At 61.5% G+C, this 55,572-nt stretch carries 57 protein-coding genes and 1 other RNA gene (2 of these 58 running past the window's edge); 40 read left to right on the forward strand and 18 right to left on the reverse strand.

The features are described from left to right. The 14 genes from phnG to phnN form a co-directional block, all read left to right on the forward strand. Positions 1–5 carry the 3' portion of a phosphonate C-P lyase system protein PhnG gene (phnG, locus tag H4I97_RS16650; RefSeq protein WP_182305722.1) on the forward strand. It extends 469 nt beyond the left edge of the window, so 5 of the gene's 474 nt are visible here — the last part of the coding sequence; the start codon falls outside the window, past its left edge; its stop codon occupies positions 3–5. After that, entirely contained in the window at positions 5–613 is a 609-nt protein-coding gene (gene phnH, locus H4I97_RS16655) for a phosphonate C-P lyase system protein PhnH (RefSeq protein WP_182305723.1), read from the forward strand. Before phnG ends, phnH begins: the two co-directional genes overlap by 1 nt. Positions 614–616: 3 nt before the next feature. Continuing rightward, entirely contained in the window at positions 617–1,723 is a 1,107-nt protein-coding gene (locus H4I97_RS16660) for a carbon-phosphorus lyase complex subunit (protein WP_182305724.1), read from the forward strand. 5 nt (positions 1,724–1,728) lie between these two features. Continuing rightward, positions 1,729–2,610: an alpha-D-ribose 1-methylphosphonate 5-phosphate C-P-lyase PhnJ gene (locus H4I97_RS16665; RefSeq protein ID WP_182307691.1), complete on the forward strand. Its 882-nt coding sequence runs from the start codon at positions 1,729–1,731 to the stop codon at positions 2,608–2,610. Next, entirely contained in the window at positions 2,607–3,383 is a 777-nt protein-coding gene (gene phnK / locus H4I97_RS16670) for a phosphonate C-P lyase system protein PhnK (RefSeq protein ID WP_182305725.1), read from the forward strand. The genes H4I97_RS16665 and phnK overlap by 4 nt, the downstream gene beginning before the upstream one ends. 12 nt (positions 3,384–3,395) lie before the next feature. After that, entirely contained in the window at positions 3,396–4,103 is a 708-nt protein-coding gene (phnL, locus tag H4I97_RS16675; RefSeq protein WP_182305726.1) for a phosphonate C-P lyase system protein PhnL, read from the forward strand. Next, complete coding sequence (locus H4I97_RS16680) at positions 4,100–4,720, forward strand: DapH/DapD/GlmU-related protein (protein ID WP_182305727.1); 621 nt, start codon at positions 4,100–4,102, stop codon at positions 4,718–4,720. The genes phnL and H4I97_RS16680 overlap by 4 nt, the downstream gene beginning before the upstream one ends. A gap of 116 nt (positions 4,721–4,836) precedes the next feature. Next, positions 4,837–5,691: a phosphonate ABC transporter ATP-binding protein gene (phnC, locus tag H4I97_RS16685; protein WP_182305728.1), complete on the forward strand. Its 855-nt coding sequence runs from the start codon at positions 4,837–4,839 to the stop codon at positions 5,689–5,691. A 63-nt stretch (positions 5,692–5,754) separates the two neighbouring features. Beyond that, positions 5,755–6,660, forward strand: coding sequence for a phosphonate ABC transporter substrate-binding protein (gene phnD / locus H4I97_RS16690; RefSeq protein ID WP_182305729.1), 906 nt, complete (start codon positions 5,755–5,757; stop codon positions 6,658–6,660). A 101-nt stretch (positions 6,661–6,761) separates the two neighbouring features. Continuing rightward, positions 6,762–7,724, forward strand: coding sequence for a phosphonate ABC transporter, permease protein PhnE (gene phnE / locus H4I97_RS16695; protein WP_182305730.1), 963 nt, complete (start codon positions 6,762–6,764; stop codon positions 7,722–7,724). 18 nt (positions 7,725–7,742) lie between these two features. Next, positions 7,743–9,227 carry a phosphonate ABC transporter, permease protein PhnE gene (gene phnE, locus H4I97_RS16700; protein WP_182307692.1) on the forward strand — a complete coding sequence of 495 codons (1,485 nt, stop codon included), beginning with the start codon at positions 7,743–7,745 and terminating at the stop codon, positions 9,225–9,227. A gap of 102 nt (positions 9,228–9,329) precedes the next feature. Further along, complete coding sequence (locus tag H4I97_RS16705; protein WP_182305731.1) at positions 9,330–10,019, forward strand: DUF1045 domain-containing protein; 690 nt, start codon at positions 9,330–9,332, stop codon at positions 10,017–10,019. 19 nt (positions 10,020–10,038) lie between these two features. Next, entirely contained in the window at positions 10,039–11,178 is a 1,140-nt protein-coding gene (locus tag H4I97_RS16710) for an alpha-D-ribose 1-methylphosphonate 5-triphosphate diphosphatase (protein ID WP_182305732.1), read from the forward strand. Continuing rightward, positions 11,178–11,819: a phosphonate metabolism protein/1,5-bisphosphokinase (PRPP-forming) PhnN gene (phnN, locus tag H4I97_RS16715; protein WP_182305733.1), complete on the forward strand. Its 642-nt coding sequence runs from the start codon at positions 11,178–11,180 to the stop codon at positions 11,817–11,819. Before H4I97_RS16710 ends, phnN begins: the two co-directional genes overlap by 1 nt. Here phnN and H4I97_RS16720 read toward each other — a convergent pair. From H4I97_RS16720 to pcaD, 8 genes are all read right to left on the reverse strand, one after another. Next, the gene (locus tag H4I97_RS16720; protein WP_182307693.1) at positions 11,787–12,842 is read right to left on the reverse strand and encodes a 3-carboxy-cis,cis-muconate cycloisomerase; all 1,056 of its coding nucleotides are present in this window, start codon (positions 12,840–12,842) and stop codon (positions 11,787–11,789) included. The genes phnN and H4I97_RS16720 overlap by 33 nt on opposite strands. A 2-nt stretch (positions 12,843–12,844) precedes the next feature. After that, complete coding sequence (gene pcaF, locus H4I97_RS16725) at positions 12,845–14,050, reverse strand: 3-oxoadipyl-CoA thiolase (RefSeq protein WP_182305734.1); 1,206 nt, start codon at positions 14,048–14,050, stop codon at positions 12,845–12,847. 10 nt (positions 14,051–14,060) lie between these two features. Continuing rightward, complete coding sequence (locus H4I97_RS16730; protein ID WP_182305735.1) at positions 14,061–14,750, reverse strand: CoA transferase subunit B; 690 nt, start codon at positions 14,748–14,750, stop codon at positions 14,061–14,063. Then, positions 14,747–15,454: a 3-oxoacid CoA-transferase subunit A gene (locus tag H4I97_RS16735; protein ID WP_182305736.1), complete on the reverse strand. Its 708-nt coding sequence runs from the start codon at positions 15,452–15,454 to the stop codon at positions 14,747–14,749. Before H4I97_RS16735 ends, H4I97_RS16730 begins: the two co-directional genes overlap by 4 nt. Positions 15,455–15,520: 66 nt before the next feature. Then, positions 15,521–16,138, reverse strand: coding sequence for a protocatechuate 3,4-dioxygenase subunit alpha (gene pcaG / locus H4I97_RS16740; protein ID WP_182305737.1), 618 nt, complete (start codon positions 16,136–16,138; stop codon positions 15,521–15,523). A gap of 1 nt (position 16,139) precedes the next feature. Continuing rightward, on the reverse strand, positions 16,140–16,880 hold the full coding sequence (gene pcaH / locus H4I97_RS16745; protein WP_182305738.1) for a protocatechuate 3,4-dioxygenase subunit beta: 741 nt from the start codon (positions 16,878–16,880) through the stop codon (positions 16,140–16,142). Continuing rightward, positions 16,861–17,295, reverse strand: coding sequence for a 4-carboxymuconolactone decarboxylase (gene pcaC, locus H4I97_RS16750; protein ID WP_182305739.1), 435 nt, complete (start codon positions 17,293–17,295; stop codon positions 16,861–16,863). Before pcaC ends, pcaH begins: the two co-directional genes overlap by 20 nt. 10 nt (positions 17,296–17,305) lie before the next feature. Further along, positions 17,306–18,094, reverse strand: coding sequence for a 3-oxoadipate enol-lactonase (gene pcaD / locus H4I97_RS16755; protein WP_182305740.1), 789 nt, complete (start codon positions 18,092–18,094; stop codon positions 17,306–17,308). Between the two features lie 90 nt (positions 18,095–18,184). On the opposite strand from pcaD, the gene pcaQ reads away from it, so the two are divergent. Continuing rightward, positions 18,185–19,108, forward strand: coding sequence for a pca operon transcription factor PcaQ (pcaQ, locus tag H4I97_RS16760; protein ID WP_182305741.1), 924 nt, complete (start codon positions 18,185–18,187; stop codon positions 19,106–19,108). A gap of 5 nt (positions 19,109–19,113) precedes the next feature. On the opposite strand, the gene polA is transcribed toward pcaQ, so the two are convergent. Next, positions 19,114–22,101: a DNA polymerase I gene (gene polA / locus H4I97_RS16765; protein WP_182305742.1), complete on the reverse strand. Its 2,988-nt coding sequence runs from the start codon at positions 22,099–22,101 to the stop codon at positions 19,114–19,116. Between polA and H4I97_RS16770 the strand changes: the two genes are divergently transcribed. From H4I97_RS16770 to dnaJ, 7 genes are all read left to right on the forward strand, one after another. Further along, positions 22,084–22,581, forward strand: a complete 498-nt coding sequence (locus tag H4I97_RS16770; RefSeq protein ID WP_182305743.1) for a hypothetical protein — start codon at positions 22,084–22,086, stop codon at positions 22,579–22,581. The genes polA and H4I97_RS16770 overlap by 18 nt on opposite strands. A 320-nt stretch (positions 22,582–22,901) precedes the next feature. Beyond that, complete coding sequence (locus H4I97_RS16775; protein WP_182305744.1) at positions 22,902–24,299, forward strand: M20/M25/M40 family metallo-hydrolase; 1,398 nt, start codon at positions 22,902–22,904, stop codon at positions 24,297–24,299. Between the two features lie 242 nt (positions 24,300–24,541). Continuing rightward, complete coding sequence (locus H4I97_RS16780) at positions 24,542–25,000, forward strand: YbaK/EbsC family protein (RefSeq protein WP_182305745.1); 459 nt, start codon at positions 24,542–24,544, stop codon at positions 24,998–25,000. A 196-nt stretch (positions 25,001–25,196) separates the two neighbouring features. Beyond that, the gene (locus H4I97_RS16785; protein ID WP_182305746.1) at positions 25,197–27,422 is read left to right on the forward strand and encodes a transglycosylase domain-containing protein; all 2,226 of its coding nucleotides are present in this window, start codon (positions 25,197–25,199) and stop codon (positions 27,420–27,422) included. A 257-nt stretch (positions 27,423–27,679) separates the two neighbouring features. Continuing rightward, positions 27,680–29,593, forward strand: a complete 1,914-nt coding sequence (gene dnaK / locus H4I97_RS16790) for a molecular chaperone DnaK (protein ID WP_182305747.1) — start codon at positions 27,680–27,682, stop codon at positions 29,591–29,593. Continuing rightward, complete coding sequence (locus tag H4I97_RS16795; RefSeq protein ID WP_182305748.1) at positions 29,593–30,072, forward strand: hypothetical protein; 480 nt, start codon at positions 29,593–29,595, stop codon at positions 30,070–30,072. The genes dnaK and H4I97_RS16795 overlap by 1 nt, the downstream gene beginning before the upstream one ends. 4 nt (positions 30,073–30,076) lie before the next feature. Next, positions 30,077–31,225, forward strand: a complete 1,149-nt coding sequence (gene dnaJ, locus H4I97_RS16800) for a molecular chaperone DnaJ (protein WP_182305749.1) — start codon at positions 30,077–30,079, stop codon at positions 31,223–31,225. Between the two features lie 76 nt (positions 31,226–31,301). On the opposite strand, the gene H4I97_RS16805 is transcribed toward dnaJ, so the two are convergent. Further along, positions 31,302–31,562 carry a putative antibiotic biosynthesis monooxygenase gene (locus tag H4I97_RS16805; RefSeq protein ID WP_182305750.1) on the reverse strand — a complete coding sequence of 87 codons (261 nt, stop codon included), beginning with the start codon at positions 31,560–31,562 and terminating at the stop codon, positions 31,302–31,304. Positions 31,563–31,666: 104 nt separating this feature from the next. Between H4I97_RS16805 and H4I97_RS16810 the strand changes: the two genes are divergently transcribed. Further along, on the forward strand, positions 31,667–32,272 hold the full coding sequence (locus tag H4I97_RS16810; RefSeq protein WP_182305751.1) for a TetR/AcrR family transcriptional regulator: 606 nt from the start codon (positions 31,667–31,669) through the stop codon (positions 32,270–32,272). 11 nt (positions 32,273–32,283) lie between these two features. Here H4I97_RS16810 and H4I97_RS16815 read toward each other — a convergent pair whose 3' ends face one another. Both H4I97_RS16815 and H4I97_RS16820 read right to left on the reverse strand, forming a co-directional pair. Next, positions 32,284–32,493, reverse strand: a complete 210-nt coding sequence (locus H4I97_RS16815; RefSeq protein WP_182305752.1) for a SlyX family protein — start codon at positions 32,491–32,493, stop codon at positions 32,284–32,286. Between the two features lie 76 nt (positions 32,494–32,569). Next, entirely contained in the window at positions 32,570–32,893 is a 324-nt protein-coding gene (locus tag H4I97_RS16820; RefSeq protein WP_244658669.1) for a hypothetical protein, read from the reverse strand. A 151-nt stretch (positions 32,894–33,044) separates the two neighbouring features. Between H4I97_RS16820 and recF the strand changes: the two genes are divergently transcribed. Genes recF through H4I97_RS16835 form a run of 3 tightly spaced genes read left to right on the forward strand, consistent with a single transcriptional unit; the run spans position 33,045 to position 35,484 of the window. Continuing rightward, entirely contained in the window at positions 33,045–34,169 is a 1,125-nt protein-coding gene (gene recF / locus H4I97_RS16825) for a DNA replication/repair protein RecF (protein WP_182305753.1), read from the forward strand. 44 nt (positions 34,170–34,213) lie between these two features. Continuing rightward, positions 34,214–34,978, forward strand: a complete 765-nt coding sequence (locus tag H4I97_RS16830) for a molybdopterin-synthase adenylyltransferase MoeB (RefSeq protein WP_182305754.1) — start codon at positions 34,214–34,216, stop codon at positions 34,976–34,978. A gap of 26 nt (positions 34,979–35,004) precedes the next feature. Continuing rightward, entirely contained in the window at positions 35,005–35,484 is a 480-nt protein-coding gene (locus H4I97_RS16835; protein WP_182305755.1) for a GNAT family N-acetyltransferase, read from the forward strand. Positions 35,485–35,489: 5 nt separating this feature from the next. On the opposite strand, the gene H4I97_RS16840 is transcribed toward H4I97_RS16835, so the two are convergent. Next, on the reverse strand, positions 35,490–36,494 hold the full coding sequence (locus tag H4I97_RS16840; RefSeq protein WP_182305756.1) for a 2-hydroxyacid dehydrogenase: 1,005 nt from the start codon (positions 36,492–36,494) through the stop codon (positions 35,490–35,492). A 197-nt stretch (positions 36,495–36,691) separates the two neighbouring features. Here H4I97_RS16840 and H4I97_RS16845 point away from each other — a divergent pair, with 197 nt between their 5' ends. Further along, complete coding sequence (locus tag H4I97_RS16845) at positions 36,692–37,225, forward strand: SH3 domain-containing protein (protein WP_182305757.1); 534 nt, start codon at positions 36,692–36,694, stop codon at positions 37,223–37,225. On the opposite strand, the gene H4I97_RS16850 is transcribed toward H4I97_RS16845, so the two are convergent. Beyond that, complete coding sequence (locus H4I97_RS16850) at positions 37,218–38,210, reverse strand: adenosine kinase (RefSeq protein ID WP_182305758.1); 993 nt, start codon at positions 38,208–38,210, stop codon at positions 37,218–37,220. The genes H4I97_RS16845 and H4I97_RS16850 overlap by 8 nt on opposite strands. Before the next feature lie 381 nt (positions 38,211–38,591). Between H4I97_RS16850 and H4I97_RS16855 the strand changes: the two genes are divergently transcribed. Beyond that, on the forward strand, positions 38,592–39,536 hold the full coding sequence (locus H4I97_RS16855) for an AEC family transporter (RefSeq protein ID WP_182305759.1): 945 nt from the start codon (positions 38,592–38,594) through the stop codon (positions 39,534–39,536). Positions 39,537–39,637: 101 nt separating this feature from the next. On the opposite strand, the gene H4I97_RS16860 is transcribed toward H4I97_RS16855, so the two are convergent. Next, complete coding sequence (locus tag H4I97_RS16860; RefSeq protein ID WP_182305760.1) at positions 39,638–40,198, reverse strand: c-type cytochrome; 561 nt, start codon at positions 40,196–40,198, stop codon at positions 39,638–39,640. A gap of 152 nt (positions 40,199–40,350) precedes the next feature. Between H4I97_RS16860 and H4I97_RS16865 the strand changes: the two genes are divergently transcribed. Further along, complete coding sequence (locus H4I97_RS16865; protein ID WP_182305761.1) at positions 40,351–41,109, forward strand: 3-deoxy-manno-octulosonate cytidylyltransferase; 759 nt, start codon at positions 40,351–40,353, stop codon at positions 41,107–41,109. A 12-nt stretch (positions 41,110–41,121) separates the two neighbouring features. Further along, the gene (locus tag H4I97_RS16870) at positions 41,122–41,976 is read left to right on the forward strand and encodes a prephenate dehydratase (RefSeq protein WP_182305762.1); all 855 of its coding nucleotides are present in this window, start codon (positions 41,122–41,124) and stop codon (positions 41,974–41,976) included. Between the two features lie 48 nt (positions 41,977–42,024). Here the strand turns inward: H4I97_RS16870 and nudC are convergent, their stop codons facing one another. Further along, positions 42,025–42,984 (reverse strand): NAD(+) diphosphatase, encoded by a 960-nt coding sequence (gene nudC / locus H4I97_RS16875; RefSeq protein WP_182305763.1) that lies wholly within the window; start codon positions 42,982–42,984, stop codon positions 42,025–42,027. Next, positions 42,981–43,391: an HIT domain-containing protein gene (locus tag H4I97_RS16880; protein WP_182305764.1), complete on the reverse strand. Its 411-nt coding sequence runs from the start codon at positions 43,389–43,391 to the stop codon at positions 42,981–42,983. Before H4I97_RS16880 ends, nudC begins: the two co-directional genes overlap by 4 nt. 92 nt (positions 43,392–43,483) lie before the next feature. Here H4I97_RS16880 and ffs point away from each other — a divergent pair. From ffs to H4I97_RS16905, 5 genes are all read left to right on the forward strand, one after another. Continuing rightward, an RNA gene (ffs, locus tag H4I97_RS16885) (signal recognition particle sRNA small type) lies at positions 43,484–43,580 on the forward strand. Positions 43,581–43,655: 75 nt separating this feature from the next. Then, entirely contained in the window at positions 43,656–45,527 is a 1,872-nt protein-coding gene (locus H4I97_RS16890; RefSeq protein ID WP_182305765.1) for a DNA polymerase III subunit gamma/tau, read from the forward strand. Between the two features lie 36 nt (positions 45,528–45,563). Beyond that, on the forward strand, positions 45,564–45,887 hold the full coding sequence (locus tag H4I97_RS16895) for a YbaB/EbfC family nucleoid-associated protein (RefSeq protein WP_112686112.1): 324 nt from the start codon (positions 45,564–45,566) through the stop codon (positions 45,885–45,887). A gap of 118 nt (positions 45,888–46,005) precedes the next feature. Then, positions 46,006–46,611, forward strand: a complete 606-nt coding sequence (gene recR, locus H4I97_RS16900) for a recombination mediator RecR (protein ID WP_182305766.1) — start codon at positions 46,006–46,008, stop codon at positions 46,609–46,611. A 33-nt stretch (positions 46,612–46,644) separates the two neighbouring features. Then, positions 46,645–47,886 (forward strand): lytic murein transglycosylase, encoded by a 1,242-nt coding sequence (locus H4I97_RS16905; RefSeq protein WP_182305767.1) that lies wholly within the window; start codon positions 46,645–46,647, stop codon positions 47,884–47,886. Between the two features lie 6 nt (positions 47,887–47,892). Here H4I97_RS16905 and H4I97_RS16910 read toward each other — a convergent pair whose 3' ends face one another. Continuing rightward, a complete protein-coding gene (locus H4I97_RS16910; protein ID WP_182305768.1) occupies positions 47,893–49,521 on the reverse strand; it encodes an MFS transporter in 1,629 nt (542 codons plus the stop codon). Between the two features lie 256 nt (positions 49,522–49,777). Here H4I97_RS16910 and rimP point away from each other — a divergent pair, with 256 nt between their 5' ends. The 5 genes from rimP to rbfA form a co-directional block, all read left to right on the forward strand. Further along, a complete protein-coding gene (gene rimP, locus H4I97_RS16915; protein ID WP_182305769.1) occupies positions 49,778–50,386 on the forward strand; it encodes a ribosome maturation factor RimP in 609 nt (202 codons plus the stop codon). A 47-nt stretch (positions 50,387–50,433) separates the two neighbouring features. Further along, positions 50,434–52,041 carry a transcription termination factor NusA gene (nusA, locus tag H4I97_RS16920; protein ID WP_182305770.1) on the forward strand — a complete coding sequence of 536 codons (1,608 nt, stop codon included), beginning with the start codon at positions 50,434–50,436 and terminating at the stop codon, positions 52,039–52,041. Beyond that, positions 52,038–52,727: an RNA-binding protein gene (locus tag H4I97_RS16925; protein WP_378143433.1), complete on the forward strand. Its 690-nt coding sequence runs from the start codon at positions 52,038–52,040 to the stop codon at positions 52,725–52,727. The genes nusA and H4I97_RS16925 overlap by 4 nt, the downstream gene beginning before the upstream one ends. 99 nt (positions 52,728–52,826) lie before the next feature. Then, a complete protein-coding gene (gene infB, locus H4I97_RS16930; protein WP_182305771.1) occupies positions 52,827–55,490 on the forward strand; it encodes a translation initiation factor IF-2 in 2,664 nt (887 codons plus the stop codon). A 74-nt stretch (positions 55,491–55,564) separates the two neighbouring features. Further along, positions 55,565–55,572: the 5' end (the start) of a 30S ribosome-binding factor RbfA gene (gene rbfA, locus H4I97_RS16935; protein WP_129333069.1), read on the forward strand. 403 nt of this gene lie beyond the right edge of the window; 8 of the gene's 411 nt are visible here — the first part of the coding sequence; its start codon is at positions 55,565–55,567; its stop codon lies beyond the right edge, outside the window.

The raw sequence follows: 55,572 nt of genomic DNA on the forward strand, positions 1-55,572 counted from the left end.
ACTGATGACTCTCAGGACAGAGGCCTTGACCGGTGGCTACATCGACCCGGTCCACGATGCGCAAAGCACGTTTCGCATGCTCATGGACGGCATGGCCAGACCGGGCACGGTGAAAACCATTGTTCCGCCCATCGAGCCGCCCGCTCCCTTGGGTCCGGCGGCAGGTGCCATCGCGCTTGCGCTCTGCGATAACGACACACTCGTCTGGCTTTCCGCCGGCCTGGCGAAATCGCCGATCGCCGAGTGGATCGGCTTTCATACGGGCGCACCGGTAACGCGCGAGAAATCGGAAGGGCGCTTTGCCTTCATCGAGGCCGGCTCTCCGATCGCCTCGTTTGGCCTCTTTGCGCTCGGCAGCCAGGAATATCCGGACCGGTCGACAACGGTGGTCATCGAGGTCTCCCGTCTGGAAGGGGGAGCACCGCTTATCCTGCGCGGCCCGGGCATCCGCGAAAGCGTGACGATCGCGCCCATCGGACTTCCGGACATCTTCCTCCGGCAGTGGGCCGACAACCGTGCGCTCTTTCCCCGCGGAATCGACGTCGTGCTGACCGCAGGGCGGCAATTTCTCTGCCTGCCGAGAACCTGCAAAATCAGTACCGGGGAGATCTGACGAATGTATGTTGCCGTCAAAGGTGGAGAAACCGCGATCGCCAACGCCCATCGCCTGATGGCAGACCGGCGTCGCGGCGACCGTGACCTACCGCCGGTCACCATCGACCAAATCAGCGAGCAGCTCGGTCTTGCCGTCGATCGTGTCATGGCGGAAGCCTCGCTCTACGACCGGGCGCTTGCCGCCCTCGCCATCAAGCAGTCGCGCGGCGATATGATCGAAGCGATCTTCCTGCTGCGCGCCTACCGCACGACGTTGCCCCGCTACGGTTACTCGGTTGCCATCGACACCGCGGAGATGAAGATCGAGCGGCGCATCTCGGCGACCTACAAGGATCTTCCGGGAGGGCAACTCCTGGGCCCGACGTTCGATTACACGCATCGCCTTCTCGATCCGGATCTGATGGGGGATGAGGCGGTTGAAGAGCCGGCCCTCAAGGACAGCGAGTCCGAGAGAATAATGCGGGTCTCGGAGATCCTGGCAGAAGAAGGGCTGGTCGAGCCCGACGGCGACATGCCCGAGGACCATATGACGGGAGACATTACCCGCGAGCCGATCGATTTTCCGATGCCGCGCGACCTGCGCCTTCAGGCACTTGCCCGCGGCGACGAGGGCTTCCTCCTTGCCCTCGGCTATTCCACCCAGCGCGGTTACGGCCGCACCCACCCCTTCGCCGGCGAAATCCGCATCGGCGAAGTCGAGGTGGAAATGGACGTTCCCGAGCTCGGTTTCGCAGTCTCGCTCGGACGCATCCGGGTGACCGAGTGTCAGATGGTCAACCAGTTCAAGGGATCTGCGAAAGCACCGCCGCAGTTCACACGCGGATATGGCCTCGTGTTCGGCCAGAGCGAACGCAAGGCGATGGCCATGTCGCTCGTCGACCGTGCCTTGCGGGCGGAGGAATTCGGTGAGGACATCGTCGCCCCGGCACAGGATGAGGAATTCGTGATCTCACATTCCGACAACGTGCAGGCAACCGGCTTCGTCGAACACCTGAAGCTGCCGCACTACGTCGACTTCCAGGCCGAACTCGAACTCGTGCGCCGCATGCGGGCAGAATATGAGGCCGGCAGGTCCAATCGTTTCATCGACAAGGAGGCTGCGGAATGAGCGCCGTGCCAGAGCTCGCCCAATACAATTTCGCCTATCTCGACGAACAGACGAAGCGGATGATCCGGCGGGCTATCCTGAAGGCGATCGCGATTCCCGGCTATCAGGTCCCGTTCGCGTCGCGCGAAATGCCGATGCCCTACGGTTGGGGCACCGGCGGTGTGCAGGTTACGGCCTCGATCATCGGAGCGGACGACGTGCTGAAGGTCATCGACCAGGGCGCCGACGACACGACGAACGCGGTGTCGATCCGTGCCTTCTTCCAGAAGGTTGCCAATGTCGCGGTCACCACGCATACGCACGAGGCGACCATCATCCAGACGCGCCACCGCATCCCGGAAAAGCCGCTCAACGAAAACCAGGTGCTCGTCTACCAGGTGCCGATCCCGGAACCCTTGCGCTTCCTCGAACCCCGCGAAACCGAGACCCGCAAGATGCATGCGCTCGAGGAATACGGGCTCATGCACGTGAAACTCTACGAGGACATCGCCAGGAACGGCCATATCGCGACGACCTACGCCTATCCGGTGAAGGTCAACGGCCGCTACGTCATGGATCCCTCCCCGACGCCGAAGTTCGACAATCCGAAGATGCACATGTCGGACGCCCTGCAGCTCTTCGGAGCCGGACGAGAAAAGCGCATCTACGCGGTACCGCCATACACCGAGGTGGTGAGCCTCGACTTCGAGGATCATCCATTCGAGATCCAGAAGTTCCATCAGCCCTGCGCACTCTGCGGCGCCGAAGGCGTCTACCTCGATGAAGTGGTGCTCGATGACAAGGGTGGGCGCATGTTCGTCTGCTCGGACACCGATCACTGCGAGGAACGGCGCGAACAGGGACATGTCGGGCACTTGCTCGCCACTGAAAAGGAGGCAGCGGAATGACCGACACACCGCTTCTGAAAGTCCGCAATGTCTCGAAATTCTACGGCAGCCGGATCGGTTGCAGCAATGTGGCCTTCGACCTCTGGCCCGGAGAAGTACTGGCAATCGTCGGCGAGTCCGGTTCCGGCAAGACCACTCTCCTCAATTGTCTTTCGACACGGCTGATGCCGACCACCGGCACCGTCGAGTACCACACGCGTGACGGAAGCTATCGCGACCTGTATCGCATGAGCGAAGCCGAGCGGCGCTTTCTCATGCGCACGGACTGGGGCTTCGTTCACCAGAACCCGGCAGACGGCCTACGGATGACCGTATCGGCCGGCGCCAATGTCGGCGAGCGGCTGATGGCGATCGGCGATCGGCATTACGGCAAGATACGCGAAACCGCCGGTTCATGGCTGGAACGCGTCGAGATCAGCACAGATCGCATAGACGATCAGCCGCGCGCCTTTTCCGGCGGGATGCGTCAGCGCCTGCAGATCGCCCGCAATCTGGTCACGGCCCCGCGCCTCGTCTTCATGGACGAACCGACGGGTGGCCTCGATGTCTCGGTGCAAGCCCGTCTTCTCGATCTCGTCCGCGGCCTCGTCAACGATCTCGGCCTTTCGGCAATTGTCGTCACGCACGACCTGGCGGTCGCTCGGCTCCTCTCCCACCGAATGATGGTGATGAAGGATGGCATGGTGATCGAGCAGGGCCTCACCGACCGGGTCCTCGACGACCCTCGCGAACCCTACACGCAACTGCTCGTCTCCTCGATCCTGCAAGTCTGAACGGAAAGCGCCATGGCCACGCCCCTCGTCGTCTCCGAAGTCTCGAAGAGCTTCATCATGCACCTGCGCGACGGCATCCGCCTGCCGGTCGTCGCAAACGTCTCCTTCTCGATCGCCGAAGCCGAATGTGTCGTCCTCGGCGGCCCTTCAGGCATCGGCAAGAGCTCGATCCTCAAGATGCTCTATGGCAACTATGCCGTGGATACCGGACAGGTGCTCGTAGAGCATCGTGGTCACGTCATCGATATAGCGACCGCCGATCCGCGCATGATCATGGACGTCCGGCGTACCACCGTGGGCTATGTGAGCCAGTTTCTGCGAACCGTCCCACGTGTCGCGGCGATCGACGTCGTCGCCGAGCCCCTGGTTGTCCGCGGAACGGATGTGGATGCCGCACGTGCGCGCGCCGGCGAACTGCTGGAACGGCTCAATCTGCCGCGCGCCTTGTGGCAGCTGCCGCCAGCGACTTTTTCCGGCGGCGAGCAGCAGCGCGTGAACATCGCCCGCGGCTTCATCACTGATCATCGCATCCTCCTTCTCGATGAGCCGACGGCCTCTCTCGACGCTGCGAATCGCGCCGTGGTGGTGGACATGATCCGCCAGAAGAAGGCGTCCGGGGTCGCCCTGCTCGGGATTTTCCATGACGAGGAGGTGCGCGAGGCAGTGGCCGATCGCATTCTCAACGTAACAGCGTTCTCGCCAAGAAAAGCAGCCGCATGAGCAAGAAGCTCGGGTGCGATCCGCTTGTTCACGAGACTGCGCATGTCGCGAACTCAGCCCTCGGAGCCTATACCGAGGTCGCCGAGCGCTGCCGTCTCGATGAGGTGGAGCTCGGCGACTACTCCTACATGATGCAGGACAGTTCCGCCTGGTGCACCACCATCGGAAAATTCGTGAATATTGCCGCGGCGGTGCGCATCAACGCGCCCAATCACCCGACGTGGCGGGCGACCATGCATCATTTCACCTACAGGGCGGCGTCCTATTTCGATGGTGCGGAGAACGACGAAGAATTCTTCGCCTGGCGCCGCGAGAACCGCGTGGTGATCGGACATGACGTCTGGATCGGACATGGAGCAACGATCCTTCCCGGGGTTCAGATCGGCAATGGGGCAGTAATCGGTGCCGGAGCCGTGGTTTCCAGATCTGTCGCACCTTACTCGATCGTCGGCGGCGTTCCCGCCCGGCTCATCCGCGAGCGCTTTCCCGCGGATGTCGCCGCCGGAATGGAAGCGCTCGCCTGGTGGGACTGGAGCCATGAACGGCTGCACGTCGCCCTCGAAGATTTCCGGTGGCTCGACGGTGCGGCCTTCATCGAAAAATACGGGAAATCGTAAATCTCTTCAAATGGATATCAGATTTTACAATACCTACACAAATCTGACATCCGCACTTCATCCCCGTCCGATACAGGCTTTACCAACCACACGGACAGAAGATCGGAAGCGCCAAGATGAGATTTGAGCTGAAGAACCTCACCCGCCGCTTCGGGGACAATGTTGCGGTCAATGCCGTCAGTCTCGATATCCCGCAGGGACAGATGGTGGGGGTAATCGGTCGCTCGGGCGCCGGCAAGTCCACCCTGCTGCGGATGATCAACCGCCTCGTCGACCCGTCCTCCGGATCCATCCAATTCGGCGACGCGGAGGTCTCGTCGTTGCGGGGGCAGTCGCTGCGCAACTGGCAGCGTGACTGCGCGATGATCTTCCAGCAGTTCAATCTCGTGCCTCGGCTGGACGTCCTGACCAACGTCCTGCTTGGTCGTCTGAACCACCGTTCCACTGCGCTCAGCATTCTCAACTATTTCACGCGCGAGGAGCGGATCATGGCGATCGCCGCCCTCGAAAGGCTCGGCATCGAGCAGACGGCGCTGCAGCCGGCCGGCACGCTTTCCGGCGGCCAGCAGCAGCGCGTCGCGATAGCACGAGCGTTGATGCAAAGACCGAAGATGGTGCTCGCCGACGAGCCGATCGCGTCCCTCGACCCCCTGAACGCCAAGATCGTCATGGACGCCTTGCGCGACATCAACGTCCGCGAAGGCATTACGGTCATCACGAACCTGCATACCCTCGACACCGCCCGAACGTATTGCGACAGAATCATCGGCATGGCGCATGGATCGGTGGTCTTCGACGGCCGTGCGGACGCGCTGACGGCAGACGCGGTGCGGCAGATATACGGCTCGAATCCCGACGGCAGCGGCGTCGACGAGGGCATGACGTCGACAAGCATCGACATCAGTCGCGCGAAGGCGTCCTCCGCCCGGCAAGTTGCGGGGTTTCGTCCCCTCGCCGCAGCAGACGCCTGATCGGCCGCCCGCATCAAAACCATTTCATCAACCGATCCGACCCCGAAGAAACAGGAGAGACCCATGTTGAAGAAGACCCTTCTCGCCGCCGTTGCGCTCGTTGCCATGGCCGGTGCGGCTGCCGCGGAAGACCTCAAGGAATTCCGGATCGGCATTCTGGGCGGCGAGAACGAAGCCGACCGCCTGCGCAACTTCCAGTGCATGGTCGACAAGCTTCCCGCCGTCCTCGGCGTGGAGAAGGTCTCGCTTTTCCCGGCTGCCGACTATGACGGCGTTATTCAGGGCCTGCTTGGTGGCACGCTCGACTATGCCGAACTCGGCGCTTCCGGTTTTGCCAAGATTTATCTCGCCGACGCCAAGGCGGTCGAACCGATCCTAACCACCGTCCAGACTGACGGCTCGATGGGCTACTACTCGATCATGGTCGCCCGCAAAGATTCGGGCATGACCAAGGTCACTGACATCAAGGGCAAGAAGCTCGGCTTCGCCGACCCCGACTCGACGTCGGGATACCTGATCCCGACCGTTACCCTGCCGGAAGCTCTCGGCGCCCCCGTCAAGGAGTACGTTGCCGAAACAGGCTTTGGTGGCGGTCACGAAAACCTCGTCCTCGAAGTGCTGAAGGGCACCTTCGATGCCGGCACGACCTTCGGCTCTGGCGTCGGCGAGTTCAAGGACGGCTACACCTCCGGCAACCTGAAGAAGATGGTCGACAAGGGCGTCCTGAACATGGACGATCTGGTCGAACTCTGGAAGTCCCCGCTGATCCCGAACGGCCCAGTCGTAGTCCGCACATCGATGAACGACGACATGAAGGCCAAGTTCAAGACCTTCATGATGGACCTGCCGAAAACCGACGCTGCCTGCTTCTCGGCTATCCAGGGCGGTGACTTCACCGGCTTCACCGAAGTGAACGTCGACTTCTACAAACCGATTATTGACGCCCGCAAGGCAACCATCGGCGGCTGACATCCTGAGACCGAAAAAGGCCGCCGGGTGCATCAGGCAGCCGGCGACTCTTGACGAATGCACGTCGCCGCCGCGACGTGAACAAAAGCGGACTGCCTGCCATGAGTTCCTTCACCTACAAGCCCGAGCTCAGCGAGAGGGGCGCACTCATCGAGAACCATTGGCAAGACCTTGCCCGAGGCCGTCGTTTGTACACGATGCTTTCGCTCGCGGTGCTCGCCCTGGCGCTTACGGGTTCGTTGTGGTTTGCCAACGAAACCAACTCGGGCAAGTTCTTCGAACGCTTGCCGCACTTTTTCGATTTTGTCGGTGACCTGATGCCTCGCGACGGCATCGAAGTCTGGCGCGCGCTCCTCGACCTGCCCTCTCCATATTTCGATGGAAGCCTGAAATACGACTATCCCGAAGGCCGCTACTACGTCACCGACAGCCTCTACGTACCCGAGTACGTCTACAAGATGACGGAAACCCTGAACATTGCGTTGTTGTCGACGATCATCGGTTTCGCCCTCGGCTTCCTCCTGTCGTTTCTTGCTGCGAAAAACATGACGGCCAGTCCGTGGATACGCGTTCCGGTGCGTCGTTTCATGGAGCTGTTGCGCGCATTTCCTGAAATCGTCCTTGCCGGCTTCTTTCTGGCGATCCTGTCGCTCGGTCCGATTCCCGCGATCATCGCAGTTTCGATCCACACAATCGGCGCACTCGGCAAGCTCTTCTTCGAAGTCATCGAAAACGCGGACATGAAGCCGGACGAAGGGCTGAAAGCGGTCGGCGCCTCATGGGTCGAGCGCGCCTGGTTCGGCATGGTGCCGCAGGTGATGCCAAATTTCGTCAGCTATTTTCTGTTGCGCTTCGAAATCAACGTCCGTGCTTCGACCATCATCGGCGCGGTCGGAGGTGGCGGCATCGGCGAACAGCTGCGTCTTTCGATCAGTCGTGGGCACGAGGCGAAGACGCTGGCGATCGTTCTCCTGCTGTTTGTGACGATCATCGCGGTCGACCAACTCTCAGCGTGGCTGCGCCGCAAGCTCGTCGGAGATCAGGCCTTCCAGGCCGTGATGTAGGAGTGCACCTTGAAAACGATGAGCCTTTCCGAATTCGAGGCAGTTGCCGCTCGCCATCCGCAACTCCTCATGCCTTCTTTCTGGTCACGTTTCCGCGTCGCGGCGGTCGGAGGGGCGATCGCCCTCTATTTCGTCTTCTGCTGGTGGTTCTTCTCCGTCGGTCAGGTTCTCGGCACCGCCAATTGGGGTATCGCTGCCGGCTACCTCGCAGACTGGATATCCTACGAAGTCCGGCCGGACATAGTGGTTCGCGCGGACGGGACAATGCAGATCGAGTTCTCGCGCTACGATCCGATCGGTCCCAATCCCTGTCCCGACTGGCTCGAGGCCGAGCACGAAACGGTAACCCGGACGGTGGAGATCCCGGCGACGGAGATGCAAGCCAAGCCGAAGTCCTCTTTCAGCTTCGTTGCTCCGAGCAATGCAGGCAAGCAGGAGGCTGCCGAGGCCCGAACGGAGACCCGCACCGAAGAAGTCGTCACCCATGCGGTCGCGTCCATGAACTCGACCGACAGGATTGACGTCCTGCCAGGGCACGTCGAAATCCATCGCGGAAATGAGACGCTTGGCGTCACGCTCAGCCGCAACGACGGTGTGAGAGCTGATCGCGACCTACCCGCCTGGGCAACCCAGCGCGCATCGGGCGAGAAGATCGTTCTCGCCTTCGGTTTCTCTGGCTGGGCGGAAATCCGCGACGATGCCGTCAAGATCCACAAGCGCTTTGTCGGGTGGGAAAACTTTTTCTTCGATATCGATTCGCCTTTCTTCGGCAAATCGGCGGCCGAAGTGTTCGGCCTGCTGTTCTCCGGAGCGCGCCTCGATCCGAACCGCAGCAATGTCTCACTCGCTCTGGAGGGTTTCCTCTACAATCCCTCCTGGCAGCATCTCGATGTCTGGACCAAGCTGTTGCAGACGATCGTCATGGCCTTTGTCGGAACTTTCTTCGCAACGATCATTGCCTTTCCGCTCTCGTTCGTTGCCGCCCGCAACATCACGCGCAATGGCGTCGTAAACCAGATCACCAAACGCTTCTTCGACTTCCAGCGTTCGGTCGACATGTTCATCTGGGCGCTGTTCTTCACGCGCGCATTCGGTCCCGGACCACTGGCCGGGATTTCCGCCATCTTCTTCACGGACACCGGAACGCTCGGCAAGCTCTATTCGGAAGCGCTGGAGAACATCGACGACAAGCAGCGCGAGGGCGTGAAGTCGGTAGGTGCGGCACCATTGGCCGTTCAGCGTTTCGGCGTCCTGCCGCAGGTTCTTCCGGTCTTCACCTCGCAAGCGCTTTACTTTTGGGAATCGAACACCCGGTCAGCCACGATCATCGGCGCGGTCGGCGCCGGCGGTATCGGCCTGAAACTCTGGGAAGCTATGCGGACCAATCAGGACTGGGAGAACGTCGGCTACATGGTCCTGCTCATCCTGATCGTCGTCTTCGTCTTCGATTCTATCTCGAATGCTGTGCGTTCCCGTCTCATCGGCAGGCGATCGACTCTATGAGCCTCGCCAGCTCGCCATTGCAGTGCATCCGGCATCGGTCCTCGCAAACGCCACGGCGCACGCGTTACACTCGCAGCCGTAGCAATCCGAAGGAATCAGTCTTTGCGTTACGCACTCTATTTCACGCCACCCGAGCATGACCCGCTGTCGCGGGCAGCAGCGCACTGGCTCGGTCGTGATCCATTCGATGGATCGGCCCTGCCGACACCGGAAGTCGAGGGATTCGATGCCGCAGAAATGGCCGACGTCACCGCAGAGCCGCGACGCTACGGTTTCCACGCAACATTGAAGCCACCCTTTGCCCTTGCAGCGGGCCGGAGCGAAGGCGAGCTCGTCGACGCACTGGGGCGCTTCTGCGGGCAGGCACCGACCTTTACGATCCCCTCGGCGGTGATCGGGCAACTCGGCCACTTCTTCGCGCTCGTTCCAGAGCAGCCATTTACGCCGCTGCAGGCATTTGCCGCCGAGATCGTCGAGGTCTTCGAGCCTTATCGGGCACCGTTGACCGACGCGGATATGGCGCGGCGCAAACCCGAAACATTGAGCGAGACCGAACGCGCCAATCTGGTTCGCTGGGGCTACCCGTACGTCATGGACGAATTCCGCTTCCACATGACGCTGACCGGGCCGGTCAAGGCGGAACGCGCGACGGCCATGCGCGACCTTCTCAACAGTCGCTTTGCCGACTTCGTCGGTCGCCCACTCAGCATTTCCGGCCTCGCGCTCTACGTCGAAAAAGAGCGTGGAATGCCATTCACCATTCATTCCTGGCTGCCTCTGTCCGGCGCCTGATCGAAAGGACAACCGACCGATGACCACCGAAGCAGTATTCACCAATGCCCGTATTGTCCTGGACGACGATATCATTTCCGGCACGCTCATCGTCCGCGACGGCCGTATTGCCGAGCTTTCGGAAGGCTCGACGGCATCCGGCGAGGATATGGAAGGGGACTATATCCTGCCGGGCCTGGTCGAATTGCACACCGACCACTTGGAGGCCCACTACTCGCCGCGGCCGGGCGTGCGCTGGGACAAGATCTCGGCGATCCAGGCACATGACGCCCAGGTCGTGACGTCCGGCATCACCACGGTTTTCGATTGCCTGCGCATGGGGTCTGATGAGGACGGCGGCTTCGACAAAGGCGAAATGCGCGAGATGGCCGACGCCATACAGACGGCCGAGCGTGAAGACCGGCTGCGCGCCGAACACCTTCTGCACCTGCGCTGCGAAGTGTCCGCTCCCGATGTCCTCGATCACTTTTCTGACTTTGAGAGCGATCCACATGTCCGCTTGGTCTCGTTGATGGACCATGCGCCGGGGCAGCGTCAGTTCCAGACGATGGAACAGTATACCCTCTATTATAAAAAGAAGCGTGGCCTCTCGGAGGATGCGTTCGCACAGTTCGTCGCCCGCCGTCAGGAATCCTCCGCGCGCTATGCGGCCCCACACCGTAACACCCTGGCCAAGACCTGTGCGGAACGCGGCATCACGATCGCAAGCCACGACGACGCAACGCTCGACCACGTGGACGAGGCGATCGGCTATGGCGTCAGGCTTGCGGAGTTCCCAACGAGCTTCGACGCGGCCGAAGCTTCCCACAAAGCGGGAATGAGTGTGCTGATGGGCGCTCCCAACATCGTTCGCGGCAAGTCCCATTCCGGCAATATTGCCGCCCGCGATCTCGCGGAGCGCGGTGTTCTGGACGTCCTCTCGTCGGATTATGTACCGCTCAGCCTGTTGCACGCTCCCTTCGTACTCGCCGATGCTCTGCCGAACCTGTCTCTGCCGAAGGCGCTCGCCATGGTGACGGCGACACCCGCCAAGACGGTCGGACTTTCCGACCGCGGTCGTATTGCAGAAGGACTCCGAGCCGATCTGGTGCGCGTGCGCCGGCAGTCCGGAGTGCCGGTCGTGCGTGCCGTCTGGCGCGAAGGACGACGGGTCGCCTGATGACGAGCGGGGCGTTCATATCTTCGACCGGTAGACTTCCTGGTACGTTCGTGGCGGTCGTCGGGCCGAGCGGGGCCGGCAAGGACAGTCTGATCTCATATGCTCAAGGGCGTCTTGCAGCGCGGCCGGACATCCACTTCGTGCGTCGCCTGATCACGCGCGACGGCAATGCCGGCGGCGAAGATCACCTCGCCGTAACCTCGGAGGACTTCGAGGACATGCGTGAGAAAGGAGGCTTTGCCGTTCATTGGGACGCCCATGGCCTTCGCTACGGAATACCGGCTTCCGTCAATGATGAACTGGCACGCGGGCATATAATCGTTGCCAACGGCTCCCGCTCGGCTCTCAACGACTTCGCCGAGGTTTTTCCGCGATTGCTCGTGGTGAACGTCGTCGCGAGAGCGGATATTCTCGCACACCGCCTGCAGCAGCGCGGCAGGGAGACCGAGGCCGATGTCGGCAACCGGCTGGAGCGAGGCTCTCTCCTAATTCCAGAGGGTTTCCGGACCGTGACAATCGACAACAGCGGCCCTCTTGCTGATGCGGGGGAGCGACTGACGGGGGTGCTCGTGGATCTGCTCTCGGAGCGCACTGGTGTCGCCCGAGGTTCAGGCTGGATCTCCGAACCGCTCGATCGATGAAAGCAAGGCGCTCCCGTGGAGGAGCGAAAGGCCAGACGCTTCAATCATCTGCGGCATAAGCAGCCATTCCAGCGTCCAGGCGCTGCCCGAGCGTTCCTGTTCATGCACGAGCGCTTGATGGACACCGGCGAGCAGGGTTGCATTGTACCGGGCAAGTGCGACGAGTATCTCGGCCCTTACGGGGTTTTGCTTGTGCGGCATGGCGGATGAACCTCCACCTCCCGAAATCTCCGCCTCGTCGATGCCGTTCTGGACCATGAGCACCAGATCCTGCCCGATCTTTCCGAAGGCACCGGTGAGACGGGACAGGAAGCCGGCGAAATCTGCAATCCGCCCCCTGTCGGTATGCGGGACGTAATCGGGCGCCAAGAGGCCGAGATTGCGCGCCATCGACTGCCGCACGGCGAAAATCTTGTCGTCGAACTTCTCCGATGTCCCCGCCGCACCGGCGAGCGTCAGGATCAGGACACGTTCACGCTGGCGCGGTAGTTCGGCCGCCAAATGCTGCAAAGGGCTCTTCCAGGTTTTCAGCCGGTCACCGACCGTGATCGGCACCGCTGCCTGCATGCGTGTCCGCCCCATCAAACGGTTTCCGCCGAAACGCGACTGAAGCACATCGAGCTGCGATAGGACACTTGATAGCCGGCTATTAAAAACATCGAGAACGAAGGCGAGCTTCAGGGCCATAGCAGTATCGATGACGTCCTGGCTGGTCACGCCGAGGTGGATGAACCTGCCATGCGGTTCGCCGACAGCATTGCGCAGCTGCCGGACCAGCTCGGGGACGACGACACCATCGCGTGCCGTTGCGCTCGTCAGTTCTTCCATGTCCGGAACAAGACGCGTGCAGACGGATTCGATCGCGGCAGCTGCTTCCTCGTCCACCATGCCGGCTATGGCCTGAGCCCGAACAAGCTCTATCTCGAAGCGCAGCATGGCGCGCACATCGGCAGCGGTACCCAGCGCATCGGCGATTTCATTGTCGCCGAGCAGGCCGCCGAGGAAAGTGAGCCCGGCGAGCATGTTCACACCCGCTCCAGAGCGATCGCGATGCCCTGGCCGACGCCGATGCACATCGCTGAAAGGGCGTACCGACCGCCGGATAAGGCGAGCTCGAGAGCCGCCGTGCCGGTGATGCGGGCGCCCGACATACCGAGCGGATGCCCGAGCGCGATTGCCCCGCCGTTGCGGTTGACCCGTGGGTCGTCATCGGAGAGGCCGAGCTGCCGAAGCGTGGCAAGTGCCTGGCTTGCGAAGGCTTCGTTGAGCTCGATGGCGTCGAACTGCTCGATCTTCATTCCAAGGCGGGTCATCAAGGCCTGCGACGCCGGCGCAGGGCCGATGCCCATGACACGCGGCGGCACGCCGGCTGCCGCCCCGCCGAGGATGCGGGCGACGGGCGTCAGGCCGTGCCGGCGCGCTGCCTTTTCCGAGGCGATAATGAGAGCTGCGGCACCATCGTTGACGCCCGACGCATTCCCCGCCGTGACGGTGGCTCCGTGCAGCTGGTTGACAGACTTCAGGCGCGCGAGCGCTTCCAGGTTCGTGGCGCGTGGATGCTCGTCACGATCAATAAGCACATCCTCCCCTTTCCGCTGCGGAACGGTCACGCCCGTAATCTCCTTCGACAGACGGCCGCTCGCCTGGGCAGCTGCCGCCTTTGCCTGACTACGGACGGCGAAGGCATCCTGATCCTCCCGCGCAATGCCGCATTCGATGGCTACATTGTCGCCCGTTTCAGGCATCGAGTCGACACCGTACCGGCGCTTCATCAGCGGGTTGACGAACCTCCAGCCGATGGTGGTGTCGTAGATCTCCGCATGGCGGGAAAAGGCAGTGTCCGCCTTGGGCATAACGAAGGGCGCGCGGCTCATGCTCTCGACGCCGCCGGCTATCAACAGATCCGCCTCGCCCGATTTGATGGCGCGTGCGGCGGTAATGACCGCATCCATACCCGAACCGCACAGGCGATTGATGGTGGTACCGCTGACCGTTACCGGTAATCCGGCGAGAAGCAGCGACATGCGCGCCACGTTGCGATTGTCCTCGCCAGCCTGATTGGCACAGCCGAGGATCACATCGTCGACGGCTTCCCAATCAATCGAGGCATGCCGCTCCATCAGTGCCTTCAGCGGCACGGCGCCGAGATCATCGGCGCGGACAGAAGACAGCGAACCGCCGAAGCGGCCGATAGGCGTCCGAATATAGTCGCAGACAAAGGCGTCGGTCATGATGAAATCCTTAGAGTGCCGGCACGACAAGTTCGGCGACCGCACGGTCAGTATGGAGTTTCGCGCCGGTCATGGCCTGGAGTTCATCCATGGTCATGGCTGCCAATTTTTCCCGCACCACAAACCTGCCGCCGACAATGTCAATGACTGCATGGCTCGTATAGACACGGGTGATGCATCCGACACCGGTCAGCGGAAACGTGCAGCGCTCGACGAGTTTCGGCTGGCCATCCTTGGTGACGTGTTCGGTGATAACAAAAACCTGCTTCGCCCCGTGTACGAGATCCATGGCGCCGCCCACCGCCGGCACGCCCTTGGACCCGACCCGCCAATTCGCCAAGTCGCCGTTCTGGGCAACCTGGTATGCACCGAGAATGGCGACGTCCAGGTGTCCGCCACGCACCATGGCGAAGCTGTCGGCATGGTGAAAGAAGGACGCCCCGGGTTTCAGCGTCACCGCCTTCTTGCCGGCATTGATGAGGTCCCAGTCTTCCTCGCCTTCCGGTGGCGGCTCGCCGAAATTCAGGATGCCGTTCTCCGTGTGGAAAATGGCTTCTCTGCCCTCAGGCTGGTAGCGGGCGACCATTTCGGGAAAGCCGATCCCGAGATTGACATAGGCGCCGTCGGCGATGTCCTGGGCGGCGCGCCAGGCTATCTGGGCGTTGGAGAGTTTCTTTTCTTCGCGCGCAACGGTCGTCATGCGTAGACCACTCCGGCTCGGATGAGCACTTCTTCCTGTTGCGGATCAGCGACCTCAACGACGGCGTTCACGAAGATGCCTGGTGTGACCACGTGTTCGGGATCGATACCGCCGGCAGGCACGATCCTGGTGACCTGCGCGATCGTTCTCGCCGCCGCCATGCACATCAATGGATTGAAGTTGCGGCCGGCCTTGTTGTAGGTGAGATTGCCGTGTGTGTCGCCGAGCTCGGCCTTGACGATCGCAAAATCGGCCTTGAGCCAACGTTCCTGGACATAGTGCCGACCGTCGAATTCGGCGACGGGCTTGCCCTCCGCGAGTTCGGTGCCGTAGGCCGTAGGCGTATAGAAGGCCGGGATGCCGGCGCCGCCGGCGCGGATACGTTCTGCAAGCGTGCCCTGCGGCACCAGTTCGAGCTCGATCTCGCCGGCGAGATACTTTTCCGTGAAGGCGCGTGGGTCGGATGAGCGTGGAAAAGAACAGATCATCTTTCGCACCATGCCCGCATCGATCATGGCAGCAATGCCGATGCGGCCGTTGCCGGCATTGTTGTTTATGACCGTCAGGTTCTTCGGCCCCTTGTCGATCAGCGCGTGAATCAGCTCGATCGGAGCCCCGGAACCACCGAAGCCACCAATCATCACGGTGGCGTCGTCACCGATTTCGGCAACGGCCTCGACCAGGTCTGCAATTGTCTTGTTCATTTGAAGGCCCCTTCCGGCCCGTCTGGCAATGCCCACAATCGACGTACCGAAGATGAAGTCGCGGGTTCAGATATCGAAGAACACCGTTTCGTTCTCGCCCTGGAGATGTATGTCGAAGGTGTAGGTGTCGCCCTCACGGTCAGCAATCAGGGTCGGAACCCGTACCCTGTGCTCGATGCGCGCGAGTACCGGATCAGCGGCATTGGCTTCTGCTTCGTCCGCGAAATACATGCGGGTATGAAGGCCGATATTGATGCCACGTGCGACGATCCAGAAGGTGATGTGCGGCGCCATCAGTCGGCCGTCGCGGAAAGGGACGCGTCCCGGCTTGACCGTCTCGAAGACGTATTCGCCGGTCTCCATGTCGGCCGGACAGCGGCCCCAGCCGGCAAAGTCCGGATCCGCCTTTCCGCGCGTCTCCGAGGGGCTGTTGTAGAGCCCGTCGGCGTCGGCTTGCCATATCTCGACCAGCGCGTCCTTGAGGGGCGTGCCGGATCCGTCGATGACACGGCCGCGGATGGTGATGCGCTCACCCCTTGTGCGTTCGTTGTAGAGCGGACCGGACCCGAGGTCCTTTTCGAACACTCCTTCGATCCCGGTAAAATTGGGCGTGCAACCGATATGAACATAAGGACCGGCCGTCTGCGACGGTGATTCCTTCAGATAGCCGAGCGGCTGAACCATCTCAGTTGCCCTCCTTGCGGTTGTCGAACATCGTCGAACGCCGTCCGCGCAGGACGATGTCGAACTTGTAGGCGCGCATATCCATCGGGATCGTCGCGTTGAGGTCGAGCGGTGCAATAAGGCGTTTGATCGCCTCCTCGTCCGGAATCGTCTTCACGATCGGGCAAATCCAGATCAACGGATCGCCTTCGAAATACATCTGCGTAATCAGCCGCTGGGCGAAGCCGTGGCCGAAGACCGAGAAGTGGATGTGCGCCGGACGCCAGTCGTTGACGCCGTTCGGCCATGGATACGGACCCGGCTTGATCGTCTTGAACCAGTAGTAACCGTCCTCGTCCGTTACGGTCCGGCCGACACCACCGAAGTTCGGATCCAGAGCCGCGAGGTAGGTTTCCTTCTTGTGGCGGTAGCGTCCTCCCGCATTCGCCTGCCAGAATTCCACGAGAGCTCCCGCGACCCCCCTGCCGCGCTCATCGAGGACTCGCCCGTGCACGAGGATGCGCTGGCCGATCGGACTTTCACCGGCGCGCGCATAGTTCTGGATGAGATCGTTATCGAACTCGTTCAGCATGTTGTGGCCAAAGACCGGCCCGGTGATCTCGCTTTTCGTACCTTCCAGCGAAATCAGTGCGCGCTGGGGTGAGCGCAGGACGGTGGTCTTGTACCATGGCGTATACGCCGGCGGATGCATCTCGCGATCACGGGGGAAGAATATCCCAGTCTCAGGCATGGTGTTCTTCACGTCTCTCCTCCGTCCCGCTTTCCTGCTGGCCCATTTCATCCAGTACCGCCTTGGCCACCTTTATAGCGCTATTAGCGGCCGGCACGCCGGCATATATCGCGACGTGGAGCAGCGTTTCCATGATGTCCTCCTTCGTCGCGCCGGTGTTGACCGTCGCCCGAACGTGGAGAGCGACTTCCTCCTGGTGTCCTAGTGCAGCGAGCAACGCGATGGTGACCATTGAACGCTCGCGCTTGGTCCAGGTCGGTCGGGACCAGACATGGCCCCAGGCAGCCTCGGTTATGAGATTCTGAAAAGGTTCGTCAAAGGCTGACCTCTGTGCCTCGGTCCGGTTCACATAACCGTCTCCGAGCACCTGCCGGCGGGTGGCCATGCCCTCGCGGTAACGCAGAGACTTCTCGGCGGCCTCGTTCATGGACGTCCTTTCATGCCTTCCTGACAAAGGGTTCGATCAACGCGGCCAGCCGCTGTGGCTGCTCAACGCAGGGAATGTGCCCGCATCCTTCGATGATTTCGAAGCGGGCGCCGGGGATCATGTCGGCCATGCCGCGGACGAGGTCCGGTGGAGTGGACCCGTCCTGATCGCCGACGACGCACAGCGTGGGGACGGTGATCGTCGGCGGGATTGCGGAAAGGTCCGTATCGCGGATCGCCTCGCAGGCCCCGATATAGGCAGGTGCCGACTGGCGCTCCAGCATCAGACGATAACCCACGACATCCGTCCGGCGGTTCTTGTGGAACGACGGCGTGAACCAACGCTCCATGACGCTGTCACCGATACCGGCAAGTCCGCCTTTGCGGATCGCTTCGATCCGGCTGTCCCAAGTCTCTGCAGTACCGATCTTCGGCCCGGTGTCGCAGAGCACCAGTTTGCGCACCAGATCCGGACGTTTGCGCCAGAGACCCTGCGCGATCATTCCGCCAATCGAGAGGCCACAGAAGACGGCTTTGTCGATACCGACATGATCAACGAGACCGACGAGGTCGTCGACGAGGTCCTCCATTCCAAGCCCGGCTGCGCCGAGACCGGTAAGCCCGTGGCCACGGGAATCGTAGAGGAGAACCGAGATGTCGTCGCCAAGTTCATCAAAGAGCGGCAACCAAATGCGAAAATCCGTCCCTAACGAGTTGGAAAAGACGATGGTGTGCTTGGCACCGGGATCACCGATGAACTCGTAATGAACCGTAATTCCATTGATCGCGGCAAAGGCCATGATTTTCTCCTCTGAATGAAAGGTAGCTAATGGTTTTTGTTCGGTAAAATGATATTTTGGCCAAATTCCATAACCATATCGGCATGATTCATGGACGCAAGAATCAAGTTTCGTCATCTGCAGACCTTCCTCGAAGTGGCCCGTCAACGCAGCGTCGGCAAGGCCGCGGACGCACTAGCGATCACCCAACCGGCGGTCACGCGTACCGTCCGTGAACTGGAGGACATTCTTGGAGTGCCCCTCTTCGAACGCGAAGGCCGCGGGATCCGTATCTCCCATTTCGGCGAGATCTTCCTGAAGCATGCCGGCGAGAGCCTTGCCGCCGTGCAACGCGGGATGGACTCCGTGGCACAGGCACTGAAGTCGGAGGGCCCCCCTGTTCGGATCGGAACGCTGCCGACCGCTTCGGCGACCTTCATGCCAGGGGCAGTGGAACAGTTTCTCGCAAGCGGCACCGGCAGCCAGGTGACAATCGCCTCAGGTGAGAACAGGGCACTGCTCAGTTCGTTGCGGCTCGGCGAGCTTGACCTCGTGGTCGGCCGGCTGGCGGCGCCGGAGGTCATGACAGGCCTCTTCTTCGAACCGTTATACACCGAGGAAGTCGTGCTGGTTGTGCGCGCTTCGCATCCCTTGCTTGCGCGACGCAACTTCACTCTCAACGCGTTAGCCAGCTTTGTCGTCCTGATGCCGCCGTCCGGAGCGGTCATCCGCCCCTTCGTCGATCGGCTTTTCCTCACCAACGGCATCCCGGAACTGCCGCGCATGATCGAGACGGTTTCCGACTCTTTCGGCCGCGCGTTCGTCGCACGCAATGATGCGGTCTGGATCATCTCACGCGGTGTCGTCGCAGATGAGCTTTCCAGCGGGCGGCTGGTTGCCCTCGATATTGACACGAGCGAAACACGGGGCGCCGTCGGACTAACCACCCGCGACGGGATCGAGCCGAGCGCATCGCTCTCTTTGATGATGCAGGCGATTCGCGATCACGTGTCCGCACGGCAAGGACGCTTCTAGGCCGCTCAGTGCGCCTCATCCCAATTGGTGGCGGCGCGTGCATCCACCTTGAGCGGCACCCTCATGGAGATCGCCGGCATGGCCGCGTGCTCCATTACGGAGACGATCACCGGCATCGCATCCGCAACCGCGTCGTCCTCGACCTCGAAGATCAGTTCATCGTGCACCTGCAACAGCATGCGAACCCTCTCTCCAAAACCGGCATCCGCGAGCGCCGGCTCGACCTTGATCATGGCACGGCGGATGATATCGGCAGCCGATCCCTGGATCGGTGCGTTGATCGCGGCGCGCTCGTTGAACGCGCGGACCTGCGGATTGGAGGACCTGATCTCAGGGTAATGCGCGCGGCGGCCGAAGATGGTCTCGACATAGCCGTTCTCGCGAGCGAAGGCTTTCGTCGATTCCATGTAGTCCTTGATGCCGGGAAAGCGCTCGAAGTACTTCTTGATGTACTCACCCGCCTCCGAACGCTCGATGCCGAGCTGGTTGGCGAGGCCGAAGGCGGAAATGCCGTAGATGATGCCGAAGTTGATCGCCTTCGCGCGCCGGCGCACCTCGGCCGGCATGCCTTCGACGGGAACGCCGAACATTTCCGACGCGGTCATCGCGTGAATGTCGATACCGTCGGCAAAGGCCTGACGCAGTTGCGGAATGTCGGCGACATGGGCAAGCACCCGAAGCTCAATCTGGCTGTAGTCGGCCGAAACGAGCCGATGACCAGGCGTCGAGATGAAGGCCGTCCGGATCTTGCGGCCTTCCGCGGTCCGGACGGGAATGTTCTGCAGATTTGGCTCGGACGACGAAAGCCGGCCCGTGGTGGTCGAGGCGAGCGAATAGCACGTATGCACACGCTTCGTCTGCGGATGCACATAGCCCGGCAGCGCGTCCGTATAGGTGGACTTGAGCTTGGTCAGCTGGCGCCAGTCGACAATCTTGCGCGGCAGTTCGACGCCGGCTGCGGCCAGGTCTTCCAGGACCTGCGCTGAGGTCGACCATTGTCCGGTCTTGGTCTTCGACCCGCCCGGCAATCCCATCTTGCCGAACAAAATATCGCCCAGCTGCTTCGGCGAGCCGATGTTGAATCGCTCGCCGGCAAGCTCATAAATCTCGGATTCGAAGGCCGCCGCCTTCTGGGCAAGCTCGCCGGAGAGGCGGGAGAGGATCTGGCGATCAACGGTAATGCCGCGCTCTTCCATCCGGGCAAGGACCGGGATGAGCGGCCGTTCGAGCCTTTCGTAGACCTTCGTGAGTCCGTCCGCGGCAAGCCGCGGCTTCAGCACCATCCAAAGCCGCAAGGTGACATCCGCATCCTCCGCCGCATAGGCAGTCGCCTTATCGATATCGATCAGGTCGAAAGTGACCGATGATTTTCCGGAGCCGGCGACATCCTTATAGGCAATCGGCGTATGGCCGAGCCAACGCTCGGACAGTGCGTCCATTCCGTGATTGCCGCGGCCCGCTTCCAGGACATAGGAGATCAGCATCGTATCGTCGAAGCTTTCGATAACGATGCCGTGCCGCTTCATCAGCAGGTAATCGTATTTTAGGTTTTGGCCGACCTTCAGGACCGATGGGTCCTCCAATAACGTCTTGAGGGCTGTGAGCGCCGCGTCTGCCGGAATCTGGCCGTCGGCATGACCTCCGCCCAGCAGATCGCCGACACCTGTCTTGTGGGCAAGCGGCACATAGGCCGCACGAATTTCGGTTGTGCCGGCCGAGTGCGTGTTGTCCGCAATCGCCAGCGAGAAACCGACGAGGTCGGCAAGCATCGGGTCAAGCGAGGTCGTTTCGGTGTCGAAGGCGACGAGGCCGCTTTCGCGCGCGGCGGCAATCCATACCTCCAGCGTCGGCAGATCACGAATCGTCTGGTAGTCGCCGATATCGATCGTCTTGCCGTGGAAAGCGTCAGCGCGGGCCTTGACGAGGTCGGCGGGCGTCGGGCCGCTGGGAAGGGCGGCCGACGCGAATGCCGGACCAGCGACGGGGGAAGCAACAGTCGCCGCTCCGTCCTCAGCCTGCAGTTCGCCGATTTCGAGATCCGGTCCGTGAGCAGCCGGACCCCACTCGATCTTCACCGGCGCCGGCTCGATCGCGCTTGCATCGCAGCCGCAAGCCTCCGCCACGCGACGGGTCAGGGTATTGAACTCCATCGTCTTGAGAAAGCCTATGAGCAGAGGGCCGTTCTGGTTTTCGAGCACCAATTGGTCCAGCGGTACATCAAGAGACACGTCGGTGCGAAGAGTGACGAGCGTGCGCGAAAGCCGCGCCAGATCAGCGTTTGCGACGATGTTCTCGCGCCGCTTGACCTGCTTGATCTCATCCGCGCGTGCAAGCAGCGCGTCGAGGTTGCCATACTCGTCGAGCAGCTGGGCGGCGGTCTTCGGCCCGATTCCGGGAATGCCGGGAACATTGTCCGTCGAATCGCCGGTCAGCGCCTGCAGATCGATCATCTTCTCAGGCGGCACGCCCCATTTCTCGATGACGTCCGGAATACCGATCTGCTTGTCCTTCATGCTGTCGTACATGTGGACGTTGGGCGTCACAAGCTGCATCAGATCCTTGTCGGAAGAGATGATCGTGACGTCGGCACCGACGGCCTCGGCCTGACGCGAATAGGTCGCGATGATGTCGTCAGCCTCGAAACCTTCCTTCTCGATGCAGGGAAGGTTGAAGGCACGGGTCGCCTCGCGAATCAATCCGAACTGCGGCACCAATTCCTCCGGCGGCGCCGAGCGGTTCGCCTTGTAAGCGTCGTAGAGCTCCTTGCGGAACGTCTTGGAGGAATAGTCGAAGACAACGGCGAAATGGGTCGGCGTCACGCCGACGGATGTATCTCGCGCGTCCGTCAGCAGCTTCCAGAGCATGTTGCAGAAGCCGGCGACTGCGCCCACCGGCAGGCCGTCCGATTTTCGGGTGAGCGGCGGCAGGGCGTGGAACGCCCTGAAGATGAAGCCCGAACCGTCAACGAGGAAAAGATGATCGCCCTTTTTCATAGACGCATGGATAGCCTGCGGGGCCGCAAAGGTCCATTGCAGTTTGTTGAACCTCGCCTATTCTGGATCGGCGGCAGGCCGCCGCATTCCGAGGGAAAGACGATGAACCAGATTATAAGGGCCTACATCTTCTATGGCCTGTTCACGTTGCTGATGGCAGGCACATCGTGGATGCAGGAAGACTCTGCATCGCTCATCTTCCTGAAGTTTCTCGGCAGTGGAATGTACCTGCTGTCACTGGAAGGACTTCGTGCCCGTTTTCCCGAACAGCATGACGCGACACGCAGCCTGGCGACGTGGATCGAATTCAAGCTCCTGAACGCCGTCTTGTTCGGGGCCCTGATTGCTTTCGTCAGTTTCAGGCCGGACGCGCCGCTGGACGCCACCTTGCGTGGCTTTGTGGTCGCGATGAGCATGTTGGCCACGATCGAGATCGGGTTCCTTCTCTATAGGCGGCGCAAGCCCGAACGGCCTTCCTGAGAATCTTACAAATTTGTAATCCAGCATTCCCTTGAAAAGCCGCATTCGGCCTCTCATCTCTTGTTCATCGGCGACTGATCACGCCGTAGTCTGAAAGAGGCCCGTCCCCCGCCGCTTCAGACTTGGGCAAAGGCCTTATCCCCCTCTCCGGGCCTTTGTCCCAGCTTTTCGGCGAAGCCGCCGTGGCCCCTCCTCCAAGCCACGGCGGCTTTGCTTTTGCCGATGATCATCATTCTGCACACCAATTTGTCTCTTCGCAGCCTCGTCACCCGATCCGGATTCGGCTATCGTCCGCGCGATTCAAACGACAGGACAGGATGATGAGCGACATTTCCGCCGTACTCGACTGCGCCGACAAGGCGCTTCCCCAGAGCCTCGACAGGCTTTTCGATCTCGTCAGAATCAAATCGATTTCGACCGATCCCGCCTACAAAGCGGATTGCCGCAAGGCGGCGGAATGGCTGGTGCGCGAACTGACAGCCCTCGGCTTCGAGGCCTCGGTCCGGGACACGCCCGGCCATCCGATGGTGGTGGCGCATCACGCGGCAGGGTCGCCGGAAGCACCGCACGCACTCTTCTATGGACACTACGACGTCCAGCCCGTCGACCCGCTCGACCTTTGGGAAAACGATCCTTTCGAACCGGCGATCAAGGAGATCGAAGCCGGTCGCAAGGTGATCACCGGCCGTGGTACGTCGGACGACAAGGGGCAGTTGCTGACCTTTGTGGAGGCATGCCGAGCCTACAAGGAGATCAACGGGACGCTCCCGCTCCGCATCACGATTCTCTTCGAGGGCGAAGAAGAATCGGGATCTCCCTCGCTGAAACCGTTCCTCGCCGCAAACGCCGAGGAACTGAAGGCCGACTTCGCACTCGTTTGCGACACCAGCATGTGGGACGGTGAAACGCCGGCGATCGCGGCGGCGCTTCGCGGATTGGTCGGAGAGGAGATCGTTATTTCCGCCGCCGACCGGGACCTTCATTCCGGCCTCTTCGGGGGAGCCGCGGCAAACCCGATCCACATCCTCGTCGGTATCCTCGCCGGCCTCCACGATGAAACGGGACGGGTGACGTTGCCCGGCTTCTACGAAGGCGTCGAAGAAACGCCCGCCAACATCAAGGCTTCGTGGGAAACCCTCGGACGCACTGCCGAAAACTTCCTCGGCCAGGTCGGGCTATCGGTCCCGGCAGGCGAGAAAGGACGTTCTGTCCTGGAGCTCACCTGGGCGCGTCCGACAACCGAAATCAACGGAATCACCGGTGGCTACACCGGCGAAGGTTTCAAGACCGTGATCGCGGCCAAAGCCTCGGCCAAGGTCTCCTTCCGGCTGGTCGGGGAACAGGATCCAGCAAAGATCCGCGAAAGCTTCCGCGCCTATGTTCGCTCCAGGATTCCTGCAGACTGCGCGGTCGAGTTCCATGAACATGGCGGTTCGCCGGCCATTCAGCTCTCTTACGATTCGCCGGTGCTGACGAAGGCGAAGAATGCGCTTTCGGACGAGTGGCCGAAGCCGGCTGTCGTCATCGGCATGGGCGGCTCGATCCCTATCGTCGGCGACTTCCAGAAAATGCTCGGAATGGACTCCCTACTCGTCGGCTATGGGCTTACCGATGACCGTATCCACTCGCCCAACGAAAAATACGATTTGAAGTCCTTCCATAAGGGCATCCGTTCGTGGATCCGTATTCTGGATGCGCTGGCGAAAGGTGCTAGGTAGCCGGAAAAGCAAAAGGCCGGGATAACCCGACCTTTCCCTCCATTTTCCGGTCCTGCCAGTACATCCGTGGTCAGGACCGGGAATGGGCGATGCCTCGGCTTACGGCGCAATCATCTTGCGCCACGCGGCTTCATGACCCCAATGCTGTCGCTTCAAGGTTAACATGAGGTTAACACGGCGATCCTAATGCTCGACACCGCGTAAGCTCTATTGATGTCACGTAGATTGTTCTGGAAACTGCAATGAGCCTTCAATCCGTCAAAGACTTCTTAAGCCGCCACGCTCCCGAGATTACCGTCATCGAAACGGAAGCGAGCTCGGCAACCGTCGCGCTCGCCGCTGAGGCGCACGGCGTGGAACCCGACCAGATTGCCAAGACGATCTGTCTGCGGATCGGCACCGAGCCCGTGCTCGTGGTCGCTGCGGGCACGAAACGTTTGGACAATCGCAAGTTCAAGGACCGCTTCGGCGTCAAGCCGCGGATGCTGGACGCCGAGGAGGTGCTGGCGACCACCTCTCATCCGGTCGGCGGGGTCTGCCCCTTCGGACTGCCGTCACCGATCAAGATCTTTTGCGACGTTTCTCTTCAGGCCTTTGATGAAGTTGTCCCCGCGGCTGGTGCGACCAACGCCGCCGTCCGAATCGCTACGCAGAGGCTGGTTGCACTGACAGATGCGGAATGGGCCGATCTCTGCCAGTGACCGACGCGTCCTCCGAAGCAACTAGCCCTTTGAAAGGCATAGTGATTCTCGTCGCCCATTCTTTAACTTCGCCTTAAATCGCCGCATTTAAGGTTCAAGGCGGCCGCGATCGCAAGAGGTGCCGATTACCTCAACAAGGCCACCACGACGCCCGGACGGAAGGCGGCGCCAACACCAGGAGCACCACCGGCAGCGAATGGCAGGACGAGGAAAAGCGAACGAGCGCGTTGAGCCGACCTTTGAGGAAAGGCGCGGCGGCGATGACTTTCGCCTGTCGGCTGGTGATCGCGTCGCACGCGGATCGCCCGCCGTCAAAGGCGGCGGCAAACCGAAATCTGGCAAGCCCTCCCGCTCCCGTCAGAAGCGCCGAAGCGAAGGAGGCCTGGGCGGCTTTCTGCGCAGGATGGTTTACTGGTCGATCGTACTCGGGCTATGGGGCGGCATCGGCCTGGCCGGGATTGTCGCCTACTACGGCGCACGGATGCCGAGCGCCAGCACATGGTCGATCCCTGAACGTCCCCCCAACGTCAAGATCGTCTCCGTCGAGGGAGAGGTGATCGCAAACCGAGGGATTACCGGCGGAGAAGCGCTCGCGCTCGAGGATATGTCGCCCTACATTCCGCAGGCGGTGATCGCGATCGAAGATCGTCGCTTCTACTCCCATTTCGGCGTTGACCCCTTCGGGCTCGTACGAGCCCTCATAAACAATGCGCTGCCCGGACGCGGGACACAGGGTGGGTCCACGCTGACGCAGCAGCTTGCGAAGAACCTTTTCCTCTCCCCGGAACGGACGATCGAGCGGAAGGTGCAGGAAGTGCTGCTCGCCTTCTGGCTCGAGCACACGTACACCAAGGACCAGATCCTCGCGATGTACCTGAACCGGGTCTACTTCGGCTCGAATGCATACGGTGTGGAAGCGGCATCGCGGCGGTATTTCAACAAATCGGCACGCGACGTGAACCTTGGCGAGGCTGCGCTGCTGGCAGGATTGCTGAAGGCTCCGTCCCGCCTCTCGCCGGCACGCGACCCGGAGGCCGCCGAGGCTCGCGCCCAGGTCGTTCTCGGCGCGATGCGCGACGCCGGCTTTATCACCGACGACGAGATCAAGACGGCCATGTCGCAGCCGCCCGCCCGCGCAAAGCGTTACTGGTCGGGTGCTGGTCAGTACGTAGCCGATATGGTGATGGATGACGTGCGCGCCTTGATTGGAACGGTAGAGGACGACCTCGTCGTCGAGACCACGATCGACATGTCGCTCGAGAAGAAGGCGGAAGCAGCACTCATCGACACTCTCAGTCGTGACGGCGAAAAGTCAAAGGCTTCCCAGGCAGCCCTCGTCTCCATCGACGGTACCGGAGCAATACGCGCGCTCGTCGGCGGCAGGGACTATGCCGAGAGCCAGTTCAACCGCGCGGCCAAGGCGAAGCGGCAGCCGGGGTCAGCTTTCAAGCCGTTCGTTTATGTCTCCGCCCTTGAAATCGGACTGCGGCCGGAATCGGTCCGCAACGACGCACCCATCAGGATCGGCAAGTGGACACCGGAGAATTACGACCAGAAGTATCGCGGTCCGGTCACGTTGACTTCCGCGCTCGCCAACTCCCTGAACACCATCGCCGCCGAGCTGGTCATGGAGGTAGGCCCCGAACACGTGGTCAAGGTCGCCCACCGCCTCGGCATCGAATCCGAGTTGCAGGCGAACGCGTCGATCGCCCTCGGAACGTCGGAAGTGTCGCTGCTCGAACTTACGTCAGCCTATGCCCCCTTCATGAACGGCGGCTACAAGGCAACCCCGCACGTGGTTCGCCGCATTACGACCCCCGACGGCAAGATCCTCTATGAAAACGACTATGCCAATCCGCCGCAGGTGCTCAGCGAGCAGATCGTCGCGGCCATGAACATGATGCTGACGCAGGTCATCGAAGGCGGCACCGGCAAGAATGCCCGCCTGAAGGGCTGGCAGGCCGCCGGCAAGACCGGTACCACGCAGTCCTTCCGCGACGCGCTTTTCGTCGGCTATACCAGTAATCTGACAACGGGCGTCTGGTTCGGAAACGACGACGGCACCTCGATGAGAAAGGTGACGGGTGGAGGTCTGCCGGCAAAGGCTTGGCACGACTTCATGACGGCCGCTCATTCGGGCCTGACGCCAACGCCGCTCGGCGGGGTACCCTACGATCGGCAAGACATGCAACAGCAGCCGGAACAGCTTTCCATCGGCTCGATCATTTCAGAAGTCTTCTCACCCGCCGAGGGACGCTATCCTGCCGCTCCCGCACCCCCCGTTGCGCCCGCCGCAACAGGTGGCCATGCGCCGCGAATGTCACAGGTGCCTATTCCGCCCGGCGAAGTGGGAGACCGAAATGCAACGCCCGCGCAGGCCACGCGGCGAACGACACTTCTCGACATCATTACGGGACAATGAACGGCAAGGCGCATCGCGGCACGGGAACCGGGCATCGAGCGTCTCCTGCGCGAGCCAAACCGCCCTTCCGGAATGCCGCCAATCTGCTCTTTTTACTGGATTACAGCGGATTTGGAGCCTTGCAGTCAGAAAAACCGCTTCTTATATACGCGACATAACCGCAGCTAAGACTGCGCAACCAGGACCATCCACGTCGAGGGGCTGTCAGGGGAATGCCTGTTCGGGGTTCCGACAGCTTGCTTCAAGGAGAGAATGACATGGCAAAAGTAATCGGTATCGACCTTGGAACGACCAATTCCTGCGTCGCCGTCATGGACGGGAAAGACGCCAAAGTTATCGAGAATTCCGAAGGCGCGCGCACCACGCCGTCCATGGTGGCGTTTACCGATGATGGCGAGCGTCTGGTAGGTCAGCCGGCCAAGCGCCAGGCCGTGACCAACCCAAGCAACACGCTCTTTGCGGTGAAGCGACTGATCGGCCGCCGCTACGAGGATCCGACCGTCGAGAAAGACAAGGGTCTCGTTCCCTTCCACATCGTCAAGGGTGACAACGGCGACGCCTGGGTCGAGGCGAACGGTAAGGGCTATTCCCCGTCCCAGATCTCCGCCATGGTCCTTCAGAAGATGAAGGAAACGGCCGAATCCTATCTCGGCGAAAAGGTCGAGAAGGCCGTCATCACCGTTCCCGCCTACTTCAACGACGCCCAGCGCCAGGCAACCAAGGATGCCGGCCGTATCGCGGGTCTCGAAGTCCTGCGCATCATCAACGAGCCGACGGCGGCCGCATTGGCCTATGGCCTCGACAAGAGGGAAGGCAAGACAATTGCCGTCTACGACCTTGGCGGCGGTACCTTCGATATTTCGATCCTGGAAATCGGCGATGGCGTCTTCGAAGTGAAGTCGACCAACGGCGACACCTTCCTCGGCGGTGAAGACTTCGACATGCGTCTCGTCGAATACCTCGCCAACGAGTTCAAGAAAGACAACGGCATCGACCTGAAGAACGACAAGCTTGCTCTGCAGCGTCTGAAGGAAGCTGCCGAAAAGGCGAAGATCGAGCTCTCCTCGGCGCAGCAGACCGAAATCAACCTGCCGTTCATCACGGCGGACGCTTCCGGTCCGAAGCACCTGACCATGAAGCTCACCCGCGCCAAGTTCGAAAGCCTCGTTGACGATCTCGTCCAGCGGACCGTCGCGCCCTGCAAGGCAGCTTTGAAGGACGCTGGCGTTTCCGCCAGCGAAATCGATGAAGTTGTCCTCGTCGGTGGCATGAGCCGTATGCCGAAGGTGCAGGAAACGGTAAAGCAGCTGTTCGGCAAGGAACCGCACAAGGGTGTCAACCCGGACGAAGTGGTAGCCATGGGCGCCGCCATCCAGGCGGGTGTCCTGCAGGGTGACGTCAAGGACGTCCTGCTTCTCGACGTGACCCCGCTGTCACTCGGCATCGAAACGCTCGGCGGCGTCTTCACCCGTCTGATCGACCGCAATACGACGATCCCGACGAAGAAGAGTCAGGTCTTCTCGACTGCTGAAGACAATCAGCAGGCAGTAACCATTCGGGTTTCGCAGGGTGAGCGCGAAATGGCGGCGGACAACAAGCTGCTCGGCCAGTTCGACCTCGTCGGCCTGCCGCCGGCACCCCGCGGCGTTCCGCAGATCGAAGTCACCTTCGACATCGACGCCAACGGCATCGTGCAGGTTTCTGCAAAGGACAAGGGTACCGGCAAGGAACAGCAGATCCGTATCCAGGCCTCCGGTGGTCTTTCCGATGCCGACATCGAGAAAATGGTGAAGGATGCCGAGGCTCATGCCGAAGACGACAAGAAGCGTCGTGCGGCCGTCGAAGCCAAGAACCATGCCGAAAGCCTGGTTCACTCCACGGAGAAGTCGCTGAAGGAGTATGGCGACAAGGTTTCGGAGAGCGACCGCAAGGCCATTGAGGACGCCATCGCCGCCCTCAAGACCTCCATCGAGGCTTCCGAGCCGGACGCCGACGACATCCAGGCCAAGACCCAGTCGCTCATGGAAGTCTCCATGAAGCTCGGTCAGGCGATCTACGAAGCCCAGCAGGCGGAAGCCGGCGAGGGTGGAGAATCCGCGAAGAGCGATGACGATGTCGTCGACGCCGACTACGAGGAAGTCAAGGACGAAGACGCGAAGAAGTCCGCCTGATGCGCGGGACGAAGACGCGTCGGACACTTCAGGGGCTGGCCTTCGGGCCAGCCGCATTTACGTTGATCTTTTGCGCGACGGCCGCAGCCGCAAGCGCCGAGACCGCCACCCGCCCGGAAGACGTCTTTCGCAAGGTGAGTTCCGCGGAATCGGTCGTGGTGCGGGCGCTCGGCCGGCGTGACAGCGATACGCTGGCAAAAACCGCCGGCGAACTGGGCCAGCTTATCGAAGCGGCCCTGAAACGCCGCGAGGGAGGGCAGGAAACCACCGCCTGCGACATGGCTGCGCACTCGCTGGCGTTTGCCGCCGTCTCAGCCGCCGAGGGGCTCGCCAATAAGGGAGAAGCCCAGCGTATCCTTTTTCAGGACGCCGTGTCCGCGGCGACGGATTTCCGTCAGGATATGCGGACCTGCGAGAAGCTGATACGAAGGAATACCGGTAGCCACACGAGTGTGGAGAAGGCCTTGAGAGCTTTGTAAGACCATGGCAAAAGCAGACTACTACGAGACCCTCGGGGTTAGCCGCACCGCAGACGAGAAGGAACTGAAGAGTGCCTTTCGCAAGCTGGCGATGAAGTATCATCCGGACAAGAATCCGGAGGACCAGGACGCCGAGCGGAAATTCAAGGAAATCAACGAAGCCTACGAGACACTGAAGGACCCGCAAAAGCGCGCGGCTTACGATCGTTTCGGCCACGCTGCCTTCGAGCAGGGTGGCATGGGCGCCGGAGGCTTCCAGGGCGGCGGCTTTGCCGGCGGGGGCTTCTCCGACATTTTCGAAGACATCTTCGGCGAGATGATGGGTGGCGGACGTGGCGGACGTGCCCGTTCCAGCGGCGGCCGTGAACGCGGTGCCGATCTCCGCTACAACATGGAAATTACCCTCGAGGAAGCGTTCACCGGCAAGACTGCCCAAATCCGTGTACCGACCTCGATCACCTGTGACGTCTGCACGGGGACCGGAGCCAAGCCGGGAACGAAGCCGACAACCTGTGCCACCTGTCAGGGCAGCGGCCGGATTCGAGCGGCCCAAGGGTTCTTCTCCATCGAGCGGACCTGCCCGACTTGTCACGGTCGCGGTCAGACGATCTCCGACCCTTGCACCAAATGCCACGGACAGGGCAGGGTTACCGAAGAGCGCTCGCTCTCCGTCAACATACCTGCCGGCATTGAGGACGGAACGCGTATTCGCCTGCAGGGCGAGGGCGAGGCGGGACTGCGTGGCGGCCCTGCGGGAGACCTCTATATCTTCCTTTCCGTCAAGCCGCACGAATTCTTCCAGCGCGACGGTGCCGATCTCTACTGCTCGGTCCCGATCTCAATGACGACCGCCGCACTCGGCGGCACGTTCGACGTAGTGACACTCGACGGAACGAAATCGCGCGTGACGGTTCCAGAAGGCACGCAGGCCGGCAAGCAGTTCCGCCTGAAGGCGAAAGGAATGCCGGTGCTGAGATCATCCCAGACAGGTGATCTCTACATCCAGATCCAGATCGAGACGCCGCAAAAGCTCACCAAGCGCCAGCGCGAGCTTTTGCAGGAGTTCGAACAGATATCGTCGAAGGAAAACAATCCGCAGTCCAGCGGCTTCTTTGCCCGGATGAAGGATTTCTTCGATACGCTCAGCGACTGAGCACGAAAGATATGCAGACATTGGAAAGGCCGGGGGATGCGTTCTCCCGGCCTTTTTGTTCTTGACCATTGGTCAGTCAGGTATGGCGCGGCAACCGGGCGACAAACCAACCGAAGTGCCGCTGAATCGTCGGCGCAATACCATAGATGATCGAGAAGACCATCACCGGTGCGATCACCAGCGTACGTTGCCAGAGAGGCCAGCTCTCCGTCAGCGGCAATACAATGTAGAGCAAGGCCGTGACGAACGGATAGACGGCAGCCAGCATGATCACCGCGAGGCGGAACTTCGATGGGACGGGCACACTGCCGGCATGGGCGAAATTTGTACGAGCCATGAGAAAACTCCATGTGAACGGAACGTTTCGTTCTATATAGAAACGAGCCGTTTCGTTCAAGTGCTATTTTGTGCTATCGTCGGGCATTCGAAATGGCTACAGCGATGAACGACGATCAAGATCCCAGCCAACGCCGCACCTCAATCGGCGCACAACGCAACCCGGCGAGCCAGGAGGCAATCCTTCAGGCCGCGACGGAGATCCTTGCAGAACGCGGACCCGGCTCATTCTCGATCGAGGCGGTCGCCAAGCGCGCAAAGGCGGGTAAGCCGACGATCTATCGGTGGTGGCCGAACAAGGCGGCACTCCTCCTTGACGCCTATCACCGTCAGAAGAACCCCCATCTGCACGGCGATACAGGTGACCTGCAACGCGACCTTACCCGGTTCTTGATGGAATTACTCGCCTTCTGGCGCCGGGGTGGCAGTGGCGCCATCTTCCGTTCCGTGATCGCCGAAGCACAGACCGATCAGGCCGCATGCGAGGCGCTGGCGGCCTATCTGGCCGAGCGCCGCAAGCATCTGGGGAGCCAAATCCGGGCGGCTCAGGCGCGCGAAGATGTCAGGCCCGGGGTGAATCCGGAGCTCGCGGCAGAAATGCTCTCGGGCTTTGCATGGATAAGGCTGCTGACCAACCGCCTGGAAATATCAGAAGAAGAGGCAGCGGAGGCCGTGAAGATCATTCTGGACGGCATCCGAGCTCGGAGATAGCTCGTCAGCGATCAGTAATGCGGCGGCTTCGTGATCGCCGGCGCGTCGAGTGACTGCTCCTCCAGGACCAGAAAGCGTTCCGTCAGTCTGTCGAGCTTGGCACGGGTCTGTTCGACGACCTTCCACTGGCTGGCGAGCTGCTCCGAAAGCTCCTCGATCACCCGTCCCTGATGGGCAAGCATCTCTTCGAGGCGCGTAACGCGGTTTTCTTCGTCAGGCATGGCACTCTCCGCCTCGGGTTAATCTGGTGCGTTCATGCGGAAAACCGGGGGCGCGAGTCAATTCCTCCGGCTCGAACTAACGCTGTTTCTTCTTCTTGTATGGCATCAGCATGATCGCTGACGCGGTCACGGCTGCGGCAAAGGTCAACGCCAAAGGGGCGCCGATGAGGATTGCCGGCAGGACCGGATTCTGCGCGTGAACGATCCGTGTGCCAAGCCCGCCGATGTCGAGCCATATCAATAGAGCAGTCACACCTGCCCCCAGAAGGGCGCCAAAGCCGGCATTGAATGCGAGGAAGCGCAGCATTTCCCAGTGGTCCCGGCGCGCCTCCTCGGGTGTCAGTTCGTCACGATCGGGCATCATCGGCTGCGCTTTCAGGTCTTTGGGCTGAACATTCATCTCGTTTCGATAATATATCGGACGGGAACTGCACCGCCACCGGCAGATCGTCGCGCGTCTCCCCCGCGCGCAAAGGGCAGAAAATCCAGGCTTGTCCTTGCCTTCATCGGGCATTCGGCCTAGGTCGAGGGGAACACTGAATCCGGTTACAATGACGCATCGAGTCTTTCTCCGCGAGCTGAAGCTTACCGACTTCCGCAACTATACGCGGGTGTCGCTGTCGCTCGACAGCCGACACGTCGTCCTCACCGGCGAAAACGGGGCCGGCAAGACCAACCTCATGGAAGCGGTGTCCTTTCTTTCACCCGGACGGGGGCTTCGCCGCGCCACTCTGGCAGATGTCGCACGCGTTGGCGCAGCCGGCGGGTTTTCAGTCTTCGCCGACCTCGAGGGAATGGAGGGGGACGTCGAGATCGGCACCGGCACAGACGGCGGAGACGACGCTCTGGGGCGACGCCTGCGCATCAACGGCACAGTCGCAAAAACCGTCGATGAACTCACCGATCATCTCCGCGTGCTCTGGCTGACACCCGCAATGGACGGTCTCTTCACCGGTCCTTCGGCCGATCGCCGGCGTTTTCTCGACCGCCTCGTCCTGTCGCTCGATCCTGCCCATGGCAGGCGTGCGAGCGACTTCGAGCGGGCGATGCGCGGACGTAACCGGCTCCTCGCGGAGGGCCGCTTCGACCCTGCCTGGCTCGGTGGTGTCGAGCGGCAAATGGCATCCCTTGGGGTGGCCATGGCGCTCGCGCGTCAGGAAATGCTGGGCCTGCTCATGACTCTCGTCGACGCCCAGGTTCTCTCCTCCGCCTTTCCCTCCGCCAGCCTTGAGCTCTCCGGCTTCATGGACGGTGAACTTGTCGCTCCGGCGATCGATCTCGAAGACCGTTATGCGGCAATGCTGGAGGAGGGGCGCTACCGCGATGCGGCCGCTGGTCGAACGCTCGACGGTCCTCACCGCAGCGATCTTCTCGTGCGTCACCGCGAGAAGGACATGGAGGCCGAACGTTGCTCGACAGGCGAACAGAAGGCGCTGCTGGTCGGTCTGGTGTTGGCCCATGCACTGCTCGTGGCCAATATGACCGGTCACGCACCGGTCCTCCTCCTTGACGAAATCGCCGCCCATCTCGATGAGGGCCGGCGCGCCGCACTGTTCGACCGTATCGATGCACTCGGCGGTCAGGCATTCATGACGGGAACGGACAAGTCGATGTTTTCCGCGCTTGGTGACCGGGCCCGGTTTGTCACCGTCAGCGACGGCCACCTCAGCGTCTGACCGGGATACTTTCTCCGCCGGACAAAGCGTGCCATCATCCACGCATGGAAGCACTGACCCCCGAAGAGATATCCCGCTACAAGCGCCACATCCTGCTGTCCGAAGTGGGCGGCGCCGGGCAACAGAGGCTCAAGCAAGCCCGCGTGATGGTGATTGGTGCCGGCGGACTCGGCTCACCCGTCCTCCAGTATCTGGCGGCAGCCGGTGTCGGCACGATCGGTATCGTCGACGATGACCACGTTTCTCTGTCGAACCTGCAACGGCAGGTGATTCACGATAGCGGGACCATCGGTGAAATGAAGACCCGGAGCGCCGCAGATGCGATTGCCCGGCTCAATCCACATGTGACGGTCCTTTCCTATGAGGAGCGATTTTCTGCTGAAATGGCAGAGCGTCACCTTGGAGGCTTCGACCTTCTGATCGACGGCTCCGACAATTTCGACACGCGCTACGCGGCCGCCGATGCGGCCGAACGCGCGCGCGTGCCGCTGGTCACCGGAGCGGTCGGACGCTTTGACGGATCCCTGACCGTGCTGAAACCTTACGAAGCGGGTCCTGACGGTCTTGCCAATCCGACCTACCGCGATCTCTTTCCCTCCGCACCGCCACCCGGCCTTATCCCATCGTGCGCCGAGGCCGGAATCATTGGTGCCCTCACCGGTGTCATCGGCACACTCATGTCCATGGAAGCGATCAAGCTCATCACCGGAATAGGCGAACCGCTCATCGGCAGGCTTCTGCTGTATGATGCGCTCTCCGGGCGCTTCGACACGGTCCGCTACAAGCGTCGTGCGGGATCGGGCGTCTGATCGGGTTCGGATGGGGATCGGCGGCAATGGCAATCGAGATCGCGCGAGTGGACGGTCATTTCGAGCGGTATGACGAACTGCTGAACGTCATCATCTCGGCCTTTGCCTACATGGAAGGCGTCATTGATCCGCCCTCATCCGCGGCACGCCTGACCGCGCAGATTTTGCGGGAAAAGAGCAGGAGCGAGATGGCCTATGTGGCTCTTGAGGGCGCCCACATCGTCGGCTGCATCTTCCTGCGGCCGGAGCCGCCAGACACGCTGTACGTCGGAAAGCTCGCCGTTTTGACCTCCATGCAAGGCAAAGGCATCGGAATCCGCCTTATCCGGCTGGCCGAAGAGATCGCGCATACTGCAGGTTTCCACACCTTGCGGCTGGAGGTGCGGGTCGAACTCACCCACAACCAGAACTATTTCGCAGACTTCGGTTTTGTCAGGACGGCCGAGAACCGGCATCCGGGCTTCGACCGCACGACCTCTTTCGAGATGCGCAAGATGATCTCGTAGCCCTCTTACCCGCGCCCCGGCAGCACCCGGTTCGGTGGCCGGTGCCCGTCGAAGAAGGTGCGAATGTTGATGATGACCTTATCGCCCATGTCGATACGGCCTTCGATAGTCGCGGATCCCGTATGCGGGAGCAGCACAACCTTGCCCTCCGCTGCGAGCTTCACCAGCTTCGGATTGATCGCCGGTTCGTTTTCGAAAACGTCGAGGCCGGCACCAGCGATCTTGCCCTCGCGCAGGCACTGGATCAGTGCCGCTTCATCAATGATGTCGCCGCGAGCGGTGTTGACGATGTAGCTGGTCGGCTGCATCAACGCGAGCCGGCGCGCAGACAGGAGATGGAAGGTGGCGGGCGTCGAGGGGCAGTTGACCGACACGATATCCACCCGGGCAAGCATCTGGTCGAGACTGTCCCAGTAGGTGGCCTCAAGAGCCTCTTCGGTCGCCGGGTTTACGCGCTTGCGGTTGTGATAATGGATCGACAGGCCGAAGGCCTTGGCACGCCGGGCGACAGCGGTGCCGATACGCCCCATGCCAATAATGCCGATCCGCTTGCCCCATATCCGGCGTCCAAGCATCCAGGTCGGCGACCATCCCGCCCACCCGCCGGGATTTTCGATCAGGATGCGAGCCCCTTCGACAAGCCTGCGCGGCACGGCCAGAATGAGCGCCATGGTCATGTCCGCGGTGTCCTCGGTCAATACGTTCGGCGTATTGGTGACTGTGATGCCCCTGCGTGCCGCAGCGTCGACGTCGATATGGTCGATACCGTTCGAGAAGCTCGCGATCAGCTTCATCTGCGGGCCGGCCTGTTCGATAAGAGCCGCGTCGATCCGGTCGGTGACGGTCGGCACGAGGACATCCGCCGTCTGCATCGCCGCCACCAGTTCGGGCTGGCTGCGGGGGCTATCGTCTATGTTGAGCTCGGCATCGAAGAGTTCACGCATCCGGGTTTCCACGGCGTCGGGCAGTTTCCGAGTTATGTAAACCTTCGGTCTTTTCTTATTCGTCATGGGAACGTTCGATACCTTGTTCAGAGGTCATTAACCAAGTGCGATGATAATCCCACCATTCAGGGCAATTTCTACCAAACCCGCGGGCGAAGACAAACAAAACTCTCAACGACGGACTTGGGTTTTCGTCGCAGAGCCGCCGCAGCGGCGCAAGCCTGCCGGAAGGGGCCCTGACCTCGTTGGATTATGGAAAGATCATGCGTGAACTTGTGCTTCGAATCGGTCTCGCGACAAGTCTGGTCCTCGCAGTGACCGTCGCAGCTCCTGCCGTCGCCGGAGCCCAGGTATCGAAAGGCCTGAGCGGCCTGCCCCTTCCACGTTTCGTCAGCCTCAAGGCCAAGCGTGTCAACATGCGCATCGGGCCGAGCACCGACTACGCGGTCTCCTGGCTTTATCTCAAGTCCGGACTGCCAGTCGAAATTATCCAGGAATACGACAACTGGCGACGCATCCGTGACGCCGACGGGACCGAAGGCTGGGTGAACCAGTCGTTGCTTTCAGGCGAGCGAACGGCAATCGCCGCCCCGTGGATGCGTGGCGACAATGTCTATGTAAACCTGCGGCGCGATTCACTACCGACCGCGACTGTCGTTGCGAAACTGGAGCCGGGCGTGGTGCTGACGCTGGACGAGTGCACCGGCAACTGGTGCCATGCCGAAGCAAACGGCGTGGAAGGCTGGGTTTCTCAGGCGGAGATTTGGGGCGCCTATCCTGGAGAAGCCTTCAAATAAGGCCGAGTTCCCGGCCGGCCTGCTCGAGCGAAATCAGCGGACGCGGGCCGATCTGCTGAATGACCACACCAGCGGCAAAGCAACCGAGACGTCCACAGTCATAGAGCGAACGCCCCTGCGTGTAGCCATAGAGGAAACCGGCAGCGAAGAGATCGCCTGCACCGGTGGTGTCGACGAGTTCCTCGATATGCAGCGCGTCGACACGAATGCGTTCCGCTCCCTTTACGACCACGGCACCCTTCTCGCTCATGGTCACGGCTGCCAGCTTGCAATCCCGGGCCAGCCGGTCAAGCGCGAGGTCGAAATCATCCGTCTCGTAAAGTGCGAGTACTTCCTGCGTGTTCGAAAAGACGATGTCGACCGTTCCCGAGCGCATGAGATCGAGAAATTCGGCGCGATATCGATCAACACAGAAGCTGTCTGAGAGCGTCATCGACATTTCGCGCCCGTTCTCGTGAGCAATACGCGCGCAATCGAGGATGGCCTGCTTCGCACGCGGCGGATCCCACAGATATCCTTCGAAATAGGTGACCTTCGATGATGCGACGACCTCCGGCTCGACATCCTCGGGCCCGAACTCGACGCAGGCGCCGAGATGCGTGTTCATCGAACGCTCTCCGTCACTCGTCACGAAGATCATGCTGCGCGCCGTCGGCGGATTGCAGCCCTTCGGCCGCGTCTCATAGTGCACACCCTGGGCGCGGATATCGTGAATGAAGATCTTGCCGATCTGGTCGTCGGCCACCTTCCCGAAATAGGCGGCCTTTCCTCCAAGATTAGCAATGCCCGCGGCGGTATTGCCGGCGCTGCCACCTGACGCTTCCACGGCCGGCCCCATCAGACCGTAGAGCTTCTCCGCACGTTCCGCGTCGATCAGGTTCATGGCGCCCTTGGTAATCGCGTTCTCCGTCAGGAAGCTGTCGTCACATCTGGAAATGATGTCGACAATGGCGTTGCCCACCGTGAGCACATCGAACTTGACCATGAATTGCGTATCCCCTCTGAGACGTGTCCGTCGCAGGTCATAGCGTTTTTTCTGTCGTTGGAAAGGCCAAAGGCCGGCCCGTGACGATTTCACGCCGTCATACGGACGTTATATCGGACAGGTAGCATTCCTTACGTGCCCGGGTGTAGTTCCCGATCCCCGGGCATCAACGGAGGGAGCTATCACCTCCCGACACCGGATTGCCGTCAGCCACGGATGTACTGGCGGCGTCGCAATTCGGCGGTTGGTGCGGCAATGTCACAAGGCTCGCGGATCAACGTCTGGAAAGGCACCCGCTCCGGACTTGCGACTGGTCGTCGCGGAACTGCAACGTTAGAGTGAGGTCTCCCCCGTCCCGCCCTTTCGAGAGCATCTCCCCGAATGCCTGAAATCACGCTGAACGTCCTGCCGATCTTCATCCTCATTCTGATCGGGTGGGCCCTGGTCAGAACCGGACTGCTCAAGGACGAACTCGGGGATTCGCTCGGAGAGTTCGTCTTCAAGGTCGCAGTCCCTGTCCTTCTCTTCCGGACGATCGCGGAAGCCGACTTTCACGGCGCCTCTCCCTTCCGGCTCTGGATCGCCTATTTCGCCGGCGTCGGCGTGACATGGACCGTAGGCCATCTGGTCGCAACGCGGGTTTTCGAGCGCGACGCGCGCGTTGGCGTCTTGGCGGGTGTCTCTTCCGCCTTCGCAAACAACGTCTTCATCGGCCTGCCCCTCGTCAGCCGGATCGTCGGCAGCGACGGCATCGTCGCACTCTCCATTCTTCTGGCGGTCCATCTGCCACTCATGATGATCATCGGCACGGTGCTGATGGAGCAGGCCGAACGAAAAATCGGCGGCGGTAGTTCACGCGGCCTGCTCTCCATTCTCAGGCAAATCGCCGGCAACCTTGTCCGCAACCCGCTGGTGATCGGCCTTGCGGCCGGTGTCGTCGCACATGTCTCCGGATTGCCGATCCCTGACGTCCTGGACAACGTGGTCAACCAGATCGCAGCGATGGCTGCGCCCACGGCGCTTCTCTCATTGGGCATGGCTCTCAACAAATACGGCGTGTCGGGAAATTTCCGCATCGCCGGCGCGATCTCGGCCCTGAAGCTCCTGTTGATGCCGGCCTGCGTCTGGACCGCGTGTCACCTGCTCGGCCTCGGCCCTGAATGGACCATGGCGATGGTGCTGACATCCTCCGTGCCAACCGGCATTAACGCGTGGCTCATCGCCAACCGTTTCGGTGTCGGGCACGGCCTCGCCGCCTCGACGATCACGCTCACGACGGCAGCCGGTGTGGCGACCGTTACCTTCTGGGCGTGGCTATTGAGCTGAACGATTGCCACGAAACCCGAAGCCGGGTCCAAGCTCGGCAGAACAAACAAAAATGCCCGGCAAACGCCGGGCATCCTATACGAGATCGCTCGAGAAGCTGATCAGTTCGTCGGCGTCGGAAGAGGAGCCGGTACGTCGGACAACGTACGCAGATAGGCAATCAGGTCCGCACGTTCCTTTTCGTTCTTCAGGCCGGCAAAACCCATTGCCGTGCCGGCAACGAATTTCTTCGGAGCCGTAATGAAATGGTTCAGATTCTCATAGGTCCAGGTTGTCGATCCGCCCTGCGAAAAGTCCTTCATCGCGGCCGAATAGCCGAAGCCTTCGTGCGAAGCGACCGGGCGATCGACGACGCCGTAGAGGTTCGGACCAACCTTGTTCGGCCCGCCCTTCGAACCGTCATGACAGCTCGTGCACTTCTTGAAGACCTTTTCTCCGGCGGCGGCATCAGCAGTTGCAAGCAGGGTCGCGATCGGAGTTTCCGCTGCAGCGGCCGTTTCGGCACCGGCTTCGGGCTGTGCAGCGCCTTCCGCAACGATGGCATAGCCTTCCTTTTCCGGCTTCTCCGAGCGGAAGATGCCTTCAGAGGCGATGGACACCGTCATCAGAACGAAGACGGTACCAAGCAGAGCTCCAACGCCCATGTTCACATATGAGTTCATCTGCAAACGCTCCCCATGCAGCCGGCGGTCACGAACCGGACGATCTTGAAATCGGGCGGAACCTATGTCTTTTGCTTGACAGTTGCAACACGATTGTGGTCCCGGAATTGGGACTTTTTGACACTTTTCCTGCGGGATTAGAAGGGCCGGCGATGAACAAACCCGTTTTCGAGAAGACACTGGTATTGATACCGGCCCGCATGGCTTCGACCCGCCTGCCCGGCAAGCCTCTCGCTGACATCTGTGGCCAACCGATGATCGTACAGGTGGCCCGTCGTGCGCGAGAGGCCGACGTCGGGCGGATAATCGTGGCGGTCGACGACCCCCGTACCTTCGAGGCTGTCGAGAAGGCCGGCTTCGAGGTCGTCATGACGCGGGCGGATCACCCCTCGGGCTCGGACCGCATCCATGAAGCGCTGGCCAAAGCCGACCCCGATCGCCAGATAGAAACAGTCATAAATGTTCAGGGCGACCTGCCGACGATCGAAGCCGAGACGATCCGTGCAGCCCTTCGACCGCTGGAAGACGAGCAGACGGACATCGCGACCCTGACGGTCGAGATCACGGACGAGGAAGAAAAGACCAACCCGAACGTCGTCAAGGTCGTCGGCTCGCCACTTTCGGAAAGTCGCCTTCGGGCGCTCTACTTCACCCGCGCGACCGCTCCCCACGGCACCGGACCGCTCTATCATCATATCGGCCTCTATGCCTATCGCCGGGCGGCGCTCGAGAAATTCGTCGCTTTGCCGCCCTCACCTCTTGAGAAACGAGAATCACTTGAGCAATTGCGCGCGCTCGAAGCCGGGATGCGAATCGACGTTGAGATCGTCAAGTCGATCCCGCTCGGCGTCGATACCCCTGCAGACCTCGAAAAGGCGCGGCAGATCCTTGCCGCCAGAGACAACCAGTAACGGACCCTTTCGATGACAACCAAGACCAACAAAATTGCCTTCCAGGGAGATTTCGGCGCGAATTCCGACATGGCCTGTCGAGACATGTTTCCCGACATGTCGCCACTACCCTGTCCGACATTCGAGGACGCCTTCGTCGCCGTAGAAAATGGCGATGCCGATCTCGCAATGATCCCGATCGAAAATACCATCGCTGGACGCGTAGCCGACATTCATCACTTGCTGCCAGAGTCCCGTCTGCACATTGTCGGCGAGTACTTCATGCCGATCCGCTTCCAGCTGATGGTGCTTCCCGGCGTCGCGAGGGACGAGATCCTCACGGTCCACAGCCATATCCATGCACTTGGGCAATGCCGCAAGATCATCCGCAACAGTGGCTGGAAGCCGGTCGTCGCCGGCGATACCGCCGGTGCGGCAAAGCTGGTCGCCGAAACCGGCGAGCGATCCATGGCCGCTCTTGCACCGCGTCTTGCCGCCGATCTCTATGGCCTCGAAATCATTGCCGAGAACGTCGAGGATACCGAGAACAACGTTACCCGCTTCGTCGTGCTGTCACGCGACGAGACCATTGCCAAGCGTTCGTCGCCTGAAGAGCTCATCGTCACCACCTTCATCTTCAACGTCCGGAACATTCCGGCCGCGCTCTACAAGGCGCTCGGCGGCTTTGCGACCAACGGCATCAACATGACGAAGTTGGAAAGCTACCAGATCGGCGGCAAATTCGTCGCCACCCAATTCTATGCGGATATCGAAGGCCATCCGGACGACACGTCGGTCATGCAAGCCCTGGAAGAACTGCGTTTCTTCTCGGAAAAAGTCCGCATTCTCGGCGTCTACAAGGGTCACCCGATGCGGGGCAAGCTCTAGGTCCGCTGGATCCCGGAAATCACGGTTTCCCGCTGCTTCGGCGGAACCTCAATGGGGCCAGTCCAGCCAGTCGCGCAGCAGGCGATTGGCGATGGTCCCTTCTATCGGCGTCGTCCAGCCGTTGGCGGCTTGCGACGCCATCATCTCCTCGACTTCGTTCCTCGTGAACCACCGGCAGTCGGCAAGCTCGAAGGTATCGCGGCTGATGTCACTCGACAGCGCCTCGGCAAAGCACCCGATCATCATCTGATGCGGCATGGGCCAAGGCTGCGAAGCGTGATAACGCACCCGGCCGATCTCGATTCCCGCCTCTTCGTAAGTTTCGCGACGAACCGCATTCTCGATCGTTTCGCCCGGCTCCACGAAGCCCGCCAGACAAGAATACATGCCGTCCGGAAAGCGGTGATTGCGTCCGAGGAGGCACAGGTCGCGCGTCTCGTCGATCGCCAGCATGATCGCAACCGGATCCGTGCGAGGGAAGATTGTGTGGTCACAGGTTTGGCAGACCCGCTTATACCCGCCGATTCTGCTCGCCATGGCACTGCCGCAGCGGCCGCAGAACCGGTTGTCCAGGTTCCACTGGAGAAGGCTGAGCGCCTGCGCCGCCTCGCCCTGCAGATCGTCCCCGACCAGCGCGTCGCGAAAAAGCGAACGAGCATCGGCGGCCTTGTAATGATTGACAAGTTCCTCCGCGGCGCTTCGCACAGGCACCGCGAGCCGCGGCTCGCCCGTGGGCTGGAATCCCAGCAGAATCGCGTTGTCGAAATCGGGATCCAGCTCCGGCAATTCATAGGGCGCGAACAGCGGATCAAGAACCTGCCCGTCGTGCTTGAGGATGAGCTTCGGCCCGGCGAATGCAAGAATATGGGCGCCTTCGACGGCGAGCGCCTGCTCGAGGCAGTCCTCTTCGCGGTGTTCGCTGCGACGGTCGAGTCCGTTCCTGGAAAAGGCGGTAAGTGTGCTGGCTTCGGGATGCGGAGTGTCGAGATCGAAAATGGATTTGCTCATGACTGAAGGGCTTCGAGGAACTTCCGTTTGAATTCACCGCAAGGCTGGGCCTCATAGGGAACGGCAGAGCCGTGCCCCCACACGGGGCCAGGCCAGTTCGCGTCCCCTTCGAAGCGCGCGATGACGTGAACATGAAGCTGTCGAACGATATTGCCAAGAGCGCCCACGTTGATTTTGACGGCGCCCGTCGCCTTCTTCAGCGCAGACGCCACCAGATTCTGCTCGAAGGTCAGCACTGCCTGGTCAAGCGGCGTGAGTTCGAAGACTTCGCTGACATCCGGACGTTGCGGAACGAGAACCAGCCAAGGCCAACGGCTGTCGCGCATAAGCCGGACATCGCACAGGCCGAGCAGCGTCAGGCGCTCGCTGTCGCGCGTCAGTCTCTCATCGAGCTCGAACTTGACCAAGCATGCCTCCTTTTCCAGCGTTTCTCCATACATAGCAGTTTTTTGGTGGCTTGGCTTGCATTTGCTTCCGTAATTGCCGATATGTGCTCCCGGGAGGTTGGTGGTGGACGAGCCACTCGCCAACCGGGTCAGGTCCGGAAGGAAGCAGCCCTAACGAGCCCGGCACGGGTCACCGTGCCAGCCTCCCACCTTCCGTTCCCCAAGGCCGGCAGGATTGCAGGGTCGAGAGACCCGAACGGGACGACTCTAACGCTGGCAGGAGCGATGAGCGACTTCGAGCCGACAGCAGCACATGCAAACGGCGGTGCCGCAGGATACAGAGTCCTGGCCCGCAAGTATCGTCCCAAGGATTTCACCGACCTGATGGTCGGCCAGGAGCCGATGGTCCGAACGCTCACGAACGCGTTCGAGACGGGTCGTATCGCGCAGGCCTACATGCTGACGGGCGTCCGCGGCGTCGGCAAGACGACGACCGCCCGTATCCTGGCGCGCGCGCTCAACTACAAGACTGCAGAGATCGACAAACCGACGATCGACCTCAAATTGCCTGGTGAACACTGCCAGGCGATCATGGAAGGTCGCCACGTCGATGTCATCGAGATGGATGCTGCTTCTCACACCGGCATCGACGATATCCGCGAGATCATCGAGCAGGTCCGCTACCGCCCCGTCTCGGCCCGCTACAAAGTCTACATCATCGATGAAGTGCATATGCTCTCGACCGCGGCCTTCAACGGCCTGCTGAAAACGCTCGAAGAGCCGCCGGAACACGTCAAGTTCATCTTTGCGACGACCGAGATCCGCAAGGTGCCGATCACCGTGCTCTCGCGCTGCCAGCGTTTCGATCTGCGGCGCATCAGTGCGAGCGATCTGGTCGGCCTCTTTTCGACGATTGCAGCCAAGGAAGGCATCACCGCCGACGAGGAAGCACTGGCGATGATCGCACGCGCGGCCGAGGGGTCGGCACGCGACGGGCTGTCGCTGCTCGACCAGGCGATTGCCCATGGTGGAGGAGTCGTCAGGGCGGACACGGTACGTGCGATGCTCGGCCTCGCCGATCGCGCCCGCGTCGTGGACCTCTTCGAGCATGTGGTGCGTGGCGACGTCACAGCAGCACTTTCCGAGTTCGGCAGCCAGTACGAATCCGGTGCCAGCCCGACCGTGGTTCTGACCGACCTTGCCGACTTTACCCATCTCGTGACACGGCTAAAATACATCCCGTCGGCGGCTCAGGACGCGTCCCTCAGCGAAGTCGAGCGGGTTCGCGGAGCTGAACTTTCGACCAGCGTCAGCGTTTCGACGCTCTCCCGCATCTGGCAAATGCTGCTGAAAGGTATTCCGGAAACGGAAAACTCGGCGCGCCCTGCCGGTGCCGCGGAAATGGTGATCATCCGGCTGGCGCATGCGGCTCATTTGCCATCGCCGGAAGACGCCGCGCGCCGCCTTGCGGAACTGGCAGAGGGAGGACCGACCGGCACCCCTTCCCATGCGCTCACCGGAGGCAGTGGCGGCGGTGGCGCCCCGGTGTCCTATCGCACCGCAGTCGTTGGCGGCCAGGCGCTGGACCGGCCACAGCAGGTCGCGCCCAGACCGACGGCTCATCTCCAGAGTGTGCCGGCACCCGTATCGCAGCCGCAGCCAGCGACGCTGGGGCGCGTCGAAACAAAGCCTGCGCCGGTTCCAAAGGTTCCCGTCAGATCGCTCGAGGATATTGCGGAACTCTGCACGCAGAACCGCGATCCCAAGCTGAAGGCGCTCTTGCGCTCCTACGTGCGGCTTGTCAGCCTTGAGCCGGGAAGACTTGAGATCAACTTGCCATCCGAGGCGCCGAAGACGCTCGCAGGGGACCTGCAGCGGCGGCTCGAGGAGTGGACGGAAATCCGCTGGATGGTCATCCTGTCGCGTGAAGCCGGCAAGCCGACGCTCGCGGAAACGGAAAGTTCGAACCGGGAGGCGAGACTCCTCGACGCGCGGCAGGATCCGGACGTGGCAGCGATCCTGGCCCGTTTCCCCGGGGCGAGGATCACCGACGTGCGCATTCGCGCCGCCGGTAACGAAGACGAGACGCTGGACGTCCCCTCTGCAGCCGAATCCGCAGAAGGTGACATTCTCCCGGGCGACGACATCGAATTCTAAGACGGCATTCGCCAAAATTTCATGGAGACAACGACGATGCGCGACATCATGGGCATGATGGGCAAGGTCAAGGAAATGCAGGCCAAGATGGAGAAGATGCAGGCGGAGATCGCCGCTCTCGAAGTCGAAGGCAAATCCGGCGGCGGTCTCGTAACCGTGACGATGACCGGCAAAGGCGAGCTCAAGGGCCTGAAGATCGATCCTTCGCTCTTCAAGGAAGAAGAAGTTGAGATTCTTGAAGACCTGATCGTCGCCGCCCACAAGGACGCCAAGGACAAGGCAGAGGCGGTCATGGCCGAAAAGACGAAGGAAATGACGGCCGGTCTCCCCATCCCGCCTGGCATGAAGTTGCCATTCTAACGCAATGCCAGCACGCGGCGAAGACTTTTCCAACCCGGCTCCGCCGTGTGTCCTCCGCCGGCGAGGCGGTATGTCGAGGGCATTTCCGTTTGGCACAGATATCCGCTAGAAACCACCCATGGCAAAGCGAGTCACCGGTCCCGAAATCGAAAAACTGATCCAGCTGCTGGCGAAAGTGCCTGGCCTCGGGCCGCGTTCGGCCCGACGGGCCGCCCTGCATCTGATCAAGAAGAAGGATCAGATGCTCGGGCCTCTCGCGCACGCGATGGGCGACGCCTATGATAAGGTGAAGATCTGCTCCCATTGCGGTAATGTCGATACGAGCGACCCCTGTACCGTCTGCACTGACGACCGTCGTGATCAGTCTGTGATCATCGTCGTGGAAGACGTCTCCGACCTCTGGGCACTGGAGCGCGCAGGCGCGATGAACGCAGCCTATCATGTGCTCGGCGGAACGCTGTCGCCGCTTGACGGCGTAGGTCCGGACGACCTGAACATTCGCGGCCTTATCGACAGGGTGTCCAAAGGCGGTATCCGCGAGGTCATCATCGCCGTGAACGCGACCGTCGAAGGGCAGACCACGGCTCACTACATCACCGACCATCTGGCGGGCCTGGACGTGAAAATCACCCGTCTGGCCCATGGCGTGCCTGTTGGTGGTGAGCTCGACTATCTTGACGAGGGAACGCTGGCGGCGGCGCTGAGAGCCCGCACGGCGATCTGAAATCCGCCCCGTTCGGGGGTGATGTGAGGTTTCATGAGACGACGCTCCGCCATCATCTTTCTCCTTCTGCTGCTTCTCTCCCCCGTTTCCGCGGTAGCACTCGACAGAGGCGCAGTCGAAGCTCAGTTCCAGACGTGGCTAAAGCAGGAATTGTGGCCGCTTGCGCAGAAATCCGGCGTCAGCCGGAGGGCGTTCGAGCATGCCATTGCCGGTCTCCATCTCAACTGGGATCTGCCGGATCTCGTGCCACCGGGGAGCAAGCCGCCGAAGGAACGAAAGCAGAGTCAGGCCGAGTTCTCGTCGCCCGGGTCCTATTTTTCCGAGAAACGACTACAGGGGCTTGCCGCCACCGGTCGCACTCTTGCAGCTCGGCACGCGCGCACACTCCAGAAAATCGAGAAGACCTACGGAGTTCCCGGATCGGTCGTGCTTGCGATCTGGGGCCGAGAGACGGGCTTCGGGCGGGCGAAGCTGCCTTATTCTGCGGTGGAGGTGCTCGCGACCAAGGCTTTCATGTCGACGCGCAAGGACCTCTTCTTGCGCGAGCTGATTTCAGCGCTGCACATGATCGACGGCGGCGACATCAGCGCCGGCAGGATGATGGGCTCCTGGGCCGGGGCCCTCGGCCAGCCGCAATTCATGCCCACCAGCTATCTTGAACACGCCGTCGACTTTGATGGAGACGGCGTCAGGGACATCTGGAGCTCGGTTCCGGACAGCCTTGCCTCGATCGCCAACTATCTTGTCCACAAGGGATGGCAGAGAGGGCGCAGCTGGGGTTACGAGGTCGTCATTCCGGAGGATGTATCCTGTGCCCAGGAGGGGCCGGACCGCGCGCAGCCTCTCTCCGCCTGGGCGACGTCGGGAATCCGACGGATCTCCGGCAAACCCTTCCCGGAGCACGAGACAGCGGCTTCGACGATGATGCTGGTCCCCGCTGGCACGCACGGCCCCGAATTCCTTGTCACACCGAATTTCTACGTTCTCAAGGAGTACAACAACTCCGATCTCTACGCGCTCTTCATTGGCAATCTCGCCGATCGCATCGCCTATGGGAGCGGTTCTTTCGTCGGCAAATGGGGAGATGTCGGGAAGATGCTACGCTCAGACGTGCTTGCGATGCAGGAGAGACTTGTCGCAAAGGGTTACGACGTCGGCAAGGTCGATGGGCTACCCGGCTACAAGACACGCCGCTCCCTCGGCGAGTGGCAGGCGAAGAGCGGCTTTTCTCCGACCTGCTTCCCCGACGAGAGCCTGAAGGCGAAGCTTCGCTGACGCACCTCAATGCGGCTCGATGTGCGTCTGATGGAAAACGTCGTCTGCCGGCGGAATGCCCTGCCGCTCGATCATCCGATGGACGCGGGGCTTTGAAGTGCCCCTGTGAAGGGCGAGCAGGCGGTCGCTGGTTTCCGCGTCCGCCTTCGTCCGCCGCTGGTTATGGCGCACGTAATCCACCCATGTCGGCGTGTGATAGGTCTCGGTCCAGACCTCGGGGGTTTCGAGATCGCGCATCAGCGCCCAGTTGCGGGCGCCGTCACGAAGGCGGATACGGCGCCGTTCGGCCATCAATGAAAGGAACTCATGCACGTCGTCGTCGTCGATTTCGTAATCGATCTGCACGACGATAGGACCACTGCGCGGCTTGACGTCGAGGCGGAGCTCCGGCTCGTTGAAGCGGTTGAGCGGGTCAAGGTCGAGGGACGCAAAAGGCGGCATCGGAAACCGGAATCCGATTGCGACGCCGACAATCATCACCAATGCGGACACAAGAAGGGCATGTCCGACACCATTGGTTTCGGCCACATGACCCCATAGCCAGCTGCCGGTCGCCATGCCGCCGAAGGTGGCTGTCTGGTAGAGCGAGAGGGCACGACCGACAACCCAGCGCGGTGTGGAAAGCTGCACGACCGTGTTGAAGAGCGACAGCGCGAGGACCCAGCAGGCTCCGGCGAGCAATAGTGCCACCCCGGTGAGCCATGCCGATCCGCTCACGCCGATCACTGCCGTGCTCAGGGCAAAACCTGCAAACGACAACCGCACGATGTCCTCACTCGAAAGGATTTCGCGCAGCCGGGCGCTCGAGAGTGCCCCCGCGATCGCGCCTGCGCCGAAGGCGCCCAACAGGATGCCGTAGGTGAGCGGTCCGCCGGCGATCATGTCGCGAGCGACCACCGGCAGAAGTGCAAGAATTGCAACCGCCGTCAGACCGAAGACAAAACTGCGGAAAAGTACCTTCAGAATATTCGGCGACATCGCGACGTAGCGTAGCCCCGCAGAAATGGCAGCGCCGAGCTGCTCACGCGGCAACGTCGTTTGCGGCACTTCCGGGCGCCAGCGATAGAGTGCGTAGGCGAGCGGCAGATAGCTGAAGGCGTTTACGAGGAAGGCTGCGGCCGCGCCAAGGGCGGCGACGATCATGCCGCCGAGAGCCGGACCGACGCTTCGGGTAATGTTGAATCCCATACTGTTCAGGGCGACGGCGGCCGGGAGATCGCTGCGCGGAACCATGTCGCCGACGGAAGCCTGCCAGGAAGGATTGTTGAGCGCCGTGCCACTGCCGATCAGGAACGTGAAGAACAGCAGCGACCACGGAGAAACCTGTCCGACAAAGGCAAAGATCGCGAGCAAGATCGAAACCGTGAGCATGAAGAACTGCGACAGCAGCATGACTCTGCGGCGATCGAAGCTGTCGGCGACGGCACCGGAAAGCAACGAAAGCAGCATAACCGGCAGGGTATTGGACGCCTGAACAAGCGCGACCATGTTCTCCGAGCGGGAAATGGAGGCCATCAGCCAGGCTGCTCCCACACCCTGAATGAGACCACCGAGATTCGACGAAATGCTTGCAACCCAGATCGTCCGGTAGAATTCGTTCTTGAGTGGCGCCAAGGGCGATTTGCGGTCCGACACGTCCTGTTCACCTGCGGCTTTCGAAGCGGAGCGTGCCAATATAGGCAAATCTGACGCACGCTGCCTATCTCCCGCTGCCCCGAACACGAAAATAGCACTGGGACGGCATGGTTCCTCGCAAAGCTTGCATTTCCACGCGAGCAAGCGTATATCGTGCTTAAATTCTTGATCGACAGATGAAGAGTGGGGCCGCAAGGACCCGCTCTTTTTTGTTAGCGGTCGGGAAAACTGCAGAATTCATCCAGGAGGATGACACGTGTCGGAACAAGTACCGGCGCCGCAGGACCGCGAGCCGCGCATTGTCACGGAAACCGGCCTCGATCGGCGCATCGCTGAAATCATAGAGCCCGTGGCGGTTGCCATGGGTTTCAAACTCGTGCGGGTTCGGCTCCTCAACCAGAACGGGCTTACCCTCCAGATCATGGCCGAACGCAACGACGGCACCATGACCGTCGAGGACTGTGAAGAGCTTTCGATGGCGATTTCGCCGGTGCTCGACGTCGAAGATCCGGTCGACAAGGCCTACCATCTGGAAGTATCCTCCCCGGGTATCGACCGGCCGATGGTGCGCAAGTCCGACTTCGACCGCTGGCAGGGTCATATCGTCAAATGCGAGACGTCGATTCTGGTCGACAACCGCAAGCGATTCCGCGGCAAGATTGCAGCGGTTGACGCAGACGGCTTTACCATCGAGCGCGACCAGATCGCTTACGGCGAGGAGCCGCGCGTAACCATTCCGTTCAGTGCGCTGGCGGAGGCGAAATTGATCCTGACGGACGATCTCATCCGCGATGCGCTTAAGGCCGACAAAGCGGCTCGGGCCGAGGCGGCAAACCAGAATGACGACGAAACCTCGATAGACTAACCGCCCTGAGGGCTCGGCCCCGGCAGTGAAGACGGAGACAAAAGACAATGGCAGTCAGTGCTAACCGGCTCGAGCTCTTGCAGATCGCTGATGCGGTCGCACGTGAGAAGGTGATCGACCGTGAAATCGTGCTTGCCGCGATGGCCGATGCGATCCAGAAGGCCGCCCGCTCGCGCTACGGCTCCGAAACCAATATCCGCGCCGACATCAATTCCAAGACCGGCGAAATCCGCCTGCAGCGCCTTCTGGAAGTCGTCGAGAAGGTCGAGGACTACTCCACGCAGATCGCGCTTGAACTCGCCCGCGACCGCAACGTCGACGCCAAGATCGGCGACTACATTGCCGACCCGCTGCCGCCGATGGACTTCGGCCGCATTGCGGCCCAGTCGGCCAAGCAGGTTATCGTGCAGAAGGTGCGTGAAGCCGAACGTGACCGTCAGTACGACGAATTCAAGGATCGCGTCGGCGAAATCGTCAACGGCACTGTCAAGCGCGTCGAATATGGCAATGTGATCGTCGATCTCGGCCGCGGCGAAGGCATCATCCGCCGTGACGAGATGATCCCGCGCGAGACCTTCCGCTACGGCGACCGTGTCCGCGCCTATGTCTACGACGTCCGCCGCGAACAGCGGGGCCCGCAGATCTTCCTGTCGCGTACCCATCCGCAGTTCATGGTGAAGCTCTTCACCATGGAAGTGCCGGAAATCTATGACGGCATCATCCAGATCAAGTCGGTTGCCCGCGATCCGGGCTCGCGCGCCAAGATCGCCGTCATTTCGAACGACTCGTCGATCGATCCGGTCGGCGCCTGCGTCGGTATGCGTGGCAGCCGCGTCCAGGCCGTCGTCGGAGAACTGCAGGGCGAGAAGATCGACATTATCCCGTGGAGCCAGGATCCGGCTTCCTTCATCGTCAATGCCCTGCAGCCGGCTGAGGTTTCCAAGGTCGTTCTCGACGAAGATGCCGAACGCATCGAAGTCGTCGTACCGGACGAACAGCTGTCGCTCGCCATCGGTCGTCGCGGTCAGAACGTGCGCCTCGCGTCGCAGCTTACCGGCTGGGACATCGACATCATGACGGAAGCCGAAGAGTCCGAGCGCCGTCAGAAGGAATTCAACGAACGCACCAACCTCTTCATGGATGCGCTCGACGTCGACGAGATGATCGGTCAGGTGCTGGCCTCCGAAGGCTTCGCCCAGGTTGAGGAGCTCGCTTACGTCGAGCTCGACGAAATCGCGTCCATCGAAGGCTTCGATGAGGATACCGCCCAGGAAATCCAGTCGCGTGCCCGCGACTACCTGGAAAAGATCGAGGCGGAAATGGACGCCAAGCGCAAGGAACTCGGCGTCGCCGACGAACTGCGCCAGATCGACGGCATGACGGCCCAGATGATGGTCGCCCTCGGCGAGGACGGCATCAAGACGATCGAGGACTTTGCTGGCTGCGCTGCCGACGACCTCGTCGGCTGGAGCGAGCGCAAGGACGGCGAGACCAAGAAGTTCGAAGGGCTGTTCTCGAGGTTCGACGTTTCCCGTGCGGAAGCCGAGAACATGATCGTTCAGGCCCGTCTGGCGGCCGGCTGGATTACCGAAGACGATCTCGCTGCAGGGACCGTTGAAGAAGAAGCGGTCGAGGACGAAGACAAGGCTGAATGATGCGAGGCGATGCGCCGGAAAGCTTGCCGGAAGATGAAGCCACCGAAGGTGCGGACATGAATGGCCGCACGTGCATCGTCACGCGGCATAGCGGAACACCGGAAACGTTGATCCGCTTTGTCGCCGGCCCCGACGGCAGCGTCGTCGCGGATCTCAAGCGGCAACTTCCGGGGCGCGGATGCTGGGTTTCGGTAAGCCGCGAGGCGATCGACAAGGCGGTAGCAAAGAAGCTTTTCGCGCGCGCGCTGAAGGCAGACGTCAAGGCCGATCCAGATCTCGGCCAGCGCGTCGACCGCCTGCTCGTCGCACAGCTTGCAGGGATGATGAACCTGGCGCGCAAGGCCGGCCAGTTCGTCACCGGTAGCGCCAAGGTGGACCTGGCCGTGCGCAGCGGGGAAGCGATTGCAGTCTTCCACGCGATGGACGCGGCGGCAGACGGCGTGCGGAAGATCGACCAGGCGCGCAAGGCTTGGCACCTCGGAATGGAGACCGACGCGGAGATACCCTCCTTTCGGCTCTTGTCCGAGGCGGAAATGGAAGAACTGATGGGCCAGAATGCTTTTATCCATGCGGCAGCGCTTGCGGGGCAGGCAGGTGAAGGTGTAGTGAAACGCGCAAACCTGCTCAAGACGTATCGCGGCGGCGCGCCGCAAACGACGGGTGGCGCCAGCCAGAAACCACAATGACGCGGTCACCGGTTCGGCCGGCCACTGCATCGATGAACAGGAATTGAGCGGCGCGGTCGATGCACGGCATCCGGCCACGCTCGAAGGAACGGGAACGGAATGACCGACAACAAAGACGACAAGACACTCAGCGTAACGGGCAAGAAGACTCTCACCCTGAAACCCTCAGGCGTGAGCCAAGGCACCGTGCGTCAAGATATCGGTCGCGGTCGCACCAAGGCGGTTGTGGTGGAGACGCGCAAACGGCGCCTGGCCCGTCCTGAGGACGAGAAGGCTCCGGCCCCGGTTTCGCAGCAGGCCCGTCCCGCCGAGCCTGCGCCGGCACCGGTGCCCCAGCGGCCGGCCACGCCTGCTCCGCGCGTTCATCAGCCGAGCGCGCCGCAGCAGCGGGCGCCGCAGGCGCAGCAACCTGTCCGTCAGGAGCGCCCGCGCGGCGCCGTGCTGCACGATCTGTCCGCCGGCGAAATGGAAGCGCGCCGCCGCGCGCTCGTGGAAGCACAAGCGCGTGAAGTCGAAGAAGCCAAGCAGCGTGCTATCGATGAAGAGCGTCGCAGAGTGGAAGCTGAAGCGGCTGCCCTGCGCGCTGCCGAGGATGCTGAACGGCGCGCGACGGAAGTAAAGGAAGAAGAAGGGGCGCAGGCTCAGGAAGCCGAAGCTCCGGCGCCGGCGGCAGCAGCCCCCGTGCGCCCTGCCGAGACCCGTCCGGTTCCGCGCCCCGCAACGCCTTCTGCTCCGGTTTTCGGCCGCGGCCGCAAGGAGCAAGAAGAGGAAGAAGAACGCAATGCCGCTCGTGGTCCGGCGCGCGGCAAGGTTGCGGCGCCGGCACCGGCGAAGGTTCCGGCCCGTCCGAAGGGTGAAGAGGATCGTCGGCGCGGCAAGCTGACGGTGACCAGCGCCGCCGTCGATGAAGAAGGCGCGCCGTCGCGTGGCCGCTCGCTGGCGTCGATGCGCCGTCGCCAGGAAAAGTTCCGTCGCAGCCAAATGCAGGAACCGCGCGAAAAGATCGTGCGTGAGGTCGTTCTCCCTGAAACCATTACCATTCAGGAACTGTCGCAGCGCATGTCCGAACGTGCCGTTGACGTCATCAAGTACCTGATGAAGGAAGGCCAGATGATGAAGCCCGGCGACGTCATCGACGCCGACCTGGCTGAAATCATCGCGACGGAATTCGGCCATACCGTCAAGCGCGTCTCGGAGTCCGACGTTGAGGAAGGCATCTTCAACGTTGCCGACGAGGAAGGCGAACTGCTGTCACGTCCGCCGGTCGTCACGATCATGGGTCACGTCGACCACGGCAAGACTTCGCTGCTCGACGCCATCCGCAACGCCAACGTGGTAGCCGGCGAAGCCGGGGGTATCACCCAGCATATCGGTGCCTATCAGGTCGAACAGAACGGTCAGAAGATTACCTTCATCGACACGCCCGGCCACGCCGCCTTCACGGCGATGCGTGCTCGCGGCGCTCAGGCGACCGACATCGCGATCCTGGTGGTTGCGGCCGACGACAGCGTGATGCCGCAGACGATCGAGTCGATCAACCACGCGAAAGCGGCCGGTGTTCCGATCATCGTGGCGATCAACAAGGTCGACAAGCCGACGGCAAACCCGCAGAAGGTCCGCACGGAACTGCTGCAGCATGAAGTCTTCGTCGAGTCCATGGGCGGTGAAGTTCTCGACGTCGAGGTTTCGGCGAAGAACGGCACCAATCTCGACAAGCTGCTCGAAGCCATCCTTCTCCAGGCCGAAATCCTCGACCTCAAGGCCAATCCGAACCGCACGGCGGAAGGAACGGTCATCGAGGCCGAGCTCGACCGTGGTCGCGGCGCCGTCGCGACTGTCCTCGTGCAGAAGGGTACACTTCGCCCCGGCCAGATCATCGTCGCCGGCGACCAGTGGGGACGCGTGCGCGCGCTCGTCAACGACAAGGGCGACCACGTCAAGGAAGCCGGTCCGGCCATGCCGGTCGAGGTTCTCGGTCTTTCTGGCACGCCGGCAGCCGGCGACAAGTTCGCCGTCGTCGAGAACGAGGCCCGCGCCCGTGAAATCTCGGAATACCGTCTGCGTCTGGCTCGAGACAAGGCGGCAGCTCGCCAGTCCGGCTCTCGCGGTTCGCTCGAACAGATGATGAGCCAGCTTCAGACCTCCGGAATGAAGGAGTTTCCGCTGGTCATCAAGGGCGACGTGCAGGGTTCGATCGAAGCGATTGCCGGCGCACTGGAGAAGCTCGGAACCGAGGAAGTTCGTGCGCGCATCGTCCACTCGGCGGTCGGCGGCGTCACCGAATCCGACATCTCGCTTGCCGAGGCGTCGAACGCGGCTATCATAGGCTTCAACGTCCGCGCAAACGCGCAAGCCCGCCAGGCGGCTGAACGCGGCGGTATCGAAATCCGCTACTACAACATCATCTACGACCTGGTGGATGACGTGAAGGCGGCGATGTCGGGCCTGCTCTCGCCGGAACGGCGCGAAACCTTCCTCGGCAATGCGGAGATCCTCGAGGTCTTCAACATCACCAAGGTTGGCAAGGTCGCTGGTTGCCGCGTTACCGAAGGCAAGGTCGAGCGTGGCGCAGGTGTTCGCCTGGTGCGCGACAACGTTGTCATTCACGAAGGCAAGCTCAAGACGCTCAAGCGCTTCAAGGACGAAGTCTCGGAAGTGCCTGTCGGGCAGGAATGCGGCATGGCCTTCGAGAATTACGAGGATATCCGGGCCGGAGACGTTATCGAGTGTTTCCGCGTGGAACACGTTACGCGCACGCTCTAAGGCCGGCGATCACAATCCGAACAAGTTGCGGGCGCCGGCGATCCGGCGCTCGCTTTGTTTAAGGCAGTACGATAATGACCAG

It is taken from the genome of Ciceribacter thiooxidans (assembly GCF_014126615.1).
Classification (GTDB): domain Bacteria; phylum Pseudomonadota; class Alphaproteobacteria; order Rhizobiales; family Rhizobiaceae; genus Allorhizobium; species Allorhizobium thiooxidans.

Excerpts from the sequence above, each read along its gene's own strand:
- H4I97_RS16905 (WP_182305767.1), top strand. The coding sequence starts at position 46,645 with ATGAGACGACGCTCCGCCATCATCTTTCTCCTTCTGCTGCTTCTCTCC.
- pcaF (WP_182305734.1), bottom strand. The coding sequence starts at position 14,050 with ATGACCGACGCCTTTGTCTGCGACTATATTCGGACGCCTATCGGCCGC.
- phnD (WP_182305729.1), top strand. The coding sequence starts at position 5,755 with ATGTTGAAGAAGACCCTTCTCGCCGCCGTTGCGCTCGTTGCCATGGCC.
- H4I97_RS16850 (WP_182305758.1), bottom strand. The coding sequence starts at position 38,210 with ATGGTCAAGTTCGATGTGCTCACGGTGGGCAACGCCATTGTCGACATC.
- phnK (WP_182305725.1), top strand. The coding sequence starts at position 2,607 with ATGACCGACACACCGCTTCTGAAAGTCCGCAATGTCTCGAAATTCTAC.
- H4I97_RS16720 (WP_182307693.1), bottom strand. The coding sequence starts at position 12,842 with ATGCTCGCCGGGCTCACTTTCCTCGGCGGCCTGCTCGGCGACAATGAA.
- H4I97_RS16845 (WP_182305757.1), top strand. The coding sequence starts at position 36,692 with ATGCGTGAACTTGTGCTTCGAATCGGTCTCGCGACAAGTCTGGTCCTC.
- H4I97_RS16805 (WP_182305750.1), bottom strand. The coding sequence starts at position 31,562 with ATGGCTCGTACAAATTTCGCCCATGCCGGCAGTGTGCCCGTCCCATCG.
- H4I97_RS16860 (WP_182305760.1), bottom strand. The coding sequence starts at position 40,198 with ATGAACTCATATGTGAACATGGGCGTTGGAGCTCTGCTTGGTACCGTC.
- polA (WP_182305742.1), bottom strand. The coding sequence starts at position 22,101 with ATGAAAAAGGGCGATCATCTTTTCCTCGTTGACGGTTCGGGCTTCATC.
- pcaQ (WP_182305741.1), top strand. The coding sequence starts at position 18,185 with ATGGACGCAAGAATCAAGTTTCGTCATCTGCAGACCTTCCTCGAAGTG.
- pcaC (WP_182305739.1), bottom strand. The coding sequence starts at position 17,295 with ATGAACGAGGCCGCCGAGAAGTCTCTGCGTTACCGCGAGGGCATGGCC.
- H4I97_RS16865 (WP_182305761.1), top strand. The coding sequence starts at position 40,351 with ATGAACAAACCCGTTTTCGAGAAGACACTGGTATTGATACCGGCCCGC.
- H4I97_RS16925 (WP_378143433.1), top strand. The coding sequence starts at position 52,038 with ATGATGCGAGGCGATGCGCCGGAAAGCTTGCCGGAAGATGAAGCCACC.
- H4I97_RS16890 (WP_182305765.1), top strand. The coding sequence starts at position 43,656 with ATGAGCGACTTCGAGCCGACAGCAGCACATGCAAACGGCGGTGCCGCA.
- phnN (WP_182305733.1), top strand. The coding sequence starts at position 11,178 with ATGACGAGCGGGGCGTTCATATCTTCGACCGGTAGACTTCCTGGTACG.
- recR (WP_182305766.1), top strand. The coding sequence starts at position 46,006 with ATGGCAAAGCGAGTCACCGGTCCCGAAATCGAAAAACTGATCCAGCTG.
- phnC (WP_182305728.1), top strand. The coding sequence starts at position 4,837 with ATGAGATTTGAGCTGAAGAACCTCACCCGCCGCTTCGGGGACAATGTT.
- phnE (WP_182307692.1), top strand. The coding sequence starts at position 7,743 with ATGAGCCTTTCCGAATTCGAGGCAGTTGCCGCTCGCCATCCGCAACTC.
- phnH (WP_182305723.1), top strand. The coding sequence starts at position 5 with ATGACTCTCAGGACAGAGGCCTTGACCGGTGGCTACATCGACCCGGTC.
- pcaG (WP_182305737.1), bottom strand. The coding sequence starts at position 16,138 with ATGGTTCAGCCGCTCGGCTATCTGAAGGAATCACCGTCGCAGACGGCC.
- H4I97_RS16835 (WP_182305755.1), top strand. The coding sequence starts at position 35,005 with ATGGCAATCGAGATCGCGCGAGTGGACGGTCATTTCGAGCGGTATGAC.
- pcaD (WP_182305740.1), bottom strand. The coding sequence starts at position 18,094 with ATGGCCTTTGCCGCGATCAATGGAATTACGGTTCATTACGAGTTCATC.
- dnaJ (WP_182305749.1), top strand. The coding sequence starts at position 30,077 with ATGGCAAAAGCAGACTACTACGAGACCCTCGGGGTTAGCCGCACCGCA.
- H4I97_RS16680 (WP_182305727.1), top strand. The coding sequence starts at position 4,100 with ATGAGCAAGAAGCTCGGGTGCGATCCGCTTGTTCACGAGACTGCGCAT.
- nusA (WP_182305770.1), top strand. The coding sequence starts at position 50,434 with ATGGCAGTCAGTGCTAACCGGCTCGAGCTCTTGCAGATCGCTGATGCG.
- H4I97_RS16820 (WP_244658669.1), bottom strand. The coding sequence starts at position 32,893 with ATGAATGTTCAGCCCAAAGACCTGAAAGCGCAGCCGATGATGCCCGAT.
- H4I97_RS16870 (WP_182305762.1), top strand. The coding sequence starts at position 41,122 with ATGACAACCAAGACCAACAAAATTGCCTTCCAGGGAGATTTCGGCGCG.
- dnaK (WP_182305747.1), top strand. The coding sequence starts at position 27,680 with ATGGCAAAAGTAATCGGTATCGACCTTGGAACGACCAATTCCTGCGTC.
- H4I97_RS16710 (WP_182305732.1), top strand. The coding sequence starts at position 10,039 with ATGACCACCGAAGCAGTATTCACCAATGCCCGTATTGTCCTGGACGAC.
- nudC (WP_182305763.1), bottom strand. The coding sequence starts at position 42,984 with ATGAGCAAATCCATTTTCGATCTCGACACTCCGCATCCCGAAGCCAGC.
- H4I97_RS16840 (WP_182305756.1), bottom strand. The coding sequence starts at position 36,494 with ATGACGAATAAGAAAAGACCGAAGGTTTACATAACTCGGAAACTGCCC.
- H4I97_RS16895 (WP_112686112.1), top strand. The coding sequence starts at position 45,564 with ATGCGCGACATCATGGGCATGATGGGCAAGGTCAAGGAAATGCAGGCC.
- phnL (WP_182305726.1), top strand. The coding sequence starts at position 3,396 with ATGGCCACGCCCCTCGTCGTCTCCGAAGTCTCGAAGAGCTTCATCATG.
- H4I97_RS16775 (WP_182305744.1), top strand. The coding sequence starts at position 22,902 with ATGAGCGACATTTCCGCCGTACTCGACTGCGCCGACAAGGCGCTTCCC.
- H4I97_RS16780 (WP_182305745.1), top strand. The coding sequence starts at position 24,542 with ATGAGCCTTCAATCCGTCAAAGACTTCTTAAGCCGCCACGCTCCCGAG.
- H4I97_RS16730 (WP_182305735.1), bottom strand. The coding sequence starts at position 14,750 with ATGACGACCGTTGCGCGCGAAGAAAAGAAACTCTCCAACGCCCAGATA.
- infB (WP_182305771.1), top strand. The coding sequence starts at position 52,827 with ATGACCGACAACAAAGACGACAAGACACTCAGCGTAACGGGCAAGAAG.
- H4I97_RS16810 (WP_182305751.1), top strand. The coding sequence starts at position 31,667 with ATGAACGACGATCAAGATCCCAGCCAACGCCGCACCTCAATCGGCGCA.
- H4I97_RS16770 (WP_182305743.1), top strand. The coding sequence starts at position 22,084 with ATGATCGCCCTTTTTCATAGACGCATGGATAGCCTGCGGGGCCGCAAA.
- H4I97_RS16795 (WP_182305748.1), top strand. The coding sequence starts at position 29,593 with ATGCGCGGGACGAAGACGCGTCGGACACTTCAGGGGCTGGCCTTCGGG.
- H4I97_RS16855 (WP_182305759.1), top strand. The coding sequence starts at position 38,592 with ATGCCTGAAATCACGCTGAACGTCCTGCCGATCTTCATCCTCATTCTG.
- H4I97_RS16735 (WP_182305736.1), bottom strand. The coding sequence starts at position 15,454 with ATGAACAAGACAATTGCAGACCTGGTCGAGGCCGTTGCCGAAATCGGT.
- H4I97_RS16785 (WP_182305746.1), top strand. The coding sequence starts at position 25,197 with ATGGCAGGACGAGGAAAAGCGAACGAGCGCGTTGAGCCGACCTTTGAG.
- phnE (WP_182305730.1), top strand. The coding sequence starts at position 6,762 with ATGAGTTCCTTCACCTACAAGCCCGAGCTCAGCGAGAGGGGCGCACTC.
- H4I97_RS16815 (WP_182305752.1), bottom strand. The coding sequence starts at position 32,493 with ATGCCTGACGAAGAAAACCGCGTTACGCGCCTCGAAGAGATGCTTGCC.
- H4I97_RS16830 (WP_182305754.1), top strand. The coding sequence starts at position 34,214 with ATGGAAGCACTGACCCCCGAAGAGATATCCCGCTACAAGCGCCACATC.
- H4I97_RS16660 (WP_182305724.1), top strand. The coding sequence starts at position 617 with ATGTATGTTGCCGTCAAAGGTGGAGAAACCGCGATCGCCAACGCCCAT.
- recF (WP_182305753.1), top strand. The coding sequence starts at position 33,045 with ATGACGCATCGAGTCTTTCTCCGCGAGCTGAAGCTTACCGACTTCCGC.